Annotated in this window: 39 protein-coding genes; 28 read left to right on the top strand and 11 right to left on the bottom strand. The window is 33.3% G+C overall.

Annotated features, from left to right (window positions below; all coding sequences use genetic code 11):
- Both BOW57_RS17455 and BOW57_RS17450 read left to right on the top strand, forming a co-directional pair.
- Nucleotides 1-682 (top strand): WG repeat-containing protein (locus BOW57_RS17455; RefSeq protein WP_164973736.1); only part of this gene is annotated, 682 nt, incomplete at its 5' end.
- Nucleotides 683-770: 88 nt separating this feature from the next.
- A complete protein-coding gene (locus tag BOW57_RS17450) occupies nt 771-1349 on the top strand; it encodes an alkylphosphonate utilization protein (RefSeq protein WP_129056096.1) in 579 nt (192 codons plus the stop codon).
- 183 nt (nt 1350-1532) lie between these two features.
- Here the strand turns inward: BOW57_RS17450 and BOW57_RS17445 are convergent, their stop codons facing one another.
- A complete protein-coding gene (locus tag BOW57_RS17445; RefSeq protein WP_089052446.1) occupies nt 1533-1982 on the bottom strand; it encodes a hypothetical protein in 450 nt (149 codons plus the stop codon).
- 180 nt (nt 1983-2162) lie between these two features.
- On the bottom strand, nt 2163-3524 hold the full coding sequence (locus BOW57_RS17440) for a DEAD/DEAH box helicase (RefSeq protein ID WP_129024454.1): 1362 nt from the start codon (nt 3522-3524) through the stop codon (nt 2163-2165).
- 274 nt (nt 3525-3798) lie between these two features.
- Between BOW57_RS17440 and BOW57_RS17435 the strand changes: the two genes are divergently transcribed.
- Entirely contained in the window at nt 3799-5526 is a 1728-nt protein-coding gene (locus BOW57_RS17435) for a M14 family metallopeptidase (protein ID WP_129056094.1), read from the top strand.
- 1093 nt (nt 5527-6619) lie between these two features.
- On the opposite strand, the gene BOW57_RS17430 is transcribed toward BOW57_RS17435, so the two are convergent.
- Nucleotides 6620-6850 (bottom strand): DUF4287 domain-containing protein, encoded by a 231-nt coding sequence (locus BOW57_RS17430; protein ID WP_129024450.1) that lies wholly within the window; start codon nt 6848-6850, stop codon nt 6620-6622.
- Nucleotides 6851-6968: 118 nt separating this feature from the next.
- Nucleotides 6969-7577, bottom strand: a complete 609-nt coding sequence (locus tag BOW57_RS17425) for an NUDIX hydrolase (RefSeq protein WP_129056092.1) — start codon at nt 7575-7577, stop codon at nt 6969-6971.
- 7 nt (nt 7578-7584) lie between these two features.
- Here BOW57_RS17425 and pyrE point away from each other — a divergent pair, with 7 nt between their 5' ends.
- The 3 genes from pyrE (at nt 7585) to BOW57_RS17410 (ending at nt 9653) form a co-directional block, all read left to right on the top strand.
- Complete coding sequence (pyrE, locus tag BOW57_RS17420; protein WP_089052308.1) at nt 7585-8232, top strand: orotate phosphoribosyltransferase; 648 nt, start codon at nt 7585-7587, stop codon at nt 8230-8232.
- 147 nt (nt 8233-8379) lie between these two features.
- A complete protein-coding gene (locus tag BOW57_RS17415; protein ID WP_089052309.1) occupies nt 8380-8772 on the top strand; it encodes an orotate phosphoribosyltransferase in 393 nt (130 codons plus the stop codon).
- A 224-nt stretch (nt 8773-8996) separates the two neighbouring features.
- Nucleotides 8997-9653, top strand: a complete 657-nt coding sequence (locus BOW57_RS17410) for a hypothetical protein (RefSeq protein ID WP_129056090.1) — start codon at nt 8997-8999, stop codon at nt 9651-9653.
- A 65-nt stretch (nt 9654-9718) separates the two neighbouring features.
- Here the strand turns inward: BOW57_RS17410 and BOW57_RS17405 are convergent, their stop codons facing one another.
- Nucleotides 9719-10459 carry a biotin--[acetyl-CoA-carboxylase] ligase gene (locus tag BOW57_RS17405; RefSeq protein WP_129056088.1) on the bottom strand — a complete coding sequence of 247 codons (741 nt, stop codon included), beginning with the start codon at nt 10457-10459 and terminating at the stop codon, nt 9719-9721.
- A gap of 93 nt (nt 10460-10552) precedes the next feature.
- On the opposite strand from BOW57_RS17405, the gene rsfS reads away from it, so the two are divergent.
- From rsfS to BOW57_RS17365, 8 genes are all read left to right on the top strand, one after another.
- A complete protein-coding gene (gene rsfS, locus BOW57_RS17400) occupies nt 10553-10924 on the top strand; it encodes a ribosome silencing factor (RefSeq protein ID WP_026729351.1) in 372 nt (123 codons plus the stop codon).
- A 15-nt stretch (nt 10925-10939) separates the two neighbouring features.
- Nucleotides 10940-12865 carry an ATP-dependent zinc metalloprotease FtsH gene (ftsH, locus tag BOW57_RS17395; protein ID WP_129056086.1) on the top strand — a complete coding sequence of 642 codons (1926 nt, stop codon included), beginning with the start codon at nt 10940-10942 and terminating at the stop codon, nt 12863-12865.
- Nucleotides 12866-12980: 115 nt separating this feature from the next.
- Nucleotides 12981-13586 carry a lactate utilization protein B/C gene (locus BOW57_RS17390; RefSeq protein WP_089052313.1) on the top strand — a complete coding sequence of 202 codons (606 nt, stop codon included), beginning with the start codon at nt 12981-12983 and terminating at the stop codon, nt 13584-13586.
- A gap of 1 nt (nt 13587) precedes the next feature.
- On the top strand, nt 13588-14478 hold the full coding sequence (locus BOW57_RS17385; protein WP_129056084.1) for a phosphatidate cytidylyltransferase: 891 nt from the start codon (nt 13588-13590) through the stop codon (nt 14476-14478).
- Complete coding sequence (locus tag BOW57_RS17380) at nt 14468-15121, top strand: phosphatidylserine decarboxylase family protein (RefSeq protein WP_089052315.1); 654 nt, start codon at nt 14468-14470, stop codon at nt 15119-15121. The genes BOW57_RS17385 and BOW57_RS17380 overlap by 11 nt, the downstream gene beginning before the upstream one ends.
- Entirely contained in the window at nt 15122-15391 is a 270-nt protein-coding gene (locus tag BOW57_RS17375; protein WP_089052316.1) for an acyl-CoA-binding protein, read from the top strand. It begins immediately after the preceding gene.
- A 9-nt stretch (nt 15392-15400) separates the two neighbouring features.
- Nucleotides 15401-16180, top strand: coding sequence for a superoxide dismutase (locus tag BOW57_RS17370; protein ID WP_129056082.1), 780 nt, complete (start codon nt 15401-15403; stop codon nt 16178-16180).
- Between the two features lie 63 nt (nt 16181-16243).
- Complete coding sequence (locus tag BOW57_RS17365; RefSeq protein ID WP_129056080.1) at nt 16244-17302, top strand: glycoside hydrolase family 130 protein; 1059 nt, start codon at nt 16244-16246, stop codon at nt 17300-17302.
- Between the two features lie 50 nt (nt 17303-17352).
- Here the strand turns inward: BOW57_RS17365 and BOW57_RS17360 are convergent, their stop codons facing one another.
- Entirely contained in the window at nt 17353-19224 is a 1872-nt protein-coding gene (locus BOW57_RS17360) for an alpha-amylase family glycosyl hydrolase (protein WP_129056078.1), read from the bottom strand.
- A 375-nt stretch (nt 19225-19599) separates the two neighbouring features.
- Here BOW57_RS17360 and BOW57_RS17355 point away from each other — a divergent pair, with 375 nt between their 5' ends.
- The 7 genes from BOW57_RS17355 to BOW57_RS17325 all read left to right on the top strand — a co-directional run bounded on the left by BOW57_RS17355 (nt 19600) and on the right by BOW57_RS17325 (nt 28919).
- Nucleotides 19600-21285 (top strand): OstA-like protein, encoded by a 1686-nt coding sequence (locus BOW57_RS17355; protein WP_129056076.1) that lies wholly within the window; start codon nt 19600-19602, stop codon nt 21283-21285.
- Between the two features lie 232 nt (nt 21286-21517).
- Nucleotides 21518-22717, top strand: coding sequence for an aspartate aminotransferase family protein (locus BOW57_RS17350; protein ID WP_129056074.1), 1200 nt, complete (start codon nt 21518-21520; stop codon nt 22715-22717).
- A gap of 217 nt (nt 22718-22934) precedes the next feature.
- Entirely contained in the window at nt 22935-24332 is a 1398-nt protein-coding gene (locus tag BOW57_RS17345) for a tetratricopeptide repeat protein (RefSeq protein ID WP_089052322.1), read from the top strand.
- Entirely contained in the window at nt 24332-25081 is a 750-nt protein-coding gene (locus BOW57_RS17340; protein WP_089052323.1) for a shikimate dehydrogenase, read from the top strand. Before BOW57_RS17345 ends, BOW57_RS17340 begins: the two co-directional genes overlap by 1 nt.
- Nucleotides 25082-25182: 101 nt before the next feature.
- Nucleotides 25183-25908 carry a lipid A phosphoethanolamine transferase gene (locus tag BOW57_RS17335; protein WP_241687467.1) on the top strand — a complete coding sequence of 242 codons (726 nt, stop codon included), beginning with the start codon at nt 25183-25185 and terminating at the stop codon, nt 25906-25908.
- Between the two features lie 293 nt (nt 25909-26201).
- A complete protein-coding gene (locus tag BOW57_RS17330; protein ID WP_129056069.1) occupies nt 26202-28193 on the top strand; it encodes a DUF349 domain-containing protein in 1992 nt (663 codons plus the stop codon).
- A 306-nt stretch (nt 28194-28499) separates the two neighbouring features.
- On the top strand, nt 28500-28919 hold the full coding sequence (locus BOW57_RS17325) for an OsmC family protein (protein WP_129056067.1): 420 nt from the start codon (nt 28500-28502) through the stop codon (nt 28917-28919).
- Nucleotides 28920-28991: 72 nt separating this feature from the next.
- On the opposite strand, the gene BOW57_RS17320 is transcribed toward BOW57_RS17325, so the two are convergent.
- Both BOW57_RS17320 and gyrA read right to left on the bottom strand, forming a co-directional pair.
- Complete coding sequence (locus BOW57_RS17320; protein ID WP_129056065.1) at nt 28992-30263, bottom strand: tetratricopeptide repeat protein; 1272 nt, start codon at nt 30261-30263, stop codon at nt 28992-28994.
- Nucleotides 30264-30306: 43 nt separating this feature from the next.
- A complete protein-coding gene (gyrA, locus tag BOW57_RS17315) occupies nt 30307-32949 on the bottom strand; it encodes a DNA gyrase subunit A (RefSeq protein ID WP_129056063.1) in 2643 nt (880 codons plus the stop codon).
- A gap of 258 nt (nt 32950-33207) precedes the next feature.
- Here gyrA and BOW57_RS17310 point away from each other — a divergent pair, with 258 nt between their 5' ends.
- The 3 genes from BOW57_RS17310 (at nt 33208) to BOW57_RS17300 (ending at nt 37892) form a co-directional block, all read left to right on the top strand.
- A complete protein-coding gene (locus tag BOW57_RS17310; RefSeq protein ID WP_089052329.1) occupies nt 33208-35754 on the top strand; it encodes an ATP-dependent Clp protease ATP-binding subunit in 2547 nt (848 codons plus the stop codon).
- A gap of 140 nt (nt 35755-35894) precedes the next feature.
- Nucleotides 35895-37262, top strand: a complete 1368-nt coding sequence (gene rimK / locus BOW57_RS17305; RefSeq protein ID WP_089052330.1) for a 30S ribosomal protein S6--L-glutamate ligase — start codon at nt 35895-35897, stop codon at nt 37260-37262.
- 108 nt (nt 37263-37370) lie between these two features.
- On the top strand, nt 37371-37892 hold the full coding sequence (locus BOW57_RS17300; protein WP_129024434.1) for a DUF421 domain-containing protein: 522 nt from the start codon (nt 37371-37373) through the stop codon (nt 37890-37892).
- An 89-nt stretch (nt 37893-37981) separates the two neighbouring features.
- Here BOW57_RS17300 and BOW57_RS17295 read toward each other — a convergent pair whose 3' ends face one another.
- From BOW57_RS17295 to hutH, 3 genes are read right to left on the bottom strand one after another with little or no spacing between them, the layout of a single operon-like run.
- The gene (locus BOW57_RS17295) at nt 37982-39316 is read right to left on the bottom strand and encodes an inorganic phosphate transporter (RefSeq protein WP_129056061.1); all 1335 of its coding nucleotides are present in this window, start codon (nt 39314-39316) and stop codon (nt 37982-37984) included.
- A 30-nt stretch (nt 39317-39346) separates the two neighbouring features.
- Nucleotides 39347-39991 (bottom strand): DUF47 domain-containing protein, encoded by a 645-nt coding sequence (locus BOW57_RS17290; RefSeq protein ID WP_089052333.1) that lies wholly within the window; start codon nt 39989-39991, stop codon nt 39347-39349.
- A 48-nt stretch (nt 39992-40039) separates the two neighbouring features.
- Nucleotides 40040-41554: a histidine ammonia-lyase gene (gene hutH, locus BOW57_RS17285; RefSeq protein ID WP_089052334.1), complete on the bottom strand. Its 1515-nt coding sequence runs from the start codon at nt 41552-41554 to the stop codon at nt 40040-40042.
- 559 nt (nt 41555-42113) lie between these two features.
- Between hutH and thrA the strand changes: the two genes are divergently transcribed.
- The 4 genes from thrA to BOW57_RS17265 all read left to right on the top strand — a co-directional run.
- Nucleotides 42114-44561, top strand: coding sequence for a bifunctional aspartate kinase/homoserine dehydrogenase I (thrA, locus tag BOW57_RS17280; protein WP_129056060.1), 2448 nt, complete (start codon nt 42114-42116; stop codon nt 44559-44561).
- Nucleotides 44562-44711: 150 nt separating this feature from the next.
- A complete protein-coding gene (locus BOW57_RS17275; RefSeq protein WP_129056058.1) occupies nt 44712-45632 on the top strand; it encodes a homoserine kinase in 921 nt (306 codons plus the stop codon).
- A gap of 421 nt (nt 45633-46053) precedes the next feature.
- Nucleotides 46054-47343: a threonine synthase gene (gene thrC, locus BOW57_RS17270; protein ID WP_129056056.1), complete on the top strand. Its 1290-nt coding sequence runs from the start codon at nt 46054-46056 to the stop codon at nt 47341-47343.
- 243 nt (nt 47344-47586) lie between these two features.
- Nucleotides 47587-47884, top strand: a 298-nt coding sequence (locus BOW57_RS17265; RefSeq protein WP_206734758.1) for a helix-turn-helix domain-containing protein, incomplete at its 3' end; no start/stop codon positions are given.

The raw sequence follows: 47884 nt of genomic DNA, 5'->3' as shown, positions 1-47884 counted from the left end.
AGGCATAATAGACAGTGAAAACAATGTTCTTATTCAAGCAAAATATGACAATATCGAATACAAGCGCTTGATTGAAAACCCTAAAAAAGAAAATTTTTTAATAGTTAAAGAAGGAGATCTTTACGGTATGATTGATTTAAGTGAAAAAGAAATAATTCCAATTAAATATCAAAATATCGAGATAATAACTGCAGATTTTGCAGTTCTAACAATCAATAATTTAAAGCATTTTTATAATTTCAGAACTAAAAAATTAAATACCAATTTCGGTTTTGAAAAATTTGATATGTACAGCAGACAATTCACAAGAATAAAAAAAGGTGATAAAGAGACATTAATTTTGAATGACGATTTTTCCAATCTATTGTTTCCATTTATGTATGAAGACGTTTCTCAAAACGAGAATCTATTTGTTGTCAAACTAAATTCTAAATATGGGCTTGTTGATAAAAATAATAAGGTAATAATTCCCATTCTTTATGAGCAATTATACATATCTTGTAACAAAGTGATTGCGCAATTAAATAATAAATATGGCATCTTATCATTAGGAAATAAAGTATTAATGCCATTCGAATATCCAAACATTGTTGGGTATTCTGAAAAAACAGAAGTAACCCAAAAAGATTTTAAAACCAAAACATACAATTGCGACTTATTATGTATTGAAAATTGTAATTAGTCTACCCCAAAAAAAACTGTCAAAAATATAAACTTGCAATGAAACTATATTATAAGTAATTTCGCATTTTTAAAATAAACAATAAGTAATGAGTATCGAAAGAGAATTAAACAAACGAAGCGGATCTAAATGCGAACTTTGCGGCGCTGAAGAAAACCTAAAAGTATATCAAGTATTACCAACTCAAAAAGGCGGTCTTGACGAAAGTATTTTAGCTTGTACTACCTGTATTGACCAAATTGAAAATCCTGACAACGTCGATTTAAATCACTGGAGATGTCTGAACGACAGTATGTGGAACGAAAATGTCGCTGTACAAGTAGTAGCTTGGAGAATGCTAAGCCGTATGCGCGCTGCAGGATGGCCGCAAGAATTACTTGATATGATGTATTTAGACGAAGATACACTGGCGTGGGCACAAGCTACAGGCGAAGGCGAAGACGACGAAAATAAATTGGTTCACCGTGACAGCAATGGTGTGATTTTACAACACGGAGATTCAGTTGTTTTAATCAAAGATCTTAAAGTAAAAGGATCAAGTATGGTTGCTAAACAAGGAACTGCAGTAAGAAACATTCGTCTTGACCATGAAAATGCCGAATATATTGAGGGAAAAGTAGACGGTCAACAGATTGTTATTATTACACAATACGTGAAGAAAATATAGTTTTTTTTTAGGTTCATAGTTACAAAGAGGCAAAGTTGCAAAGGCTTTTGTTTGACTTTTAAAACCTGAAACTTGAAACTTGAAACTAAAAAAGGCTGTTCAAAATTTTGAACAGCCTTTTTTTTATTTTATAGTTCTGGAAGTAATTTGAAACAAATTAAACTTGAAACCTGAAACTAAAAATTATCTTTGAAATAATTTATTGATTTGCTCTTTGATCAACGGCTCAGAAACATTGTTTGTCGCTGCATCCTTATCTTTGCTTGAAACCATAAACTGAACTGTCGCTTTATCTGGAACAACGTTTCCTGTATAGTGCAACCAAATATAATTGTTTGGTAATTCTAATTTTATATCATACAACGGAGTTGCTGTGAAACCATTTACAATAATATTGTAAAGATTTACATAATCGTTGTCAACATTTTTGAAGGTAAATTTTCTTAAACTTGATGCATCTTCGTCATCGTTTTGAATACTAGTGTAGTACACTGTGTATTCATCACCAATTTTCTGAATGTAATTGTTATTTACTTTTCCTAATTTTTCAACAGGAACTGTTTCAAGAACCTTAATCTGTGCAAACGACACAAGACTAAAGAACAAAACGGCAATGGTAATAGTTCTTTTCATAATAAATTTGGGATTTATAATTTTTACTGCAACAAAAAAACACAGAAATAATGAAAAAACACCTATCAAATCATTATTTTTTTAACATAAAATCATAAACCTTAAACACAAAACAATTAAAAACCTGATATACAATTACATAAAATTAAAACTAGTAAATTACCAGCAATTTTCTGTTATTTAATATTTATTGTTCTTCTCCTCCTCTTTCTTTACCACATTACGAGCCACCTCAATTTTAAACTTTTTCCCTTTCATTTTTTCGTCCTTAATATTCTTAAGCAGCTCTTTTACTTTTCCGAATTTTACTGCCGCAAACGAAACAAAATCTTTTACCTCGATAAGTCCCAAATCACCTTTTTCCAATTTCCCTTTTTGAGAAAAGAAACCAACAATATCAAACTTATTCAGTTTTGTTTTTTTTCCGCCGCTAATGTAAATCGTTTGAAATTCAGGTGGTTTTGGCAGAGCTGTCGTATTCTTCACATCAAGGATTTCCATATCATAATCGATATAATCCAATTGTTTTTCACTTTCATGAACGATAACATACGCCGTTCCCGTTGCCTGCATACGTGCAGTACGTCCGTTACGATGTGTAAATTCGTCTTCCTTTAAAGGCAAATGATAATGAATAACATGTTTCATCTCCGGAATATCCAATCCGCGTGCAGCAAGATCTGTTGTAACAAGATAACTCACACTTCCATTTCTAAACTGAATCAAAGCACGTTCACGTTCATCCTGATCCATTCCGCCATGATAATACGTAGCATAAATTCCTTTTTCATTCAAAGTGTCACTGATACGTTCTGCAGCATCACGGTGATTACAAAATATAATAGCCGATTGCGATTTTAAAGAACAAATCAAATTAAACAAACTTTCTAATTTGTCTTTTGAAGGAGACAAAATCATTTTCATAGAAAGATTAGTCTTTTCCTCTTCTTCAGGAATAAAATCTAAAACAGTTGGATTAACCACTCTTGTATATTTTGGAATCTCGATATCAGACGTTGCCGAAACCAAAACTCTTTTATTCACTTTAGGTAATCTTCCAATTATAAAAGACATCTGCTCATGAAACCCTAATTGAAGCGATTTATCAAACTCGTCCAAAATTAAAGTCTGAACCTTATCTGTTCGAAAAGTTTCCCTGTCAATATGATCTGCAATTCTTCCTGGAGTTCCAATTAAAACGGCCGGCGGATTACTCAAATTTTTAATTTCAGTATCAATCGAGTGTCCTCCATAACAAATATTTACTTTGTACTGTGTTCCCATTTTTTTCCAAACCTGTTCAATCTGCAGCCCTAATTCGCGCGAAGGCACTAAAATTAAACATTGAACTGAAAGTATCTCAGGCTGTAATAATTCTAAAATAGGAAGCAAAAAAGCCAATGTTTTTCCTGATCCTGTTGGAGAAAGTAATAAAACATTGTTTTCGTTCAAAATGGCATCTTGCGCCATTTCCTGCATTTCGTTTAAGCTTTCAATACCTAAATTCGAAAGTATGTTGTTGGAATGGTGTTTTTTATTCATTTTGCAAAAGTAGGGAAAAAAGTTTTGTTTCAAGTTTCATGTTTCCATTGTTTCAAGTTGTTTAACCGCAAAGCACGCAATGATTATACGCAAGGTTCGCAAAGTTTAAACATAAAGCTTTGCGAACTCTTTGCGCTTTCTTATAAAAACTAAACTATATAAAACTTTGCGCTCTTTGCGGTAAAACCACATACAAAGTAGATCAAACCTAGGACTTGAAACTTGAAACAAATAAAACTAAATCATATATTTGATTCCTATTAAAAACCTAACCATGAAACTTTTTACCATTCTCTTTTCACTTTTTACAATAACCATTTGCGCTCAAAACAATAAAAAATACGATACCTTTTTTGAGAAAGGAAACGGAAATCAAGCGGCTTCTTACCCAGAAACTATTGCCTATTACAAACTATTAGCGACTGATTTTCCAACGATTCAAATGAAAGAAATGGGTTTGACTGATTCTGGAGAACCTTTGCACATGATTGTTTATAATTCTGACAAAGAATTTGATTTTGATAAAATTCAGAAAAACAAAGCCGTTCTTTTTATTAATAACGGAATTCATGCCGGTGAACCTGACGGAATCGATGCCACAATGCAATTTTACAGAGATTTGGCAATTGGAAAAATTAAAGCACCAAAAAACACCGTTTTAGTTACCATTCCTGTTTACAATATTGGCGGTGCTTTAAACCGAAACTCGACTACAAGAACCAATCAAGACGGACCAGAAATTTATGGTTTTAGAGGAAATGCCAGAAACTATGATTTGAATCGCGATTTAATGAAATCTGACACTCGAAATACGAAAAGTTTTGTCGAGATTTTCCAAAAAATAAATCCAGATGTTTTTATCGATAATCACGTAAGCAACGGATCTGATTATCAATACAAATTAACCTATATTATGACACAGCATAATAAGTTAGGAACTGTTTTGGGCGATTTTATGAATACCGAAATGATGCCCGCTTTAGTGAAAGATTTACAGAAAAAGAAAATTGAAACAACGCCATACGTAGATTCTTTTAAAGACACACCAGACAAAGGTTTTGGGCAATTTGTAGATAACCCAAGATATACAACAGGCTATACGTCTCTATTTAATACAATTGGTTTTGTGGTTGAAACACATATGCTGAAAAAATATGCCGAACGTGTAAAAATGACGTACGAATACACAAAATCGACTTTAGATTTTACCGATGCGAATTATCAAAAGATAAAAGATTTAAGAGTAAAAAATTTAGAGCAATATCAACCCAAAAAATCCTATACTTTAAAATGGGAATTGGATAGCACAAAAGCCACTACTTTTTCATTTTTAGGATATGAAGCAGGTTACAAAAAAAGTGAAGCCACAACAGGAAACCGTTTATATTATGACCGAAATAAACCGTATAAAAAAGATGTTCCCTATATCAAAGAATTCAAATCGGTGAAAGAAGTTGTGATTCCAACTGCTTATATTATTCCGCGCGGATATTGGAATATTATTGATCTTTTAAAGAATAACAATATCTCTTATTTTCAGCTTAAAAACGATACGATTATCGAGGTTGAAAGCTATAAAATTGCCGATTTTAAAACGGTTCCAAATGCTTACGAAGGACATTATTTACACTACAATACCGTAATAACTTCTAAAATTGTAAAAATGGCTTTCGCTAAAGGTGATTACTTGGTTCCAACAAACCAAAAAGGCGTAAAATATCTCGTAGAAGCTTTTGAACCAGAAGGCGTTGATTCGTTCTTTAACTGGAATTTCTTCGATCCTATTTTGCAGCAAAAAGAACATTATTCAGAATATATTTTTGAAGATACAGCCGCAAAACTTCTAAAAGATAATCCAACTCTAAAAGCAGAATTAGAAGCTAAAAAACAAACTGATGTAGAATTTGCTAAAAATCCTGATGCTCAATTAAACTGGATTTACAAACATTCTGTTTATTATGAAAAGGCGCATATGCAGTATCCTGTATATCGAGTTTTGTAGAGTTTTTTTTAATCAAAAGTTGTGGTAACACGAATGTCCACCCTTTAACCTAATCAAAATCATAATCAAAGTTAACTTCCAATTAAAAAAAGACCCGCTTTACAAAGTGTTCATAGGTGATGTACGAATTGAACACTTCGTAACAGTTCCTATTTATTCTATTCCTAAAAAAATATTCATTTTGCAGATTATTGGTATTATTATGAAGTCGAGAGACTTCACACAGCAATCAGCAAAGTGAACGCTTCGTAGAGCTGGGTAAAATTGCACTTAAATATCTAAAAAAAGCTAGTTAATATCAACAAAGCAAAAATATTACAATAGTTATCAACACCTTTGAAATGTATAAATCATACATTTTGGTTATTTTTTATATGCTAGTAAATACTATCTGGAAGTTAAGTTACATGTTCGTTTTTTATAGTAAATTAAACCGCTTCCGTAAGCACTTGTTAATAAAAGAGAAAAGTAGGTAACATTGAAGCCTTGCCTACAAAAGAACAAAAGACTAAGTTTGTATTCAACAATATTATTAAGCAGAAAAGCCCTGCTTACATTGTAAGAGGGCAATTAATTTAAAATTTAAAACAGTATTATGAAAACAACCATGTCAACAAACCTGCAGGCTATTGGAGGTCACTTCCCTAAACTGAATATTAACTTAAAGCTCATCTTATATGAAAAACTTTAAATTAAAAGACTTTATAATCGACCTTACGACGGCCATCGTAATTGAGTTGATTATAAAAGTAATTTTTAGAACTTAGAAAACTTTGAAACGCAACAGTAAATGGCGCGTTTCTTTGTTTTAATACTTACGGTTTTCCGTAATTAATTATAGCACAAAAGTAAACAAATAATTTTACATTGCACAAGTAATTTGTACAAAATATACAAATGTAAAATACATTCAACCCGCTCTACGAAGTGTTCATAGGTGCTGTACGAAGTCTCCCGACTTCGCAAAGTGTCGCACGCTGCGCAAATGTCTGTGGCTTTGCGCCCGCAACGATAAGTCGTAAAGACGGTAAAAAAAAAAAGCAACTTAGAAATCAGTTGCTTTTTTCTTCTAAATCCTACACCTTTAAATTCGTTATTTGCTGTTTTCGTCCTTAATACCTTTTAGCAAAGCGTAAATTGCCATTGAATGTCCTTGCCCTAAATCAAAATCTTCTTTAAGCCAGTTTACAATTTCGCCGGCTTTTACTTCGGGTTTAAGTTTCCCGTCTAATGTAAAGCTTTTTTGTTCTGCCAAAACTCTAAATTCAGCTGGACCATTGCCCGTTTTTTCTTTAATTGTCTTTAAATACGCTTGAAATGACATAGAATTTACATTTAATGAGTTAATTTACATGTAAACGAAAATACAAATTAAATTTAATTTCTACACTCTAATACTCAGCTTATTACTACAAAAAAAATCTATATCTAGAAAATAAACTTTAATCTGTTTTAACCTTTTTTTCTTCTTCAAATAATAATTTAATATTCTCGTAAGAATTTTTTAAAGCTTCTTTGATTTGTTCAGGATTCAGCCACGCCACTTTTTCGATTCCTTCTTCAAGCTGACCTTGTGGAGTTCCTTCAAAATCAGAATACATTTCGAACCAATGCGTGACTTTGAGTTTATATTTTCCGTTGCGTTTAAAAATATGATACGTCTTTTGCAGTTTATTTGTTATTCGAAGTTGGTTTACGCCGGTTTCCTCTTCAACTTCGCGCATTGCAGTTGCTTCGATTTCCTCGCCTTTCTCGATACCGCCTTTTGGCAAATCCCATTTTCCATTTCTAAAGATAAACAAAACCTCTCCTTTTTTATTGTAAACAAAACCGCCTCCAGCTTTATTTACAGGAATTTTGGCTTTAAGAGTCTTCATAATCTCCTTTTCGTCAGGATGATACAAATAAGCCTTTTGAATTTTATTTTGAAACATTTTGACAATAAGCTGCTCAATATCAATACTCTCTAACAAGAATAATTGAAAATCGGTCTCTCTTGAGATTTCATTTGTCAAAAAAAGTGGTTTGTCGTTCACAAAAACTTTATACATTTGTACTATGATTTTTAATAAAGATACTGCCGAAAAAACAGCCGAATTGCTTTTGCAAATAAATGCAATTAAATTGAATCCCGAAAATCCTTTTACATGGGCTTCTGGTTGGAAATCTCCTATTTACTGCGATAATAGGTTAATTCTTTCATTTCCAAGCATCCGAAATTACGTTCGTGATGAGTTTGCGAAAAACATTGAAAAACAATTTGGAAAACCTGACGTAATTGCCGGTGTTGCTACTGGAGCGATTGGAGTTGGTATTCTGGTTGCTGAAAGTCTTGGACTGCCGTTTGTATACGTGCGTCCAGAAGCAAAAAAGCACGGAAGACAAAACCAAGTTGAAGGTTTTTTACAAAAAGGACAAAATGTTGTTGTTGTTGAAGATTTAATCAGTACTGGAAACAGCAGTTTGATGGCTGTTGAAGCTTTACGCAATGAAGGTGCGAACATTAAAGGTATGGCAGCAATTTTTACTTATGGCTTTAATGTTGCCGAAGAAAACTTCAAAAACGCTAATATCGATTTGTATACATTAAGCAACTACGAAAATCTGCTTGATTTAGCCGTTCAAAAACAATACATTACTGAAGATCAACAATCAACTTTGCTTGAATGGAACGAAAGTCCATCGACTTGGGGACAACCTGAATAGATTTTAGATTTTCTAAAAAATCGCTTCGCACTTTATTTAAATCCCAGCTTTGCGAACTTAAATAAAGTCAAAGTAACATAAAAAAACTTGTGCCCTTTGCGGTAAAAAAACATTTGCATTAAAAAACAAATAACAAAACAAAAAAATATGAACTTAGAAAGTCCAAAAGTTACAGTTCAGAAATCAGCTCAGGATCTATTTGATTTATTGACTGATGTTAAGAATTTCGAAAAATTAATGCCGGATAATATTGCTAAATTTGAAGTAATTGGTGAAGACGCTTTTATTTTTGGATTGAAAGGTATGCCGGAAATCAAACTTAAAATGAAAGAAAAAACAGCTCCAAACAAAATTGTTTTGGGTGCTGCAAGCGATAAACTTCCATTTACTTTAGTTTCAAATATTGACAGTGTTTCTGATTCAGAAAGTGCTGTTCAATTAGTATTTGATGGTGAATTTAACGCTATGATGGGAATGATGATCAAAGGACCTATCAGCAAGTTTATTGAAACTCTAGCAACTAATATGACGAAACTTTAATAATGGTGAATTATTAATTGTGAAATATAAATAAAAAGTCCAATCGAATGATTGGACTTTTTTTTGTCATGTCAATTTAAACCTTAGAACCTTAGCTACTCAGAGCCTCAGAACCTTCCCAAAAAAAACAGTTCATCCTCAAAAAAATACAATTCAGTACTATAAATTATTACAAAATAAATTATTGCCCGAAGTTTGATCCATCAAAACTAACAAACCACAAAATGGAATCAACTATTAAGATCTTAATTTACATTCACGCTTTTTTTGGCGGAATTGGGCTAATTACTGGAATTGGAAGTATCATCGTTAAAAAAGGCGGCGTATTACACAAAAGAATGGGAAAACTTTTCTCTATCGGAATGATTACTAGTTCACTTATCTCTGTTCCAATTTGCTGGATGCCAAAGCATCAAAATATCTTTTTGTTCTTAATTGGTTTATTTACTATTTACCTGGTTATTTCTGGAAATAGAGCTTTAACTTTTAAACACAAACAAAAAGCTGATTTTACAGACAAACTTATTTCGGGAAGTATGTTATTCTTTTCTGTGATAATGATTTCTATTGGATTGTATTGCCAATTGAATTCTGTTGAAAATGGTATTTTATTTACTTTCTTTGGCGCTTTTGGATTTTATATGACTCTAAAGGATTTTATTTTCTTCAAAAACGTCTCGGAAATAAAGAAAAAATGGCTATCTAAACATATTGGCAAAATGATTGGTGCATTGATTGCCTCTATAACAGCTTTTATAGTGGCTGGAATTGGATTAGGAAATATCATTACATGGATGGCTCCCTCTATTTTAGGAACAATCTACATTATGTATTGGAATAGAAAAATAGCACCAAAAAACACAAAAGCATTAGAGGTTTAAAAACAAAACAAAGATTTAGCAGATAAAAACCTCTCCACCTTTACCACTTTCGACCTTTGTACCTATCAATAAAGCATCTGTATCTCCTTAATATCAAATTCGGAAACTGAATCATCTTCTAACAAAACCTGCAATTTACCAACTGAAGATACTCCTTGAATAATTCCCATGAAATTATGTCCCGATGTTTTTGGATTAAGGTTTTTAAAAGGCATTGGAACTCCTTTTCGAAATAAGAAATTAAAATAATCATCCCAGAAAAATGAAGCTGATGACTGCCATAAATCCATTTTCTGCTTCATTTTTTCAACGATCAAAACTACTAAAGATTCTTTATCGAAAGTATTCCCAGAAATAACGGCAAGCGAAGAAGCGTTTGGCAATTCATCATAATTAGTTTGATTGACATTCAACCCTAATCCGACAACTGACACGATTCTGCCATCACTTTTTAAGGTATTTTCGATAAGTATGCCACCTATTTTTTTATTATATGACATAATGTCGTTTGGCCATTTTATAGATAATTCAGGAATATTTAATTCTTTTAAGACTTCTAAAACACTTAAAGAAACAACAATGCTTAAATTAAAAACCCGTTCATAATCAAACACAAAATCTTTTACCAAGACACTCATAATTAAGTTTTTACCTAACTCAGACTCCCACTTCGCCCCCATTTGCCCTTTGCCTTTTGTTTGATTTTCAGCAGTTACGACCATAAAATTCTCCAGTTCATCTTGACTTGACAATGATTTTAAGAAATCATTTGTAGAATCTATGGCATCGAGTTTGATTAGTTTCATCTAAATAATTTAAATAACTTAATTTAATATTTTGTTAAGCATCAAAAATAATCACAAAATTTGGTAACTTTACAAATTCATATAAAATAATTCATGGCGAAAAAGACTATTAATAATGATGTTCTATTGGCGAACATAATCAAAGGGATTGAAGAAGTAAAAGGAAATGACATCGATATTCTTGACTTAAGAGATATAGATACGGCGGTTTGCGACTATTTTGTAATTTGCAACGGAACCTCAAATACCCAAGTTAACGCCATTGTCAACTCAATTCAAAAAACAGTTTCTAAAGATTTAAAAGACAAACCTTGGCACGTAGAAGGAACCGATAATGCAGAATGGGTTCTGATGGATTATGTGCACATCGTGGTACATGTTTTCCAGAAACACATTCGTGAATACTACAATATCGAGAGTCTTTGGGGTGATGCCAAAATAACTACAATCGAAAACAAATACTAAAGAAAATTTTTTCTAATGGCTAAAGATAATAATCCAAATCCGAGTAAATTTAAAATAAGTCCTTGGTTAATATACACCGCAATACTTCTAGTTTTTTTATTTATAAGTTTTGCAACCGGTGGATCAAGTATGAGCGAACCAGCTCAACTTAAATCTTCTAACATTGACAATATGTTAGCTAAGGGAGAAATTAAAAATGTTATTATTTTTAATAACAAGGATGCTGAAATTTACCTTTCTGATGCGGGACTTAAAGATCCAGCAAATAAAAAGGTAGCTAAAGATCTATTTGATAGACCAAATAAAGGACCACATTATACTACCAAGTTTGGTGATTTAAAATCTTTTCAAGAAAAGCTTGACAGAGCAAAAGCTGAAAAAAAATTAATCGATTATGATTTTAAAGAAGCAAACAACTGGACTGACATTTTAATCAGTCTGCTTCCAATCATCATCATTATTGGTGTATGGATTTTTATTATGCGTAAAATGTCAGGCGGTGCTGGAGGCGGCGGCGGACAAATTTTCAACATTGGAAAATCGAAAGCAAAACTTTTTGATGAGAAAACAGATATCAAAACTACATTTAAAGATGTTGCTGGTTTAGAAGGTGCAAAAGAAGAAATTCAAGAAATTGTAGAATTCCTTAAAAACCCTGAAAAATATACTAATCTTGGAGGTAAAATTCCTAAAGGAGCTTTACTTGTAGGACCTCCAGGAACTGGTAAAACATTATTAGCTAAAGCTGTTGCCGGCGAAGCGCAAGTTCCATTTTTCTCATTATCAGGTTCTGATTTCGTAGAAATGTTTGTTGGAGTTGGTGCATCACGTGTACGTGACTTATTCAAACAAGCTAAAGAAAAATCTCCTGCTATTATCTTTATTGATGAGATTGATGCCGTTGGTAGAGCAAGAGGAAAAAGCAATATGTCTGGCGGAAATGACGAAAGAGAAAATACATTGAACCAACTATTGACTGAAATGGATGGTTTTGGTACAAACTCTAACGTAATTGTTCTTGCAGCAACCAATAGAGCTGATGTTCTTGACAAAGCTTTAATGCGTGCTGGTCGTTTTGACAGACAAATTTTTGTAGACTTACCAGACATTCGCGAAAGAGCAGAAATTTTTGCAGTGCATTTAGCACCAATCAAAAAAGTTGAAGGACTTGATTTAGATTTCTTAGCAAAACAAACTCCTGGATTCTCAGGTGCTGATATTGCAAACGTGTGTAACGAGGCCGCTTTAATTGCAGCTCGTAACAACAAAACCGCAGTTGACAGACAAGATTTCCTTGACGCTGTAGATAGAATCATTGGTGGTCTAGAAAAGAAAAACAAAATTATCACTCCAGACGAAAAGAGAGCAATTGCTATTCACGAAGCTGGTCACGCTACTGTAAGCTGGATGCTAGAACACGCAGCACCACTTATTAAGGTAACTATTGTACCTCGCGGGCAAAGTTTAGGAGCTGCATGGTACTTACCAGAAGAAAGACAAATCGTAAGAACAGATCAAATGTTAGACGAAATGTGTGCTACTATGGGAGGAAGAGCTGCTGAAAAAGTAACTTTCGACAGAATTTCTACTGGTGCTTTAAGCGATTTAGAAAAGGTAACACGTCAAGCTCGTGCTATGGTAACGATTTACGGTTTGAATGATAAAATCGGAAATGTTACTTATTATGATTCAAGCGGACAAAGTGAATACAATTTCTCAAAACCATATTCTGACGAAACAGCTAAAATTATTGACAAAGAAATTTCAGAATTAATTGAAGGTCAATACCAAAGAGCAATTGAGATTCTTGAAGAAAACAAAGACAAGTTAAATCAGCTTGCTGATATCTTAATAGAAAAAGAAGTTATCTTTAAAGATGACTTAGAAGCAATTTTCGGAAAACGTACTTTTGACAAAAATTTAGAAGAAGTGGTTTCGTAAATTAATCAGGAAATATGTAATATTTTTTAAAATCTTAATTCAAAATAGCCTTTTGAATTAAGATTTTTTTATCTTTGAACGTTTTCAATTAACATGTAAAGCATTTCATATAAAAATGAATTTTTTCAAAAAAATATTTGGGTCCAGTGAATCCGCTTCTGACGAAGAACATGAAAGTGAATATGGAGGAAATCCAGTCCAAAATAGTCATTTGTCTCTTGACGAGCAATTCATTTTCAATTTCAAAAAAAATGGCGGAAAATTCTTGTATTGCGAAAACAACCAAGAACTTGCTGAACAGTTTGAAAATATCCTTGAAGAGAATGATTGGTTTGAAAGTGAAGTATTATGCTACGAACCAGCTCTATTTAATTTATTAGATGAAAATAAATTATTTTATACTGCACCTACTAAACCAAAATTTCTTTTGGCGGTCTGTGAAAATCTTATAGCCGATGAAGGTTCTATTTTATTTTCATCAAAACAAATTAGACAAAACAAACCAAACGAGTTACCGGCAAATATTGTAATCATTGCCACTACAAGTCAAATTCTACCTATGAAAAGTGATGGTTTAACAGCCATTAAACGTAAATACGATAGAGATATTCCAACTAATATTACCACAATAAAATATTTCGAAAAAGCAAAAGAAGAAGATTTTACGCAATACGGAAGTGTTGCCAAGAATTTGTATTTACTGCTCTTAGAAGATCTTTAAGATGAATGAAACACTCAAGAGAACCATTTCTGGTGCTGTTTATATTGCTCTGTTATTAACTTCAATCTTGTTTTCGACTGAAAGCTTTATCCTCCTTTTTGGCATTTTTCTAGTTATTACGATTTATGAGTTTTCTAACTTAGTAAATCTCAATAAAGTCTTTTCAATTTTATTTGGAACCTTGCTTTACAGTGCTATAGTACTTGTAAGTCATTACGGTAAACAAACGGCCGCTTACTTAAACAATTTATTCAAATCAAATTTAAACTTAGAACTCAATATACAGCAGTTAGATCTTATACTTCTTGCTGTTACAATTGTGGTTTCAATTAAATGTATTCTATTCTTATTTTACGACTCCGTTCAAAAAGTAAGCATCTCATCTAAATACTTGTATTTATTAGGTTACATTACACTTCCTTTTGTTTTTATTGTCAAAATTTCCTTTGGAACTAACGATTATAATCCAAAAATTATTCTTGGCTTATTCATCTTAATCTGGACTAATGACACTTTTGCTTATTTAGTTGGAAAATCGATGGGAAAACACAAACTTTTTGAGCGTGTTTCTCCTAAAAAAACAATTGAAGGATTTCTTGGCGGAGCTGTATTTGCCGCTTTTGCAGGTTTCTTGATTTCAAAATTATACATTCAGCCCAATCCAGCTTTTAGCGCAAAATCTATTTTAATATGGACTATTATCGCTTTAATCGTAAGTGTTTTTGGCACTATTGGTGATTTGATTGAATCAAAATTTAAAAGAATTGCCGGCGTAAAAGACAGCGGTTCTATCATGCCGGGACACGGCGGTATCTTAGATCGATTAGATAGTGTTATATTTGTAGCACCAATTATATTTTTATTTTATCAAATTTTATATTATGTTTCATAAAGAAGGAGCCCCATCTATTTTATTAGGAACAGTTTTTACTGTTGCCGTACTTGTAATTGCTGATAGATTTATAGATATCAATTGGCTGAGAATGCTTGTTCAAATAGCAGCATTATTGATTTTAATTATCATCTTACAATTTTTCAGAAACCCAAAAAGAATTGCGGTTAGAAACAGCGATCATATTCTTGCTCCTGTTGACGGAAAAGTGGTAGTTATTGAAGAAGTTTATGAAGGAGAATATTTCAAAGATAAACGTTTACAAGTTTCTATCTTTATGTCGCCAATAAACGTTCACGTTACACGTTACGCAATGGACGGAATTATTAAATTCAGTAAATACCACCCTGGTAAATTTTTGGTTGCATGGCACCCAAAAGCTAGTGAAGAAAATGAAAGAACAACTGTTGTAATCGAAAATGATACTTTTGGTCAAGTACTATACAGACAAATTGCAGGTGCTTTGGCACGCAGAATTGTAAATTACGCTCAAGAAGGAATGCAGGTTATTCAAGGTACTGATGCCGGATTTATAAAATTTGGTTCGAGAGTAGATTTATTTTTACCTTTAGGTACGCCAATTAATGTGGTTCTGGACCAAAAAGCAATTGGCGGAAAAACTATTATCGCTACAAAAGCTTAAATGACAAAAAAAGATTTAGATACTCGTTTTTCAGAGGCTGTTGAAACTGCTCTAAAAATGACTCAAGCCTCACTGCCGCAAGATGTGCAGCTAAGACTTTATGCCTATTACAAACAAGCAACTTTTGGAACTGCTGTGTACAATCAATCTGAAAATTTTGATTTACGAGATGCTTTCAAAACCAATGCTTGGATGCAGATTAGTCATATTTCTGTTGATGAAGCTAAAGAGTGCTATATCGAGATCATCAATTCATTAACATCAAAATAAATTAACATTATGAAGAAAAACATTGTCCTTTTCAGCATTTTGCCTTCATTTTTACTGTTATTTTCTTGTAACGATAATAAACTAACTGAAGTTGTCGAGGTTCCTCTTCCTACTAAAGAGGAAAAAATAATGATCGGGTCACCAAATGATGTAAAGGCAGATCCAGGTTCATTTGAAATGACAAAACTTCCTTTTGGATATGACGGATTATCTCCTGCAATAAGATCATTGACTCTAGAAACACATTATTCTAAACACTATCTAACGTACACAAATAATTTTAACAAAGAGATTGTATCGACTGAGTACGAAAACATGCCAATTGCAGACATTCTAAAAAAATTAGATTTAAGCAACGCAAAACTTCGCCAGAATGCTGGAGGATATTATAACCATACTCTTTATTTCAACATTTTAGCGCAAAAAGAGCAAACTCCAAAAGATACTCTAGCAGGATCTATTAATAAAGAGTTTGGATCTTTTAACAACTTAACCAGTCAGTTTAAAGGACAAGCTGAAAAACAATTTGGTTCTGGATGGGTTTGGCTTGTTGTTGACAGATATGGAAAATTACAAATCACCACAACTGAAGATCAGGATAATCCTTTAATGAAAAATGCATTAATTCCAGGAACGCCAATTATGGGAATTGACTTATGGGAACATGCTTATTATTTGGATTATCAAAATAGAAAAGGAAGTTATATCGATGCTTTTTACGAACATATAAACTGGGAAAAAGTAAACGAAAATTATATTGAAGCTTTGAAAAAAGTAAAAAAAGTATAACACACAAAAGCTGATACAAATTATGTATCAGCTTTTTTTATTTACCAAAGAAAGACAGAATGTATGAAAGATATAGCCGTTCGTTTTACAGAAAATCCACTGCTGTCGCCTTCCGATCTAACTCCAAGCAAAGAAGGATTGGAAATAACCTGCCTTTTAAATCCTGGAGTATTTCAATTTCAGAATAAAATCTGGCTCCTTGTAAGAGTTGCCGAACGACCAAAACAAACCAAAAACAACATCTCTTTTCCAATATTAACTAATAAAGGAACTATTGAAATCATTGAGATTAAAAAAGACGATCCCGAATTAATAGCAACAGACGCAAGAGTAATAAACTATAAAGGTGCTGATTATTTAACCACACTTTCGCATCTTCGTTTATTATGCAGTGAAGATGGACGTACTTTTTATGAGCCAGAAAATTACCCATCACTGGTTGGAGAAGGCATACTGGAAACATTTGGAATTGAAGATTGCCGCGTTGTCTTGATTGATGGAATTTATTATCTGACTTTTACTTCTGTATCAGAAAATGGTGTTGGTGTTGGCTTACGAACTACTGTAGATTGGCAAAAATTTGAAAAGCACGGCATGATATTACCTCCTCACAATAAAGACTGTGCTATTTTTGAAGAAAAAATAAACGGATTATTCTATGCTTTACATCGCCCCAGCAGCGTAGATATTGGAGGTAATTATATTTGGATAGCTTCATCTCCAGATGGTATTCACTGGGGAAATCATCATTGTATTATCAAAACTAGAAAAGAATATTGGGACAGTAAAAGAGTTGGTGCTGGTGCTGCTCCCATAAAAACCATAAAAGGCTGGTTAGAAATTTATCATGGAGCTAATGAAAACCATCAATATTGTTTAGGTGCTTTTTTAATGGATTTTGAAGACCCAACAAAAGTTCTGGCTAGAACAGAAGACCCAATTATGTTTCCTAAAACAAATTATGAATTAAGCGGCTTTTTTGGAAATGTTGTATTTACAAATGGCCATATTTTAGATCCCGATGGAGAAACATTGACGATCTATTACGGAGCTTCAGATGAGTTCGTCTGCGGTGCGAAATTTTCGATTACAGAAATCCTTTCACTTTTAAAAGACATCTAAAAAGCTTGTTTGAAGAATCAATTAATCACTTCAAACAAGCTTTTTTTATATTAGTGCAGCTCAAAAATAAATGATTCAGAAGGCAGAATTTTAATTTTAGCCTTGCCTATTCCATTTTCCACTTTTAGCAATACAGAATTTTGCTGATACAATTGATCAGTAAGTTTATACTCTCCCTCTTTTAAATTCCATTTTGCAATGACATCAGCAGGAATTTTCAATTCGAATTCACTAGTTTTTTCTGAAGAAAAATTGGCAATTATCACAAGCTTTTGATTCTCTGACCAGCGAACGTATGAATAAAGCAATTCGTCATATCCAACATTATTTTGACGATTTTCAGATTGTATTTCCTGAAAGCTTCCCATTAAAGCCGGGCTCTTTATAGAGAAATTCAATAAGCGCTTGTAAAAATCTCGCAAGTTTTTCTCTGATTCCGAAAGCTGTCCGCCGTCAAACTTACCATCATTCATCCATTTTTGATGATTTGGAACTCCGATATAATCAAAAATAGAAGTTCTCGAACGAGTGCCAAAACCCGCATTTTCGTTTCCAGCCTCTCCCACTTCCTGTCCAAAATAAATCATGGTAGGCGACGTGCTTAAAGTTGTTGAAACCACCATTAAAGGTTTTCCTCTCTCAGGTGTTCCTGCAAACTCAGGCGAAGCTAAACGCTGCTCATCATGATTGTCTAGAAAGTGAAGCATATGATGTTCGATATCTGACATTCCTTTTTGGATATTCGACAATCCATCTGGAGTAGATTTTCCGCGAATAATGTCTTTCAATTTATCATACGTTTCAACTTTATCATATAAATAATCCATTTTACCTAAACGAATATAATTCCTGTATTCATTGGGATTGTAAACTTCTGCTAATAAAAAAGCGTTTGGATTTTTCATTTTAATGGCTGAATTCATATAACTCCAAAATTCATACGGAACCATTTCGGCCATATCATAACGAAAACCATCAACACCTTTTCCAGTCCAATACAAAGCAATTGATTTGAATTTTTTCCAAGAATCAGGAACATCTTTATCCTGCCAAAATGCAAAATGTTCTTGAAATGATTTCTGATCAAATCCAGCTGGAAGCTCTGGAAAATCTTTTGAGCCGTCAGGACGAACACCATAATTCACCTTTACCGTTTCGTACCAGTCATTTTGATCTGGCTTTACTTTACGTGAACCATTTCCTGTCCATTTTGCAGGATTTTCATCAAAAAAACCATCAACCATAGGATTTTTTTCTCCGTTTAACGGAATATCTCCATCAGGAATTTCAAAGTGTGTTTTTGGAATATAATAAAAGTTATTGTTTCTTTTGTATTCCACATTTACATCGTCATCAGCTCCAAAATCTTTAACCCCTTCTGGATTATTCTTGCCCTCATATTTTCTGGCGATATGATTGGGAACAATATCAATAATTAATTTTAGACCCGCTTTATGCGTTCGGGCAATTAAGTCTTCAAATTCCTGCAGTCTATTTGCTGGATTTACTGCCAAATCCGGATTTACATTGTAGTAATCTTTAACTGCGTAAGGCGATCCTGCACGACCTTTTACTACCTCTGGATCATCATTTGAAATTCCGTATGCTGTATAATCTCCTACCAAAGCATGATGAGGAACTCCGGTATACCAAATATAAGTAACGCCTAAATCTTTAATTTCGTTAAGTGCTATATCAGTAAAATCATTAAACTTCCCTACTCCATTCTCTTCAATTGTTCCCCAAGGTTTATTGGTTTTATTTTTATTCCCAAACAATCGAGTAAAAACCTGATACACGACAATTTTATGTTCTTTTGAATTTTCTTCTTTTACTTCACTCATTTTTAAATCTTTTGTTTTACAGCCCGAAAACAAAATTGTTACGGCTGTTCCAACAGCAAATAATTTACTTTTTATCATATTTTTAAATCTAAGACATACTTTCTTGAATCAGAAACATAAATCCTAATCCAAAAACCAATTCCTAAATTTAGTCTATTTTCTACAACCCAAAGAACACAAATTTTGATTTACACTTTTTAACTTCAAAAATGTATCACTACAACGTGAGAGTTAAATGTTTTGTTGATAAATTACAGGAGAAGGTTCAAAGTTGCAAAGGTTCAAAGAAACAAAGATTTAAAATAGGTAAAAAACTTGAACTATGTTTCAAATATAAACTTAGAACCTTTGCAACTTTGAACCTCTCAACCTAAAAATAAACATTTATAAATTAATGCTAATAACAATATAAGGTTGTAACCTTTTTCATAAATTTGACAAAAATTTAATCACTTGAAGAAATTACTCTTTTTTATATCTTGTCTGCTTTTATTAAGTATACAATTCATTTCTGCACAAGCTTCAAAAACTGCTCAGACGCCAAAAAAAATTAACATAGAGCATTCTGATTTCTTAGATGTTGATCAAGTTTTGGTACCTGACGGAATTTTACTAACTGGAAATGTAAAGGTAAATCATGATGGTGTTGTTCTTACTTGCAACAAAGCCTACTTTTTTCAAAAAGAAAATTATCTAAAAGCCTTCGGAAATGTACAGTTGGTTCAAGGTGACACTTTGTTTCTAAACAGTAAATATGCAGAATACAGCGGAAATATCAAAAAAGCATTCGCAACAGGAAATGCTGTAATGACTTCGCCAGATGCAACTTTGCAAACAGACACTATCAATTTTGATCGAAATGTTCAAGAAGTTTTTTATAATACTAAAGGGACTATCATCAACAAAGACAATACGTTAGTTAGTAAATCTGGAAAATATTTTGTTGCAGAGAAAAAATTTCAATTTTTAACTGCGGTTACTCTTACCAACCCAAAATATGTTGTAAAATCGAATCATTTAGATTATTACAGTAATTCTGGACACACTTATTTACTTGGACCATCAACTATAACTAGTAAAGCCAACTATATTTATACAGAAAAAGGTTTTTATGATACCAAGAAAAACCTCGCCCATTTTCTGCGAAAATCGTATATAAAATATGATGATCGACTTATAGAAGGAGATAGTTTGTATTATAATCGAAATACCGAATTTGCATCGGCAACTCGAAATGTAAAAATCACTGATTCTATAAATCGAGGTATTGTAAAAGGTCATTATGCCGAAGTTTACAAACTAAAAGATTCTATGTTTGTAACCAAAAGAGCTGTCGCAGTTAACTTTGTAGAAAATGATTCTGTATATATTCACGGTCAAAAACTAATGGTTACAGGAAAAGAAGGCGAACGTATTTTAAGGGCTTTTAAAAATGTACGTTTCTACAAAACAGACATGAGCGGTAAATGTGATTCGATACATTCTAATTCTAAAACGGCTTTAACCAAACTTATTGGAAATCCAATTTTATGGAATGGCGGCAGTCAGATTACTGGTGATATTATGCATTTAATTGGCGATAATAACACTAAAAAACTAGATTCTTTAAAAGTCCTCAACAATACTTTCCTTATCTCAAAAGACACGTTAGGAACGGGTTATAATCAAGTCAAAGGGCTCAATTTATTTGGAAAATTCAGAGAAGGTAAACTTCACGATGTAGATGTTATTAAAAACACCGAAGTTGTCTATTTTATGCGGAATGACGCTAATGAATTAATTGGAATTAATAAAAACGTAAGCAGTAAAATTAATTTGATTCTAGAAAATAACGCGGTAGAAACTATTACATTCTTCAACAGAGTCGACGGCGATATTTATCCTGAAGAAGATTTACCTGAAAATGCGCGTAAATTACGAGGTTTCGTCTGGCGCGGCGACGAAAGAATAAAATCAAAAGATGATATTTTTACTGCCGAAGATAATGAAATGAATGACAAACTAATAAAGCAAGGAAAGGACGAAGAAGCGAAAGAGAATGTCCCAATGAAAGTCAGGAAAGAGACTCGAGATTACGACAAAAAGAAACCTGCTGCAAAATCAAATACTACGAAAGCAAGCACTAATACTAAGAAATAATTCTCAGTCGCAGTTGCGGTTTTCAGTTTCATTTCTTTACTATAAAATTAGTCGTAGCGTAAGTCGCAGTTTTCATTTTAGAAACTTTGCGAACTTTGCATTTTAACAATACCAACTTGATTTAAAACTTAGCAAACTTTGCGATCTTTGCGGTTAAATTCAGTCACAGTATCAGTTTTTAGTTTTCAGTCAACTTGAAACATGAAACCTGAAACTTTTAAAACAAACAATAGTGAATCCAGATTTTATAAAATACCAAGCACAAACATCTCCATACCCATTAGGAATGGAAGTTTCGCATGCCATTGGTTCCTATATTTACGATACTAGTAATAAAAAATATTTAGACTTTGTTGCTGGGGTTTCGGCTTGTACACTGGGACATCAACACCCAAGAATCAATCAAGCCATAAAAGACCAATTAGACAAATATTCGCACGTAATGGTTTATGGAGAATATTCGCAAAGTCCTGCTGTTCAATATTGCAAATTAATGGCTTCTCTGCTTCCAGAATCTTTAAATAAAACCTATTTAGTAAATTCAGGTACAGAAGCCATTGAAGGTGCCTTAAAACTAGCTAAAAGAGTAACTGGACGCAGCCAGCTTATTTCTTGTCACAACGCATATCACGGAAACACAATGGGTTCTATGAGTGTAATGGGATTTGAAGAGCGCAAACAAGCTTTTCGCCCTTTACTTCCTGATGTAGACTTTATCACTTTTAATAACGAAGCTGATTTAGAAAAAATCACAACTAGAACAGCGGCAATTTTATTAGAAACTATTCAAGGCGGAGCTGGTTTTATTCAGCCTGAAAATAATTTTCTTCACAAGGTGCGCAAGCGTTGTGATGAAGTTGGTGCAATGTTTATTGTCGATGAAATTCAGCCTGGATTTGGAAGAACAGGAAAACTTTTTGGCTTTCAAAACTATGATGTTATTCCAGATATTGTGGTAATGGGAAAAGGTATGGGAGGCGGAATGCCTGTTGGAGCTTTTACAGCTTCGGCAGAAAAAATGGATCTTTTAACCGAGAATCCTAAACTTGGACATATTACTACTTTTGGAGGTCATCCTGTCATTGCGTCAGCCTGTCTTGCTACTTTGCAGGAATTAACTGAGACAAATTTAATGCAGCAAACTTTAGAGAAAGAAAAACTCTTTAGATCGCTTTTGGTACATCCTTTGATAAAAGAAGTAAGAGGAAAGGGATTAATGCTTGCCGCTATGACTGAAACGGCCGAAATAACCAATCAGGTCATTTTAAATTGTCAAGACAAAGGACTAATTTTATTCTGGCTGCTCTTTGAAGGATGCGCTATAAGAATAACACCGCCGTTAACTATTTCAGAAGAAGAAATAAAAGAAGGCTGTGCCATAATTTTAAATGTTATGGATGAAATATTGAAAAAGGAACAAACTAAAAATTAAGTCTTATTTCAACAGCAAATGAAACTTGCTTGACATCTCAGTTACTAAATATAATAATCAAATAATCTTTTTGTTATCAGAAGATTATGACTAAAAACAGAAATGGAATTCTGTCCATATTGTTAATTAAATTGTTCACAACAATTAATTTTCCTTTCCCGCATCAATAATATGGTTGCCTAATTTTATAACAGGCTAATTTCAAATAAAAAAAAGTATGCAATTAAGCAACGAAGAAGAAGATTATAACCTATCCCTATCCAAATTTGAGTCGATGTTAAAAACTAACAAAGTGCTCTTTTTTGATTCTGAAGAATTTGAAGAAATCATTCTTCATTATTTAGACATAGGCAAGGCTAATTTAGCAAAAAAGGCCTTAAAACTTGCATTAGACCAACATCCAAAATCTACAGGCTTAAAATTAGTACAAGTAGAAATGCTGGTTTATGACGACAAACTTGAAATCGCTGAAAAGCTTTTAAACGAGTTATATGCGATTGAACCTAACAACGAGGAAATTTATATCCAGAAAGCTAATATTTGTTCGAAAAGAGATCAACACGAAAAAGCAGTAGAATTACTTAAAATAGCACTGCAATATACAGATGACTATGCTGACGTGTACAACTTGATTGGAATGGAATATCTTTTCATGGATAACCTCGAAATGGCAAAAGACAGCTTTATCAAATGTCTTGAAGAAGACTTAGAAGATCAATCTGCCTTATACAACGTGGTTTATTGTTTTGAATTTTTAGATCAAAACCAAGAAGCCATTCTCTATCTTAACGAATACATTAACAAAAATCCGTACAGCGAAATCGCTTGGCATCAGCTTGGGCGCTTGCATTACGGAGTAAAAGAATACGAAAATGCAATTCGCGCTTTTGATTATGCGACTTTAATAGACGATGAGTTTTTAGGGGCATTTATGGAAAAAGCCAAAGCTTACGAACGTCTAAAAAAATACAACGAAGCAATCGAAAGTTATAATCGTACAATCGAATTAGACGACGCAACTTCTTATGCCTTATTGCGTATTGGAAAATGTTACGAAAAGCTTGGAAATTCAATAAAAGCGTTACAATATTACAATCAGACTGTACACGAAGATCCTCTTTTAGACAAAGGATGGATTGCAATTACAGATTTTTATGTTCGCCAAAAGAACTTTCAAAAAGCATTATTTTTTGTCAATAAAGCTTTAGCAATCGACAATCAAAATCGTTTGTACTGGAAGCGTTATGCAACCATAAACAAACAAATGAACTTTTTTGAAGAAGCTGAATTTGGTTATAGAAAAGCAGTCGAATTTGGAGATCATGCCTTAGATACGTGGTTATTTTGGGTTGATATTCTTCAGTTTTTAGGAGAATTTGACAGCGCAATACAAACTTTATTACAAGCTTCTGAATATTTTCCAGAAGAAAATGAAATCGAATATCGTTTGGCAGGATTGTACTTTATGATTCAGGATAACACAAAAGCAAAATTTCATTTAAGTAATGGATTACGCTTAAACTTCGATAATTATATTTTAATCGAAGATTTATTTCCAGTAGTTTGGACAAAAAAAACAGTTAGAAATTACATCGAAAAACACAGAAAACAATAATGATTGGTATTTTAAAAAGACGTTTTGGCTTACTAGGTCGTAATATTAGTTACTCATTTTCAAAAGGTTATTTCACAGAGAAATTCAACGATGAAGTTTTTGCCGGTAACACCTATGAAAATTTTGATATTTCTGAAATTGATCATTTCAAAGGATTAATCAAGAATAATCCTGATTTAAAAGGATTAAATGTAACAATTCCTTACAAAGAGCAAGTCATTCCCTTTTTAGATAAACTTTCAAAAAAAGCAGCCCTAATTGGCGCTGTAAACACGATTAAATTCACTAAAAAAGGTAAACTAAAAGGATATAATACTGATTATTACGGTTTTAAAAAATCGTTAAAACCTTTATTAGAACCACATCATAAAAAAGCACTTATTCTAGGCACAGGCGGCGCATCAAAAGGCGTTGCCTTTGCTCTAGACGAACTTGATATTCCGTACATTTTTGTTTCAAGAGAAGCAAAAGAAAATATCATTGATTATAATTTAATCAACGCTACTACTTTTGATAATTTCAAAATTATTATCAATTGTACACCAGTAGGCACAAGTCCAAACATAGAAGCTTGTCCAGATCTTCCATATGAGTTTTTTACAGACAAGCATATTGCTTATGACTTAATTTACAATCCGGCGGAAACTCAATTCTTAAAAAATGCGAAAGAAAGAGGAGCTGTAATAAAAAATGGATACGATATGCTTATTTTTCAGGCAGAAAAAGCTTGGAAAATATGGAACAAGTAATATGCACCTGAAATAAAAATAGTAAAGTATTTTTTCATAAATTAGACTACTCATTAATAAGTAGTTATGAAAAAATCGCCACTATTTTTTTTATATGCTTTTTGATTACATTTTCTGCAAAGGCACAGGACTCTAGTGATATCGACATAAATTCATCAAACCTTTATTCAGAAGCCCGATATCATTACTATCTAAAAACAATTTTACTTTTTAATGAATATTTAGATACAGACAATGGCTCGTTTAATACAACTGAACTTCGATTCTTACATCCAATTGGAAACAAAGCTTGGAATTTAAGAGTCGATCTTCCGTTAGTTTCTTCAAATACTTCCTCAATCAATAAAACCGGAATTGGAGATATCGGTGTTGGTGTCAGTTACATTCCTTACTTAGAACAAAAAAATGGAGGTATCGCTTTTCGTGCAAGAGTGCTTTCAAATTCAGCAGCAGATCCCGCTTTAGGATCTGGAAAATGGGTATTTGCTCCTGCAGTATTTTTTGGAAAATATCTAATTCCGAATAAACTCCTATGGATTACTTCATTAGAAAATCAAAGCAGTTTTGCAGGATCCAGTAATAGGAATGACATTAATACTACCGCATTCGAAAACTACTTTATGTACATTATTGGTAAAAATTGGATTGCTGCCGACGCTGCTTTTAGACACAATGCCATAAACAAAGGTTTTCCTAATAATGCTTTTGTAGAGTTTGGCAGAAAAATCACCAAAAATGATATGGCATATGTTCATCCAAGTATTGCATTTGGCGCTTACAAAACCTACAACTTTGGTATCGAAGTCGGAATGTTGATTCTGTTTTAAAAACTTCCTATAAAAGATTATTTTAACGATCTCTCCTATTCTTCATCCTAATAATAAAAGTAATAATCCACAATAGAAGTGCAAATTTTCAGGCTTTTTTCTTAAAAGCATATCTATTCTCAATTTAAATTTACTTCAAAAAAAAATCTAAAAAACAGATATCATATTTCTAAACATCTTCATTAAATAAGAATTTCATCGTAAAATAGCGTATAAACAAACGATTTATTTTGTATTTAGAAACACCTTTACTATCTTTCGCACTGTTAAAGTAAAAACCTTATACATTTAAAATGTTAGAAGAAAAGAATGATAACCTGCAAGAAGCAGACGGAAAATTAGAAATCGATACTACTGATTCTACACAAAACGATACTATAGAAACACCCGTTTCTGAAACAGTATCTGAAAATTCAATTTCGAATACTGAAATTGAAGAAGAAAAAAATGTAGAAACTGAAGAGACGGATCATCAAAATGCGCTGGATGCCATCACAAATTCTAATGCTGAAGAAAGTGAAGACGAAACACTGAAAGAGCGTCATGATATTCCTATGAAGGATTATCACACTTTTACATTAGACGCCCTTGTTGACGAGTTAAAGAAACTGGTAAACATAGACAAAATAATGTCTGTAAAAGACCATATTGAAGAAATAAAGAAATCATTTTTACTACAATACAATCATCTTATAGAAGAGAAAAAAGAAGAGTTTAACGCTTCAAAAGAAGATCCAAACGAAGAGTTTGAATATCATTCTCCTTTGAAATCTAAATTTGATGAATATTATAATGTTTTTAGAGAGAAAAGAAATGCTCACTTTAAACATTTACAAAGCAACTTAAAATCAAACTTAGACAATCGTCTTGCGATTGTAGAAGAATTAAAAGAGTTGATAAATCCACAGGAAAACATAAAAGATACTCTTAAACACTTTAATGATTTAAGAGAAAGATGGAAAAATGCTGGAGCGATTCCTAAAGACAAATACAATCACGTTTGGAACAACTACCATTTTCATGTAGAAAATTTTTATGATTATCTGCATTTAGATCGTGAAGCGAGAGACTTAGACTTTAAACACAATTTAGAGCAAAAGCAAAAAATTATTGCAAGAGTTGAAGAACTTGTAAATGAAAGTGACATAAGTAAGGCTTTCCGCGAATTACAAGATTTACATAGACTTTGGAAAGAAGATATTGGTCCTGTTTCTAAAGAGCACCGTGATACTATCTGGAACAAGTTTAGTGAATTGACAAAAAAGATTCATGACAAAAGAGAACTTTTGTTTGAAAGTCAGCGTGCAAACGAACACAACAATCTTGAAGCAAAAAAAGAAATCATTGCTAAGATTGAAGTTTTAGGAACAGAGAAAGTAAATTCACACTCGCAATGGCTGGTGCAAATTCAAAAAGTTGAAACGCTTCGAAATGAGTTTTTCGCAGCAGGAAAAGTACCATCAGAAGTAAATGAAGAGACTTGGGCTGCATTCAAAACTGCCGTAAGAAACTTTAATGCATTTAAAAATTCGTTTTATAAAGACATTAAAAAAGATCAAAACGACAATTTGAATAAGAAAATGGCTCTTGTTGCCAAAGCTAAAGAATTACAGGAAAGTGTTGACTTTAATGCAACTACTCCAATCATGAAACAAATTCAAGAAGAATGGAAACAGATTGGTCACGTTCCTAAAAAATATTCAGACAAAATCTGGAAAGAATTCAAAGACGCTTGTAACCATTATTTCGATAAACTAAAAGAACATAAATCAGAAGAAAACGGTGATGAAGTTGCTGCTTTTGACAACAAAAAAGCTTACTTAGATATTCTTCGTACTTATCAGTTGACGGGAGATCATAAAACTGATTTAGATGCAATTAAAAAACATATTGAGATCTGGAAAGGTTACGGAAAAGTTCCATTTTCAAGACGTCATATTGAAGGAAAATTCAACAAAATCCTTGATGCTCTTTTTGAAAAATTAAGCTTAAGCAAGAAAGAAACTGAAATGATTCGTTTTTCTAATCGAATTGATTCATTGAGCGACAGTAACGATACGCGCAAATTAGACAATGAAAAGATTTTCTTGATGCGTAAAATTGAGGAAGTTCAAAATGAAATTTTCCAATTAGAAAATAATATTCAGTTTTTTGCGAATACTAAAAATGCTAAAAAAGAGAATTCAATTGTTCTTGAAGTTCGTAAAAATATAGCGATCCACAAAGAAAGTCTTGATGTCTGGAAAGATAAATTGAAACAATTAAGAAACTTAGGTCAAGAATAACGTTTTAAGTTTAAACAATAAAAAAAGGTGTAATGATTTATTCGTTACACCTTTTTTATGTTAAAACGTTTTTTTTTCACCGCAAAGCACGCAAAGTTTTATATGCAAACTTTGTGTTTTTCTAACCGCAATGTAAAACAAAAATCTTAGCGCGCTTTGCGGTAAAATTCGCCCCAACCTTAATCTCATTTCAACCCGAAATTTAACATTATCATCAAACTTCGTAAAACCGTTCTAAAAAATATTGTTTATATTTGATAATCAACAAAATAACCACACTAATATTAATTCTAATAACGACAGAAAATGAAATTTACAAGAAAAGCAAATGCCAACTGGCAAGGAACCGGTATGGAAGGAAAAGGAACTATAAGTACACAAAGCACAACTTTAGACAAAGCACAACTCTCTTTTAAGACTAGATTTGCAGATGGCGTTGGTACAAATCCTGAAGAATTAGTCGCTGCAGCTCATTCAGGCTGTTTTACAATGCAATTAAGTTTTTTACTTAATGAAGCAGGTTTTATTGCCGATGATTTATCTACAGAGGCAACAGTAACTTTTGAAGATGGTTCTATTACTTTAATTCATTTGGACTTAAAAGGAAAAGTTCCTGGAATTTCTGCAGAAGAATTTGAAAAAACAGCCGCAAAAGCAAAAGAAATATGTCCGATTTCTAAACTCTTAAACACAACAATTACTCTTTCTGCGGCACTAGTAAATTAAGCTGAAAACAAAGCATAAAAAAACCATCAGCTGTGGCTGATGGTTTTTTCTTTATATAATGGGTAAAAGCTATTAGTTCATTGTAGCTTTTAAAGCTTTTGCTTCAGCAGTCATTTCTAACGCTTTGTAAACTCCTAATAATGTTTTAGAAACATCTTCGTTTTTAGGATCTAACTCGTTTGCTTTTTTAAGATAAGGAATTACTCCTTTAAAAACTTGCTCTCTTTGTGCTTTTAAAACATCGTAACGTTTCATATCTTTTGCAGAAGTTCCCAATTTATTCATCTCATCAATAATTGGTCTTTCAGCTTCTAATTTTAATGCAGCAAGATTAAGGTATGCATTAGTATAGCTCGGATTGATTTCAATAGCTTTTAAGTAATATTTCTCAGCATCAGCAGCATTCTTTGCATTTGCACTTAATACACCTAAATTAAAAACTAAATCAGCATTGTTTGGTTCTTTTTCTAACGCTTCACCAACCAATTTTTTATACATATCGAAATCTTTAGTTTCTAAATATAAATTCGCTTCTGTCAAAATCAAAGAAGTATCTTCTGGATTTGTTTTTCTAGCATCAGAAATCGCTTTCTTAGCATCTTCAGTACGTCCTTTTTGAACTAAAATCAACGCTAAGTTTTTATAAATTTCACCTCTTTTTGAAGGAATAGTTTCTGTTTTAGGTTTTTCGTGAGTTCCTAACTTTACAGCTAAATCTCTTTCTTTTGCATTGTTAAAACCATCTTCACTACTGTTTGCTTTATTTATTGCAGTATACATCGTTCCTTTTCCTGAATAGTTTAATTTTTTCAACTCTTCATACATTGGAAGGGCACTATCAAAATCTTGAGCATTTACTGCTGTCGAAGCTGCATAATACAAATTGATAGTATCATTTTTATCTAACAAATACGCTTCATATAATTTTTTAGCTCCTTCAGCACTTTTGTTAGATTGAGTATCAGCAATTGCAGAATTAATCAATTTACCTTTAATTTCAGTAATCGATGCTGCTCCCTGAGTTGAATACTTTTGTTTTTCAGATGCTTTTTCAACTTCAATTAATTTTTTATAGCTGTCAGCAGCTGCAGATAAGTTTTTACTTTCTTCAACTTTTTTATTTGCTAACTCTAAAAAAGCATTTCCTTGTACAAAATAGTACTGAGCCTGCTCAACATCTTTAGCATTAGCGATCAAGTTTTGAGCATCTTTTAATATCGTGATCGCTCCTTGAGCATCACCGCTTTTTAATGCCTTCTCAGCATTTTTAATTTGATCTTTTTGAGCAAAAGTAGCTACTGAAATCAGTAGTGCTGATGCAAGTATTACATATTTACTTTTCATAATGTTCAATTTGTATATTTAATTTTATTTTAGTGGTTTATAATTATTCTTCTGATTCTTCTTCCTCTGAATCGTCTTCGTCTTCAATTTCTTCTTCAGAATCATCATCATCGTCATCTTCTACAACACCATCGTCTTCAAGAACTTCTAAGTCTGGTTTAACTCTTTCGATTGCATTTTCAATAACATTGCCATCTTCATCTACAACAACTTCTTCAGCATCATCTTTCATTACTTTTGTAACAGCAGCGATAGAGTCTTTTCCTTTTAAGTTAATCAATCTCACACCTTGAGTTGCACGTCCCATAACACGTAAATCCTCAATAGCCATTCTAATAGTCAATCCAGATTTATTAATAATCATCAAATCATCCGCATCTGTTACAGCACTAATTGAGATAAGCTTTCCTGTTTTCTCAGTGATATTAAGAGTTTTAACCCCTTTACCTCCACGGTTTGTAATTCTATAAACATCTTCACCATCTTCATCAACTAATTTGGTACGTTTTCCGTATCCATTTTCAGTTACAACAAGAATTTGCGAATCGTTTACATCATTTTTAGCAACAGTAACCATACCAATTACTTCATCAGTTTCATCTTTTAAAGTAATTCCACGAACTCCTGAAGCTGTTCTTCCCATCGGACGTGTTTTTGTTTCTTCAAAACGAACCAATTTACCTGATTTAACAGCTAAAATAATTTGGCTTTCTCCATCAGTTAATTTCGCTTCAAGTAACTCATCTCCTTCTTTAATTGTAATAGCAGCAACACCATTTGCACGAGGTTTAGAATATTTCTCTAAAGAAGTTTTCTTAACCTGTCCTTGTTTAGTAACCATTACAAGATTATGAGTATTGATATAATCTTTGTCTTTTAAGTCTTGCGTACAAATGAAAGCTTTTACTTTATCATCGCTTTCAATATTCACTAAATTCTGAATTGCTCTTCCTTTAGCCGTTTTGCTTCCTTCTGGAATTTCGTAAACACGCATCCAGAAACATTTTCCTTTTTGCGTAAAGAACATCATATATTGGTGGTTTGTTGCAACGAACATATGCTCAAGGAAATCTTGATCTCTTGTTCCTGCGCTTTTTTGTCCAACTCCACCTCTATTTTGAGTTTTGTATTCAGTAAGATTTGTACGTTTAATGTAACCAGCATGAGAAATTGTAATGACTACATTTTCATCAGCAATTAAATCCTCGATACTTACGTCTCCACCTGAATATTCAATTTGAGAACGACGATCATCACCATATTTATCGCGAATTTCCTCCAATTCTTCTTTAATCAAATTCGTTCTTAAATTAACATCTGCTAATAAAGCTTTCAAATGCTCGATTAATTTCATTAATTCTTCAAACTCAGCTCTTAATTTATCCTGCTCCAGACCTGTTAACTGACGTAAACGCATCTCAACAATAGCACGAGCTTGAATATCTGACAAACTAAATCTTTCGATTAATTTATCACGAGCTTCTTCTGTATTTTTAGAACCTCTAATAATTGCAATTACTTCATCAATGTTATCCGAAGCAATAATCAAACCTTCTAATATATGAGCTCTCTCTTCTGCTTTACGTAATTCAAACTGCGTTCTTCTAACTACTACATCATGACGGTGCTCAATAAAGTAGTGAATCATATCTTTTAGATTCAATAATTGAGGACGTCCTTTTACCAATGCAATATTATTTACACTGAAAGAAGATTGTAATGAAGTATACTTATATAAGGTATTTAAAACTACGTTTGGTGTAGCGTCACGTTTCAAAATATAAACGATACGCATACCATTTCTATCAGACTCGTCGCGGATATTTGCGATACCTTCAATCTTTTTCTCGTTAACTAAATCAGCCGTACGTTTAATCATCTCGGCTTTGTTAACTTGATAAGGTATCTCAGTAACAATAATAGACTCTCTTCCGTCAACTTCTTCAAAACCAACTTTGGCACGCATTACAATACGTCCTCTACCCGTTTTAAAAGCTTCACGAACTCCTTCATAACCATATATTACACCACCAGTTGGAAAATCTGGAGCTTTAATATGTGTCATTAATTCATCTACTTCAATATCATTATTATCTAAGTACGCTAGTGTACCATTGATAACTTCAGTTAAATTGTGCGGCGGCATATTTGTCGCCATACCAACTGCAATACCTGTTGCTCCGTTTACTAATAAAGTAGGAACTCTTGTTGGCATTACTTTTGGCTCATATAATGTATCGTCAAAGTTTAATTGAAAATCAACAGTTTCTTTTTCGATATCTGCCATAATTTCTTCAGAAATCTTGCGCATTCTGGCCTCAGTATAACGCATCGCTGCCGGGCTGTCTCCATCTACAGATCCAAAGTTACCTTGACCATCCACTAATAAATAACGCATACTCCATTCTTGAGCCATACGCACCATTGCATCATATACCGAAGTATCTCCGTGCGGGTGATACTTACCCAGAACCTCTCCTACAATTCTCGCAGATTTTTTGTGGGCTGATCTTGAAGTCACACCTAAATCATACATTCCGTAAAGAACTCTTCGATGCACTGGTTTCAAGCCATCTCTAACATCCGGAAGCGCTCTCGATACAATTACTGACATCGAATAATCGATGTAAGCTGATTTCATTTCATCTTCAATGTTAATAGGAATTAACTTTTCTCCTTCAGACATAAGTTGTTATGTTTAAATAATTATATTAGTTTCAAAGCGTGCCAAGATACGTTTTTTTGGAATTTTTTCAGCTATTTACTTACACTTATTTCAATGATTTATTAACAACTTTATTTTGCCTTTTAGTTAATAAATTAAGCGTTTTTTAACTGTTTTTTTATTATTTTTTTTGTCAATTAGCTGACAGGAGTTCTCGATGGGTACGGTTTTTGTTTTTCAAACAGTAATTCACTAAATTTACAATACCAATTATATATTATGGATGATAATTTTTCACCAAGAGTAAAAGATGTTATTACATACAGTAAAGAAGAAGCCCTTCGTTTAGGACACGACTTTATTGGTACTGAACATCTAATGCTGGGCATTTTAAGAGATGGTAACGGAAAAGCTATTCATATACTTAATAACCTAGCAGTCGATTTAGATCATTTACGCAGGAAAGTAGAAATACTGAGTCCAGCTAACCACAGCGTGGAAGTAAATGCCGAAAAGAAAAATCTTCATCTTACCCGACAGGCCGAAAGAGCCCTGAAGACCACTTTTCTTGAAGCGAAAGTATTCCAAAGCTCATCAATTAGCACAGCTCACTTGCTTTTATGTATCTTACGAAACGAAAACGATCCAACAACCAAGCTGTTGAATAAACTAAAAATAGATTATGACATAGCTAAAGAACAATATTTAAACATGACGCCAAACGAAGAAGAATTCTTAGAAAACTTGCCAAGAAACGAATCGTATAATGACGATTCAGGACAAGATGACAGTCTAAAAGAAAGTAGTTTCAATAATCCAGCCAATAAGTCAAACAAAAAATCTAAGACTCCGGTTTTGGATAATTTTGGGAGAGATTTAACAGAAATGGCGGAAGAAGGAAAACTAGATCCAGTTGTTGGACGCGAAAAAGAAATTGAACGCGTTTCACAAATTCTAAGCCGTAGAAAAAAGAACAATCCGCTTCTTATTGGAGAACCTGGAGTTGGTAAATCTGCTATTGCAGAAGGACTTGCTTTGCGTATTATTCAGAAGAAAGTATCCCGTATCCTTTTCCACAAACGTGTTGTAACACTTGATTTAGCAAGTTTAGTTGCTGGAACAAAATACAGAGGACAGTTTGAAGAAAGAATGAAAGCCGTAATGAACGAGCTTGAAAAAAACGACGATATTATTCTTTTTATTGACGAAATTCACACTATTGTAGGTGCCGGCGGAGCAACAGGTTCACTTGATGCTTCAAACATGTTCAAACCTGCTTTAGCAAGAGGAGAAATTCAATGTATTGGTGCTACTACTCTAGACGAGTATAGACAATATATTGAGAAAGACGGCGCTTTAGAAAGACGTTTCCAAAAAGTAATTGTTGAACCAACTTCTGTTGAAGAAACAATTGCAATTTTAAATAACGTAAAAGACAAATACGAAGATCACCACAACGTGACTTACACCCAAGAAGCAATTGAAGCCTGCGTTAAATTAACAAACAGATATATGTCTGAGCGTTTCTTACCAGACAAAGCTATCGATGCTCTTGACGAAGCAGGATCTCGTGTTCACATCACTAATATTGACGTTCCAAAACAAATTCTTGATTTAGAACGCCAGTTAGAAGAAGTTCGTGAAATGAAAAACATGGTAGTTAAAAAACAAAAATATGAAGAAGCTGCCAAACTTCGCGATGATGAAAAACGCATAGAAAAAGATCTAGCTGCTGCGCAAGAACAATGGGAAGAAGATTCTAAAAACAACAGAATTGAAGTTACAGAAGATAACGTAGCTGATGTTGTTTCGATGATGACAGGAATTCCTGTAAACAGAATTGCACAAACAGAAAGCAACAAATTAGCTCAATTACCTGAATTAATTCAGAACAAAGTAATTGGTCAAAATGAAGCCGTTCTTAAAATTGCACGTTCTATTCAACGTAACAGAGCCGGACTTAAAGATCCTAACAAACCAATTGGTTCATTTATTTTCTTAGGTCAGACTGGTGTTGGTAAAACGCAATTAGCAAAAGTACTTGCAAAAGAATTATTCGATTCTGAAGATGCATTAGTTCGTATCGACATGAGCGAATACATGGAAAAATTTGCAATTTCTCGTTTAGTTGGAGCGCCTCCGGGATACGTTGGTTACGAAGAAGGCGGACAATTGACCGAAAAAGTTCGTAGAAAACCATATTGTGTTGTTCTTTTAGATGAGATCGAAAAAGCGCATCCAGACGTGTTTAATATGATGCTTCAAGTTTTAGATGATGGATATTTAACAGATAGTTTAGGTCGTAAAATCGACTTTAAAAATACTATAATTATCATGACATCTAACGTTGGAGCACGTCAGTTAAAAGATTTTGGACAAGGCGTAGGATTCGGAACTGCTGCAAAAGTGGCTCAAGCCGATGAAAACTCTAAAAGCATTATCGAAAATGCTTTGAAGAAAACTTTCGCTCCTGAATTCTTAAACAGAATTGACGACGTAATCGTATTCAACGCATTAGAAAAAGCTGATATCGATTTAATTATCGAAATTGAACTTAAAAAACTATATTCTCGTATTGCTGAATTAGGTTACAAACTAAGCTTAACTGACAAAGCAAAAGCATTTATTGCTGAAAAAGGCTTTGACAGACAATTTGGTGCAAGACCGCTTAAAAGAGCAATTCAGAAATATGTTGAGGATTTATTAGCCGAAGAAATCATCACTTCAAAAATACATTCAGGTGATGAAATCATGATGGATTTAAAAGATGACTCACAAGAGCTTTCAGTAGAAATTCACAAAGCTGAAGAGCCTACAAATCAATAAAATGATTTAAATTTATAACAAAAATAATATACCCGTTACGTTTTCATAACATAACGGGTATTTTTTTTGGATAATTTACTATCTTTAGTAAAAGCAAATAGCTATTTTTGGATATTAAATTCTATAATAAAAAACAACGTATGCTTCAACACAAAGTCATTTTAGGCAGCGAAGAATGGTGCTCATTTCCAGAACTAGGAATCCCGACAATCAAGGCTCGGGTTGATTCTGGTGCCAAAACATCAGCAATGCACGCCATAAACATAGCTCCTTTTATAAAAAATGATGCCAATTGGGTGAAATTTGACATTAATCCAATTCAAAATAACATCAAAACCATCATTCATTGTGAAGCACCACTGGTTGACAAAAGAATTGTAAAAAGCTCAAGCGGTTTTAGAGAACATCGTTATGTAATTCAAACCAGCATTAAAATTGGCGATTCAAAATGGCCAATCGAAATGACTTTGACCAATCGTGATTCTATGGGCTTTAGAATGCTTTTAGGACGTGAAGCCATGAGCGGCCGTGTATTGGTCGATCCAGAAGAAAAATACCTTCTTGGACAGCCAACTCCAGAATCTCTTAAAGAATTATATCAAAATTCAGAAAAAGCCAGTTCAGGCTTACGAATTGGACTATTAGCCAGTAATCCTGAATTATACAGTAATAAAAGAATCATGGAAGCAGGAGAAATGCGTGGTCATGAAATGCATTTTTTAAATATTAAAGAATGCTACATGAAACTGGACGCCAAAACTCCTGAAATTCATTACAGAGGCGGAAAAATTTTAAATCAATTTGACGCTATTATTCCAAGAATCCGACCAAGTATTACATTCTATGGTTGCGCATTAACACGTCAGTTTGAAGCTTTAAAAGTTTTCTGTTTAAACTCAGCAACAGCCATAACACAATCTCGCGATAAATTATATTCACTGCAATTACTTTTAAACAGCGGAATTGATATTCCAACAACTGGTTTTGCTAATTCTCCGCTTGATACAGACAACTTAATTAAAATGGTTGGCGGTTCACCTTTAATTGTCAAATTATTAGAAGGAACACAAGGAAAAGGAGTCGTTTTAGCCGAAACTAAAAAAGCCGCAGAAAGTGTTATCAATGCTTTTAAAAGTTTAAATGCTAATATTCTAGTTCAAGAATTCATTAAAGAAGCCAACGGAAAAGATATTCGCTGCTTTGTAATCGACGGGAAAGTAGTTGCTGCAATTCAGCGTGAAGCTATGCCGGGCGAGTTTAGAGCCAATATTCACCTTGGCGGAACTGCATCTGTAATAAAAGTAACAGCGGAAGAAAAAAAGATCGCTATTAAAGCCGCAAAAGCAATGGATTTAAAAGTGGCAGGAGTCGATATTATTCGATCTTCTAAAGGACCGTTATTACTTGAAGTAAACTCTTCTCCAGGTCTTGAAGGAATCGAAGGCGCAACTAATAAAGATGTTGCCGGAGAAATGATTAAAGCCATTGAGAAAAATTTCAAACTATAATTAAGTTCATTTAAACTTAATAACGCATAAATAATTTAGCAGCTTTGTCAAAGTTTCAAACTTTGACAAAGCTTTTTTATTTAACTTTAATAAAACAAAAGAATAGAAATGATACAATTCCCTTATTTAGATATAATAATCAGAAGTGTTGCGGTCTACTTTTTTATGACTATCGCTTTACGAATATTCGGTAAAAAAGAACTTTCGCAATTAAATACAGCCGATATAATTTTAATTCTGTTAATCAGTAATTCGGTTCAGAATGCAATGGTTGGTCCAGATACTAGTCTTGTTGGCGGTTTAGTAGCCGCTTTGGTTTTATTTGTAATTAACTTCACGATAAAAAAGCTGACTCATCGTTATAAAACACTAAACAATTTACTTTTAGACAAACCCGAGATTCTTATTCATAACGGTAAACTTGATTTTAAAGCCTTAAGCAAATTAGACATCTCACACGACGAATTAAAAGAAGCGGCACGTGAACATGGTTTAGAACATTTAACAGATATAAAGCTCGCTATGTTAGAAATAGACGGTACAATCAGTATTATTTCGCAAGATCAAAAGAAATTAAAACAAACGCATTATAAACGAAAACACAATCGTAAAAATCTTCAAAAGTTTTAAAACAAAAAAAAAGCCGATTGCAAATTGAAATCGGCTTTTTAAATATTTAGATGAAATGCAATTTATACTCACATTTCATAATAATCACTTTAAGAAATAAATATGCTTAGTACAAAATAAACCAAACCTGCCAATAAAGCTGAAATTGGAATAGTTAATACCCAAGCCCAGATTAAACTTACTGTAACTCCCCATCTTACCGCAGATACACGTTTAGTTAACCCAACTCCAATGATAGATCCAGTAATAGTATGCGTTGTACTTACAGGAATTTTCAAATGTTCAGTAAAATAAAGGGTTAATGCACCCGCAGTTTCTGCAGCAACACCTTCAAATGAACTAACTTTTGTGATTTTAGAACCCATTGTTTTCACAATTTTCCATCCACCGCTTAAAGTTCCCGCAGCAATTGCAGAATAACACGCTAACGGAATCCATCCAGGCATCACTCCTTTTATTCCTAAATCATCATTTGGTAAAACAACATCTAACCAAGCATCCATATGAACACCAGGATTTGTGTTGATATATACCGCAACCGCAGCAGCGATAATACCCATTACTTTTTGAGAATCATTTCCTCCGTGACCTAAACTAAAAGCTGCAGAAGATAATAATTGCATTTTTTTCAAAGCAGCATCAGCTTGATGAAGATTCAAACTACTGAATATTAAACAAAAAGTACTTACCGTTAAAATAATAAAGGCAACTAAAAACCATTTAATATTATGAGCTTCAAAAGCAACACTCCAAAAATGAGAATCAAATCTAGGTTTTTCGATTTCAGAATAAGGAATCATTTGAGTATATACAAACCATACAGTTGCAATCATCAAAAGTCCTGTAAAAATCTTAGGACCAATACTTTTACGAGAAGCATTTAAAAGCCAGATCGAAATTAAGTACGAAGCCAAAGCTCCTAATAAAGGCGCTAAAACAATAAATGCAATGATAATAAGAACTCCCGAAGGCATTGCACCATCTTTTCCTGCTTTATACCAGCTTACAATTTCATACCAATAATGTGTTGTTCCGTCTTCACCAATATAACCAGAGAAACCATGAACTGCAATTGCATGCGCAACAGCTGCTCCCGCAAAACCTCCAATTAAAGTATGTGAAGAACTTGAAGGAATTCCTAACCACCAAGTTAGTAAGTTCCAACAGATTGCCGCAATAACACCGGCAAGAATTACCACTAGGTTAATTTCCATTGTGTGCGCTGTTTTAGCAACAGTATCCGCAACACCAAATCCGAAAACCCAATAAGCCAGAAAGTTAAAAAATGCTGCCCAAAGAACGGCCTGAAAAGGCGTTAAAACCTTTGTAGCAACAACAGTCGCTATAGCATTTGCCGCATCATGAAAACCATTGATGTAATCAAATATTAAAGCTAATACTATAATTAATATAAGTAGCGTCATAAAATTATAACTTCAGAATGAAAAATTGAATTAAGAATGTTTTACAGAAATAGATTCTAGTATGTTCGCAACACTCTTACACTTGTCTGTTGCTGATTCTAAAACAGATAACACTTCTTTATATTTAATAATATTTTTAGCATCTGTTTCGTTTTCAAAAATTTCAAAAACTGCTTTGTTATATACATTATCAGACTTGTTTTCCAGCTTGTTAATTCTAGCACAAGAATCTTTGATAACTTTAAAATTCTTTAAGTTTCTCAACTCTTTTACTGCACTGTCAATGTTTTGACAAGCTTCAAGGTTGATTTCTGTCATCTTTCTGATCGATTTTGTAATCTTATCAACTTGATACAATTTCATACGGCTTGCTGCACCATGAAGATAATCGGCAACGTTATCAATAGAAGTAATCAAGGTATGAATATCCTCTCTATCAAATGGAGTAATAAAATTTCTACTCAATTCAAGATTGGTTTGACGCGTAATATCTTCACCTTTTTGCTCTAATTCATCAATTTTTTGAAAAAGAACTTCTCTTTCTTTCAATGGAAGGTTTACAGCTTCGTGTAAATTAGAAGCTAATTCAATTAAATTGCTTGAAGCCTCTTCAAAAAGTGGAAAGAATTTCTTGTCTTTCGGCACTAAAAATTGGAAAATACTGTTTATTGACATTTTTATATTTTTGATAGTGCAAAATTACTTCAATAATATTTTACAATGTTAAGCCATTGTTAACAAATCGTTTTCAATTTGGAAACTATCAAGGAACGAAATAGTCTTTTCAATGTCATAATGTAAGATTCTATCCTCTTTTACCAAAGGCACAACTTCTCTATAGCTATTCAAGAACATTTCAATAAAATCGCTTGATTTTAAAGGTTCTCTGTAGGCAATTGCCTGTGAAGCATTTAACAATTCGATTGCCAAAATTCGCTCTAAATTATCCATAACACGCAAAGCTTTAGTAGCTCCGTTTGCTCCCATACTCACATGATCTTCCTGTCCATTACTAGAAACAATACTATCTATACTTGACGGAGTTGCTAGTTGTTTGTTCTGACTTGCAATACTTGCTGCTGTATATTGCGGAATCATAAAACCAGAATTCAATCCTGGATTATCAACTAAAAAAGCTGGAAGATTGCGCAATCCTGAAATCAATTGATACGTTCTTCTTTCAGAAATACTTCCTAATTCAGCCAAAGCAATTGCCATAAAATCTAATGCTAAAGCTAAAGGCTGTCCGTGGAAATTTCCACCAGAAATAATCTGATCTGCTTCTATAAATATATTTGGATTATCTGTAACCGAGTTGATCTCTGTTTTGAATACTTTTCTAACATAATCAATGGCATCTTTTGATGCGCCGTGAACTTGAGGCATACAACGGAAAGAATACGGATCTTGAACGTGTTTTTTCTCTTGAGCAATAATTTCGCTTCCTTCCAAAAATTCATTAATACGTTGTGCTGTTACAATCTGCCCTTTATGCGGACGTATATAATGTATCAATTCATTAAACGGCTCAATTCTTCCATCAAAACCTTCCAATGAAATTGTTCCGATTAAATCTGCCAAATACGAATATTTATAGGCTTTTAATAAAATGTGAGCTCCATAAGCACTCATAAACTGCGTTCCGTTTAGTAAAGCCAAACCTTCTTTTGACTGAAGAACAATTGGCTCCCAGTTAAAATGTTTTAAAACTTCGGCAGAAGCCATTCTTTTACCTTCAAAAAACACTTCACCTTCACCTAATAACGGTAAAGATAAATGGGCTAGCGGCGCTAAATCTCCAGACGCTCCTAATGATCCTTGTGTATAAATAACCGGCAGAATATCATTATTATAAAAATCAACCAAACGCTCTAATGTAACAAGCTGTACACCAGAATGTCCGTAACTTAAAGATTGAATCTTAAGTAAAAGCATCAATTTTACAACTGCTGCAGGAACTTCTTCGCCAGTTCCGCAAGCATGCGACTTAACAAGATTCTCCTGAAGCTGTGATAAATTTTCATTAGAGATTTTCACATTACAAAGCGATCCAAAACCGGTATTGATTCCGTAAATTGGTTCTGAATGTGAAGCCATCTTTTTATCTAGATAATCACGGCATTTTTGCACGTTTACTTTTGCCTCTTCAGACAATTCAAGTTTTTTATCTAGAACGATGATTTCTTGTAAAGCTTCTAAACTTAATGTTTCTGTACTTATATAATGGATTTCTCTCATGATGTTTTTCAATTTAAGATGTCAAAATTCAACAAATCAATATTAAAAAGCAACATTTTATCACAATAATTAAAATTTCAATGCAAGTCATTCTTCACTTTTATTTTTTTCTCAATGCTAAAAACTGAGTCTTTTACTGCTTTTTGCCTATTTTTTCATTAAAAATCAACTCGTTGCAATAGGTTTTTATTTCAAAATGCGTTCTTAATAATATCAAAACCTCAATTTAGGTTATCTAATTTTAACAAATACTCAATATTGAAATTTTGAGATTTGAATTATTAAAATATTCGTAAAAAGGCTCAAGGAGTTTTAATTACATCTAAAAAACAGTACTTTTGAAAAATCAAAATGAAAAGTAACAGCGTAAAATATCATTCTACAATAACAACTCAAACTAGAGTTGCAATTGCTGCTACCATTACTTCTACTACAACAACTACTACCCCTTAGGGGTATACATTTTTACATATAATCCTAGGTTACCTATACTTTTTTCTTGAAAGAAGAGAGTTATTGGATAGATAAAATATTTGCATAAAAGAAAAAAAATATCAAAATGAAAGTATTAAAATTTGGCGGAACTTCGGTAGCCAATGCTCAAAATATAAAACTCGTTCTCGAAATTGTTAATCAAAAATCAAAAACAGATAAATTAGTTGTTGTAGTTTCTGCGCTTAGCAAAGTAACCGATTTATTGCAATTAGCAGCTGCAAAAGCGGCAGCGAGTGACGAGAGTTTTAGAGATATTGTTGCCGAAATAGAGAAAAAACATCTTGACACGCTAAAAGAACTTATACCTGTAAGTGAGCAAAGCAGCTTGTTGAGCCATGTAAAAAGAATCATAAATCATCTGGAAACGTTACTAGACGGCTGTTTTTTATTAGGAGAATTATCTCCAAGAACTGCTGATACTATTTTAAGTTTTGGCGAATTACTTTCGTCTTTTATCATCGCACAGGCTTATCAGCAAATTGACAAAAATGCGGTTTATAAAGACAGCCGCGAATTAATAAAAACAAATAATAATTTTGGTAAAGCAGTTGTAAATTTTGAAGCATCAAACAATTTGATTCAAGAATATTTTGCACAAAATCAAGCACAAATCAATATTTTACCTGGTTTTATAGCACAAACTCCTGATGGAATTACTACTACTTTAGGCCGCGGCGGTTCTGATTATACAGCTGCAATTGTTGCAGGCGCTCTTGAAGCAGAACAATTAGAAATTTGGACTGATGTAAACGGAATGTTTACTGCAAATCCAAAAATTGTTAAGCAAGCAAGACCTATTGCCGACATTTCGTATCAGGAAGCGATGGAATTATCGCATTTTGGAGCCAAAGTTTTATATCCGCCAACAATTCAGCCGGTTTTAAGAAAAAACATTCCAATTTTAATCAAAAATACTTTTGAACCAGAAGCCCAAGGAACTTTGATTTCTAACCATGTTTCCTCAAAAGATACTGTTGTAAAAGGAATCAGTCATATCGATAATATTTCGCTTGTAACACTTGAAGGTCCGGGAATGATTGGCGTTTCAGGTTCATCAAAACGTTTGTTTGAAGTCTTGTCTCAGGAAAAAATCAATGTTATATTTATTACTCAAGCTTCTTCTGAGCATTCAATCTGTATTGGAATTTTAAATTCGGATGCTGATAATGCCGAAGCTGCAATTAATAGAGCTTTTGAAATTGAAATTCTTCAAAATAAAATTGATCCGTGTATCGTTGAAAAAGATCTTTGCATTATTGCTTTGGTTGGCGAAAACATGAAAAATCACCAAGGTTTAAGCGGAAGAATGTTCAGTACTTTAGGTAAAAACAACGTGAACATTCGTGCCATTGCTCAAGGTGCTTCAGAAAGAAATATCTCGACTGTAATTAACGAAAGAGACGTTAAAAAAGCATTAAATACTTTACACGAAAATTTCTTTGAAGAAAACACAAAACAGCTCAACTTATTTGTAATGGGAGTTGGAAATGTGGGCGAAAAATTCATCGAGCAGATTCACAATCAAAGAAAATTTTTAAAAGACAATTTAAAAATTAATGTTCGTGTAATCGCTTTATCAAACTCTAGAAAAATGCTTTTTGATGAAGACGGAATCTCATTAAAAGACTGGAAATCGGCTTTAGACAAAGGTGAACCAGTTAATGCTGCAGAATTTATTCTGCGTGCAAAAGAAATGAATTTACGTAACAGTATTTTTGTTGATATTACAGCAAATGCAAGCGTTTCTGAATTGTACGAACAATTCCTAAAACAAAGTATTGCGGTTGTAACTTGCAACAAAATTGCGTGTTCATCTGCTTATGATAATTATAAAAAACTAAAAAGCTTATCTCGCCAATACAACGCTCCGTTTTTATTTGAAACGAATGTTGGTGCGGGATTACCAATTATAGACACAGTAAAAAACTTAATTGCTTCTGGCGATAAAGTGCATAAAATTCAGGCGGTTTTATCTGGAAGTTTGAACTTCATTTTCAATAATTTCGACAAAAACAATTCTTTCCACGATGTGGTAAAAGAAGCCGGAGTTCAAGGATTTACAGAACCAGATCCAAAAATTGACTTAAGCGGAATCGACGTTGCTCGTAAAATTCTGATTCTAATTCGCGAAAGCGGTTATGAAATGGATATTGACGCGATCGCAAACGAATCGTTTTTGCCGGCAGATTGTTTAGCGACAACAAACAACGAAGACTTTTTTGCATCGTTAATCAAACACGCTTCACATTTTGAAGGTATTTACAACGAAGCTTTAGCCAAAGATTCAAGATTGAAATACGTTGCACAATTCGAAAACGGAAAAGCAAGCGTTGGTCTGCAATTCATCCCAAAAGATCACCCTTTTTACAACTTAGAAGGAAAAGACAATATTGTATTGTTTTACACAGATCGCTACGTAGATCAGCCTTTATTGATAAAAGGAGCGGGTGCCGGAGCAGCTGTTACAGCATCAGGAATTTTTGCAGACGTTATTAGAATAGGGAATATTTAGAGGTGCTAAGGTTCTAAGACGCTAAGGTTCTGAGTTTTTTTCAAAACTGATCTTAGCCTCTTAGAATCTCAAAACCTTAGAAACTAAAAAATAAAAAGTTGCTACAGAAACCTTAGAATCTTAGCATCTTAGAACCTCAGAACCTTAGAAATGGAAATAAAACTATTTTGCCCAGCAACTATTGCAAACCTCTCATGCGGATTTGATGTACTTGGACTTTGCTTAGACAATGCGGGCGATGAAATGATTGTTCGAAAAGTCGATCAAAAAGGAGTTCGAATCACTAAAATTGTAGGTGCTGATCTGCCTTTGGAAACCGAGAAAAACGTTTCTGGAGTTGCGGCTTTGGCAATGCTTGAAACTTTAGGCGTTTTGGATTTTGGATTTGAAATTGAAATTTACAAACACATAAAAGCCGGAAGCGGAATTGGAAGCAGTGCGGCAAGTTCTGCCGGAGCAGTTTTCGGAATCAATGAATTATTAGGAAGACCTTATTCTCGTAAAGATTTGGTTCAGTTTGCGATGCAGGGCGAAAAATTAGCCAGCGGAAACGCGCATGCAGATAATGTTGCTCCTGCCCTTTTAGGCGGATTTACTTTAGTTAGAAGTTACGCTCCGCTTGATATTATTAGAATTGACAGTCCAGAAGAATTGTACGCAACGGTTGTTCACCCGCAAATTGAGTTGAAAACGTCTGATGCTCGTTCGGTTTTAAAACAAAACGTTTCGCTGAAAAGCGCCATCATGCAGTGGGGAAATGTCGGCGGACTTGTTGCAGGTCTTTACACCAAAGATTACGATTTGATTGGAAGATCGCTTCATGACGAAATTGTTGAACCTTTAAGAAGTGTTTTAATTCCGGGATTTGACCAAATCAAACAAACGGCTTACGAAAATGGCGCTTTAGGTTCTGGAATTTCAGGTTCAGGCCCGTCGATTTTTGCTTTAAGCAGAGGAAAAAATACCGCTGACCAAATCGCAAAAGCCATGAGCGACGTTTACGAAAGAATGAGTTTACCATATGAAATTCACGTTTCGAAGATAAATCCGGATGGCGTGAGGATTATATAACACCAATTTCACGAATTTTCCCGAATTGATTTGTGAAACAATTTAAACAAAAAGAAAAAACAAAACGTTTGTCAGACTGAGCGGAGTCGAAGCCTCACAAAGTATAGACACGATACATAACCGTGCAGTTTGTCATTTCGACTGAAAGGAGAAATCTTCACAAGAAGCTCGACAAAGTACAGACATAAAGAATATCCATATAGTTTGTCATTTCGAGGAACGAGAAATCTTCGCGAGAAGCTCGACAAAGATTGACTTATTGGAACAGAGTTACTTGCGAAGATTTCTCCTTACGTCGAAATGACAAAAATGCTTAAAAATAACTATTGAATAAAAAATATTACCACAAAGCTTTGCGATCTCTGCGTTTTCAAAAGAAACCAATTCCTTGCGTTCTTTGCGGTTAAATAAAAAACAACCAATGAAATACTACAGTTTAAACCACAATGCCCCAAAAGTTTCTTTTCAGGAAGCTGTTATACAAGGATTAGCGAGTGATAAAGGATTATATTTCCCAGAAAATATCACCGCGTTAGATGCATCATTTTTTGATAAAATCGAAAGTTTAAGCCACGAAGAAATTGCTTTTGAAGCGATTAAACAATTAGTTGGCGATGAAATCCCTGCAGACAAATTAAAAGAAATCATTGCTGACACTTTGGTTTTTGATTTTCCAGTTGTAAAAGTCGAAGACGGAATCTATTCGTTAGAATTATTTCACGGCCCAACAATGGCTTTTAAAGACGTTGGAGCGCGTTTTATGTCGCGTTGTTTGGGCTATTTCAATAAAGACAAAAAAGACGCTAAAAACACCGTTTTAGTAGCCACTTCTGGAGATACAGGCGGAGCTGTTGCGAGCGGATTTTTAGGCGTTGACGGTGTCGATGTTGTCATTTTATATCCGTCAGGAAAAGTGAGCGATATTCAGGAAAAACAATTGACTACTTTAGGGCAAAACATTAAAGCGCTTGAAGTTGATGGTGTTTTTGACGATTGTCAGGATATGGTAAAAAAAGCGTTTTTAGATGAAACTCTGGCGCATAAAAACCTTACCTCAGCAAATTCTATTAATATTGCGCGCTGGTTGCCGCAAATGTTTTATTTCTTCTTTGCTTACAAAGCGTTGAAAAGCCAAAACAAACCGTTAGTTTTCTCTTGCCCAAGCGGAAACTTTGGGAATATCTGTGCTGGAATTATGGCAAAGAAATTAGGTTTGCCAATTGAGCATTTCGTTGCTTCTACAAACGTAAACGATACGGTGCCAAGATTCTTAGAAAACGGAAAATACGACCCAAAACCTTCTAAAGCAACAATCTCTAACGCCATGGATGTTGGAAACCCAAGCAACTTTATTAGAATTCAAGAATTGTACAATAATGACTTAAAAGCTTTCGAAAAAGACTTCTCTTCTTATAGTTATACCGATGAAGAAACACTTGAAGCGCTAAAGAAAATTTATAACACAGACGGTTATATCGCAGAACCTCACGGTGCTGTTGGTTATTTAGGTTTGAAAAAAGAGCTTGAAAAACACCCAAACGCAATTGGTATTTTCTTAGAAACAGCACATCCTATTAAATTCTTAGATGTTGTTGAGCCAGCTTTGGGAATTACACTTCCTATTCCAGCTCAAATTGAAAATGTTATTAATGAGGAGAAAGTTAGTGTGAAGATTAAGAGTTATGAGGAGTTGAAGGCTTTTTTGGGATAAAAAAACACATAGATTATTAAAGCGAGTAAAAAAATACTCGCTTTTTTTATTGGATTACCATTAATTATTTTGACTTAATATATAAAAAATATCAAGTACGGAAATCCGTAAAAATTGGCAATAAAAAAAACATATATTTGAAAAGCAAGAAAACGAAATAAAGTTTCTCTTATCTACCCCTATTTAGGTGTATATCCGAAAGTTTGTTTCCCCAATAAATGAGATATTTTAAAAAATAAAATTGTGCAAAAAGTTATCGAAATAATTGAATATGAAAACGAAAGTCACAAAGTAGATTTCAAAAAAACGCAATATATTTTAGGAAAAGATACTAAAAAGAATGAAATTCTTAAAGACTTTTCTGCATTTACAAATCATTTATCTGATGATGAAAAGTACATAATCATTGGTATAAAAGAAAATCAGGACAAAACAAAAGATATTTTTGGAATTGAAAATCCAACTGATGAAGCTACATATCGCCAGTTTATTAATGAAAATATTGAACCTCAAATAAATTTTGAATACAATAATTTTACTT

Source organism: Flavobacterium sp. YO64 (genome assembly GCF_004119505.1).
Lineage (GTDB): Bacteria > Bacteroidota > Bacteroidia > Flavobacteriales > Flavobacteriaceae > Flavobacterium > Flavobacterium oncorhynchi.
Note: the sequence above shows the minus strand (reverse complement) of the source record. Positions and strands in the feature narration are given on the sequence as shown.

What these genes read in the sequence shown, in the direction of transcription:
- BOW57_RS17445 (WP_089052446.1), bottom strand. Translation starts at nt 1,982, where the DNA reads ATGAAAAGAACTATTACCATTGCCGTTTTGTTCTTTAGTCTTGTGTCG.
- BOW57_RS17275 (WP_129056058.1), top strand. Translation starts at nt 44,712, where the DNA reads ATGGAAATAAAACTATTTTGCCCAGCAACTATTGCAAACCTCTCATGC.
- BOW57_RS17380 (WP_089052315.1), top strand. Translation starts at nt 14,468, where the DNA reads ATGTTTCATAAAGAAGGAGCCCCATCTATTTTATTAGGAACAGTTTTT.
- BOW57_RS17325 (WP_129056067.1), top strand. Translation starts at nt 28,500, where the DNA reads ATGAAATTTACAAGAAAAGCAAATGCCAACTGGCAAGGAACCGGTATG.
- BOW57_RS17365 (WP_129056080.1), top strand. Translation starts at nt 16,244, where the DNA reads ATGAAAGATATAGCCGTTCGTTTTACAGAAAATCCACTGCTGTCGCCT.
- BOW57_RS17320 (WP_129056065.1), bottom strand. Translation starts at nt 30,263, where the DNA reads ATGAAAAGTAAATATGTAATACTTGCATCAGCACTACTGATTTCAGTA.
- BOW57_RS17440 (WP_129024454.1), bottom strand. Translation starts at nt 3,524, where the DNA reads ATGAATAAAAAACACCATTCCAACAACATACTTTCGAATTTAGGTATT.
- hutH (WP_089052334.1), bottom strand. Translation starts at nt 41,554, where the DNA reads ATGAGAGAAATCCATTATATAAGTACAGAAACATTAAGTTTAGAAGCT.
- pyrE (WP_089052308.1), top strand. Translation starts at nt 7,585, where the DNA reads ATGATTTTTAATAAAGATACTGCCGAAAAAACAGCCGAATTGCTTTTG.
- BOW57_RS17300 (WP_129024434.1), top strand. Translation starts at nt 37,371, where the DNA reads ATGATACAATTCCCTTATTTAGATATAATAATCAGAAGTGTTGCGGTC.
- BOW57_RS17290 (WP_089052333.1), bottom strand. Translation starts at nt 39,991, where the DNA reads ATGTCAATAAACAGTATTTTCCAATTTTTAGTGCCGAAAGACAAGAAA.
- thrA (WP_129056060.1), top strand. Translation starts at nt 42,114, where the DNA reads ATGAAAGTATTAAAATTTGGCGGAACTTCGGTAGCCAATGCTCAAAAT.
- BOW57_RS17435 (WP_129056094.1), top strand. Translation starts at nt 3,799, where the DNA reads ATGAAACTTTTTACCATTCTCTTTTCACTTTTTACAATAACCATTTGC.
- BOW57_RS17340 (WP_089052323.1), top strand. Translation starts at nt 24,332, where the DNA reads ATGATTGGTATTTTAAAAAGACGTTTTGGCTTACTAGGTCGTAATATT.
- BOW57_RS17310 (WP_089052329.1), top strand. Translation starts at nt 33,208, where the DNA reads ATGGATGATAATTTTTCACCAAGAGTAAAAGATGTTATTACATACAGT.
- BOW57_RS17385 (WP_129056084.1), top strand. Translation starts at nt 13,588, where the DNA reads ATGAATGAAACACTCAAGAGAACCATTTCTGGTGCTGTTTATATTGCT.
- BOW57_RS17370 (WP_129056082.1), top strand. Translation starts at nt 15,401, where the DNA reads ATGAAGAAAAACATTGTCCTTTTCAGCATTTTGCCTTCATTTTTACTG.
- gyrA (WP_129056063.1), bottom strand. Translation starts at nt 32,949, where the DNA reads ATGTCTGAAGGAGAAAAGTTAATTCCTATTAACATTGAAGATGAAATG.
- BOW57_RS17375 (WP_089052316.1), top strand. Translation starts at nt 15,122, where the DNA reads ATGACAAAAAAAGATTTAGATACTCGTTTTTCAGAGGCTGTTGAAACT.
- BOW57_RS17405 (WP_129056088.1), bottom strand. Translation starts at nt 10,459, where the DNA reads ATGAAACTAATCAAACTCGATGCCATAGATTCTACAAATGATTTCTTA.
- thrC (WP_129056056.1), top strand. Translation starts at nt 46,054, where the DNA reads ATGAAATACTACAGTTTAAACCACAATGCCCCAAAAGTTTCTTTTCAG.
- BOW57_RS17330 (WP_129056069.1), top strand. Translation starts at nt 26,202, where the DNA reads ATGTTAGAAGAAAAGAATGATAACCTGCAAGAAGCAGACGGAAAATTA.
- BOW57_RS17390 (WP_089052313.1), top strand. Translation starts at nt 12,981, where the DNA reads ATGAATTTTTTCAAAAAAATATTTGGGTCCAGTGAATCCGCTTCTGAC.
- BOW57_RS17450 (WP_129056096.1), top strand. Translation starts at nt 771, where the DNA reads ATGAGTATCGAAAGAGAATTAAACAAACGAAGCGGATCTAAATGCGAA.
- BOW57_RS17295 (WP_129056061.1), bottom strand. Translation starts at nt 39,316, where the DNA reads ATGACGCTACTTATATTAATTATAGTATTAGCTTTAATATTTGATTAC.
- BOW57_RS17430 (WP_129024450.1), bottom strand. Translation starts at nt 6,850, where the DNA reads ATGTCATTTCAAGCGTATTTAAAGACAATTAAAGAAAAAACGGGCAAT.
- BOW57_RS17410 (WP_129056090.1), top strand. Translation starts at nt 8,997, where the DNA reads ATGGAATCAACTATTAAGATCTTAATTTACATTCACGCTTTTTTTGGC.
- BOW57_RS17425 (WP_129056092.1), bottom strand. Translation starts at nt 7,577, where the DNA reads ATGTATAAAGTTTTTGTGAACGACAAACCACTTTTTTTGACAAATGAA.
- BOW57_RS17345 (WP_089052322.1), top strand. Translation starts at nt 22,935, where the DNA reads ATGCAATTAAGCAACGAAGAAGAAGATTATAACCTATCCCTATCCAAA.
- BOW57_RS17415 (WP_089052309.1), top strand. Translation starts at nt 8,380, where the DNA reads ATGAACTTAGAAAGTCCAAAAGTTACAGTTCAGAAATCAGCTCAGGAT.
- rimK (WP_089052330.1), top strand. Translation starts at nt 35,895, where the DNA reads ATGCTTCAACACAAAGTCATTTTAGGCAGCGAAGAATGGTGCTCATTT.
- ftsH (WP_129056086.1), top strand. Translation starts at nt 10,940, where the DNA reads ATGGCTAAAGATAATAATCCAAATCCGAGTAAATTTAAAATAAGTCCT.
- BOW57_RS17360 (WP_129056078.1), bottom strand. Translation starts at nt 19,224, where the DNA reads ATGATAAAAAGTAAATTATTTGCTGTTGGAACAGCCGTAACAATTTTG.
- rsfS (WP_026729351.1), top strand. Translation starts at nt 10,553, where the DNA reads ATGGCGAAAAAGACTATTAATAATGATGTTCTATTGGCGAACATAATC.